The sequence below is a fragment of the Paenibacillus puerhi genome (assembly GCF_009846885.1).
GTDB lineage: Bacteria > Bacillota > Bacilli > Paenibacillales > NBRC-103111 > Paenibacillus_G > Paenibacillus_G puerhi.
The window spans coordinates 1-57671 of sequence record NZ_WUWM01000004.1 but is presented as its reverse complement, the minus strand read 5'-3'; the positions used below and the strand labels follow the sequence as shown (position 1 = coordinate 57671).

The 57671-nt window shown below is 54.7% G+C and carries 55 protein-coding genes, 1 rRNA gene, 1 other RNA gene and 1 riboswitch (1 of these 58 running past the window's edge); of the genes, 41 read left to right on the top strand and 16 right to left on the bottom strand.

Annotated elements, in window-relative coordinates; genetic code table 11:
- Positions 1 to 304, bottom strand: partial view of a YebC/PmpR family DNA-binding transcriptional regulator gene (locus tag GSF01_RS04915; RefSeq protein ID WP_159881914.1) — the 5' end (the start) only. Its footprint begins 416 nt before the window's first position; 304 of the gene's 720 nt are visible here — the first part of the coding sequence; the start codon lies at positions 302 to 304; its stop codon lies off the left edge, out of view.
- A gap of 160 nt (positions 305 to 464) precedes the next feature.
- A complete protein-coding gene (locus GSF01_RS04910; RefSeq protein ID WP_159881913.1) occupies positions 465 to 1862 on the bottom strand; it encodes a protoporphyrinogen oxidase in 1398 nt (465 codons plus the stop codon).
- A gap of 279 nt (positions 1863 to 2141) precedes the next feature.
- On the opposite strand from GSF01_RS04910, the gene GSF01_RS04905 reads away from it, so the two are divergent.
- The 7 genes from GSF01_RS04905 to GSF01_RS04875 all read left to right on the top strand — a co-directional run bounded on the left by GSF01_RS04905 (position 2142) and on the right by GSF01_RS04875 (position 10917).
- Entirely contained in the window at positions 2142 to 4478 is a 2337-nt protein-coding gene (locus GSF01_RS04905; protein ID WP_159881912.1) for a helix-turn-helix domain-containing protein, read from the top strand.
- Between the two features lie 284 nt (positions 4479 to 4762).
- Complete coding sequence (locus GSF01_RS04900; RefSeq protein WP_235941306.1) at positions 4763 to 5698, top strand: ABC transporter permease; 936 nt, start codon at positions 4763 to 4765, stop codon at positions 5696 to 5698.
- Positions 5699 to 5726: 28 nt separating this feature from the next.
- A complete protein-coding gene (locus GSF01_RS04895; RefSeq protein WP_159881911.1) occupies positions 5727 to 6599 on the top strand; it encodes a carbohydrate ABC transporter permease in 873 nt (290 codons plus the stop codon).
- Positions 6600 to 6638: 39 nt separating this feature from the next.
- Positions 6639 to 8174, top strand: a complete 1536-nt coding sequence (locus tag GSF01_RS04890; protein ID WP_159881910.1) for an extracellular solute-binding protein — start codon at positions 6639 to 6641, stop codon at positions 8172 to 8174.
- A gap of 204 nt (positions 8175 to 8378) precedes the next feature.
- The gene (locus tag GSF01_RS04885; protein WP_159881909.1) at positions 8379 to 9368 is read left to right on the top strand and encodes an aldo/keto reductase; all 990 of its coding nucleotides are present in this window, start codon (positions 8379 to 8381) and stop codon (positions 9366 to 9368) included.
- Positions 9369 to 9620: 252 nt separating this feature from the next.
- Positions 9621 to 9947 (top strand): PadR family transcriptional regulator, encoded by a 327-nt coding sequence (locus GSF01_RS04880; RefSeq protein WP_159881908.1) that lies wholly within the window; start codon positions 9621 to 9623, stop codon positions 9945 to 9947.
- Between the two features lie 4 nt (positions 9948 to 9951).
- Positions 9952 to 10917: a permease prefix domain 1-containing protein gene (locus GSF01_RS04875; RefSeq protein WP_159881907.1), complete on the top strand. Its 966-nt coding sequence runs from the start codon at positions 9952 to 9954 to the stop codon at positions 10915 to 10917.
- A 133-nt stretch (positions 10918 to 11050) separates the two neighbouring features.
- On the opposite strand, the gene GSF01_RS04870 is transcribed toward GSF01_RS04875, so the two are convergent.
- From GSF01_RS04870 to GSF01_RS04860, 3 genes are read right to left on the bottom strand one after another with little or no spacing between them, the layout of a single operon-like run.
- Positions 11051 to 11818, bottom strand: coding sequence for an exodeoxyribonuclease III (locus tag GSF01_RS04870; RefSeq protein ID WP_159882056.1), 768 nt, complete (start codon positions 11816 to 11818; stop codon positions 11051 to 11053).
- A 40-nt stretch (positions 11819 to 11858) separates the two neighbouring features.
- Positions 11859 to 12059 carry a DUF6199 family natural product biosynthesis protein gene (locus GSF01_RS04865; RefSeq protein WP_159881906.1) on the bottom strand — a complete coding sequence of 67 codons (201 nt, stop codon included), beginning with the start codon at positions 12057 to 12059 and terminating at the stop codon, positions 11859 to 11861.
- Between the two features lie 30 nt (positions 12060 to 12089).
- On the bottom strand, positions 12090 to 12869 hold the full coding sequence (locus GSF01_RS04860; RefSeq protein WP_159881905.1) for a 3'-5' exonuclease: 780 nt from the start codon (positions 12867 to 12869) through the stop codon (positions 12090 to 12092).
- 182 nt (positions 12870 to 13051) lie between these two features.
- On the opposite strand from GSF01_RS04860, the gene GSF01_RS04855 reads away from it, so the two are divergent.
- The 4 genes from GSF01_RS04855 to GSF01_RS04840 all read left to right on the top strand — a co-directional run bounded on the left by GSF01_RS04855 (position 13052) and on the right by GSF01_RS04840 (position 18098).
- On the top strand, positions 13052 to 16105 hold the full coding sequence (locus tag GSF01_RS04855) for a hybrid sensor histidine kinase/response regulator (RefSeq protein WP_159881904.1): 3054 nt from the start codon (positions 13052 to 13054) through the stop codon (positions 16103 to 16105).
- Positions 16083 to 17210: a response regulator gene (locus tag GSF01_RS04850; protein ID WP_159881903.1), complete on the top strand. Its 1128-nt coding sequence runs from the start codon at positions 16083 to 16085 to the stop codon at positions 17208 to 17210. The genes GSF01_RS04855 and GSF01_RS04850 overlap by 23 nt, the downstream gene beginning before the upstream one ends.
- 179 nt (positions 17211 to 17389) lie before the next feature.
- On the top strand, positions 17390 to 17812 hold the full coding sequence (locus tag GSF01_RS04845) for a DUF6157 family protein (RefSeq protein ID WP_159881902.1): 423 nt from the start codon (positions 17390 to 17392) through the stop codon (positions 17810 to 17812).
- 79 nt (positions 17813 to 17891) lie between these two features.
- Positions 17892 to 18098 carry a hypothetical protein gene (locus GSF01_RS04840; protein ID WP_159881901.1) on the top strand — a complete coding sequence of 69 codons (207 nt, stop codon included), beginning with the start codon at positions 17892 to 17894 and terminating at the stop codon, positions 18096 to 18098.
- Positions 18099 to 18363: 265 nt separating this feature from the next.
- Here GSF01_RS04840 and GSF01_RS04835 read toward each other — a convergent pair whose 3' ends face one another.
- Positions 18364 to 18582 carry a DUF1540 domain-containing protein gene (locus GSF01_RS04835; protein ID WP_159881900.1) on the bottom strand — a complete coding sequence of 73 codons (219 nt, stop codon included), beginning with the start codon at positions 18580 to 18582 and terminating at the stop codon, positions 18364 to 18366.
- A 240-nt stretch (positions 18583 to 18822) separates the two neighbouring features.
- On the opposite strand from GSF01_RS04835, the gene GSF01_RS04830 reads away from it, so the two are divergent.
- The 5 genes from GSF01_RS04830 to GSF01_RS04810 all read left to right on the top strand — a co-directional run bounded on the left by GSF01_RS04830 (position 18823) and on the right by GSF01_RS04810 (position 23769).
- Positions 18823 to 19410 carry a glycerol-3-phosphate acyltransferase gene (locus GSF01_RS04830; protein WP_159881899.1) on the top strand — a complete coding sequence of 196 codons (588 nt, stop codon included), beginning with the start codon at positions 18823 to 18825 and terminating at the stop codon, positions 19408 to 19410.
- Positions 19411 to 19416: 6 nt separating this feature from the next.
- A complete protein-coding gene (locus GSF01_RS04825) occupies positions 19417 to 21012 on the top strand; it encodes a GNAT family N-acetyltransferase (RefSeq protein ID WP_159881898.1) in 1596 nt (531 codons plus the stop codon).
- A gap of 79 nt (positions 21013 to 21091) precedes the next feature.
- Positions 21092 to 21937 carry a hypothetical protein gene (locus GSF01_RS04820; RefSeq protein WP_159881897.1) on the top strand — a complete coding sequence of 282 codons (846 nt, stop codon included), beginning with the start codon at positions 21092 to 21094 and terminating at the stop codon, positions 21935 to 21937.
- Positions 21927 to 22544 (top strand): hypothetical protein, encoded by a 618-nt coding sequence (locus GSF01_RS04815; protein ID WP_159881896.1) that lies wholly within the window; start codon positions 21927 to 21929, stop codon positions 22542 to 22544. The genes GSF01_RS04820 and GSF01_RS04815 overlap by 11 nt, the downstream gene beginning before the upstream one ends.
- 169 nt (positions 22545 to 22713) lie before the next feature.
- On the top strand, positions 22714 to 23769 hold the full coding sequence (locus GSF01_RS04810) for a sensor histidine kinase (protein WP_159881895.1): 1056 nt from the start codon (positions 22714 to 22716) through the stop codon (positions 23767 to 23769).
- 92 nt (positions 23770 to 23861) lie between these two features.
- On the opposite strand, the gene GSF01_RS04805 is transcribed toward GSF01_RS04810, so the two are convergent.
- On the bottom strand, positions 23862 to 24575 hold the full coding sequence (locus tag GSF01_RS04805; protein ID WP_159881894.1) for a response regulator transcription factor: 714 nt from the start codon (positions 24573 to 24575) through the stop codon (positions 23862 to 23864).
- A gap of 61 nt (positions 24576 to 24636) precedes the next feature.
- Positions 24637 to 25353, bottom strand: a complete 717-nt coding sequence (locus GSF01_RS04800; RefSeq protein ID WP_159881893.1) for a response regulator transcription factor — start codon at positions 25351 to 25353, stop codon at positions 24637 to 24639.
- Positions 25354 to 25651: 298 nt separating this feature from the next.
- Between GSF01_RS04800 and GSF01_RS04795 the strand changes: the two genes are divergently transcribed.
- Entirely contained in the window at positions 25652 to 26011 is a 360-nt protein-coding gene (locus GSF01_RS04795; RefSeq protein ID WP_159881892.1) for a response regulator, read from the top strand.
- 184 nt (positions 26012 to 26195) lie between these two features.
- Positions 26196 to 27743: a GGDEF domain-containing protein gene (locus tag GSF01_RS04790; RefSeq protein ID WP_159881891.1), complete on the top strand. Its 1548-nt coding sequence runs from the start codon at positions 26196 to 26198 to the stop codon at positions 27741 to 27743.
- 85 nt (positions 27744 to 27828) lie between these two features.
- Here GSF01_RS04790 and GSF01_RS04785 read toward each other — a convergent pair whose 3' ends face one another.
- From GSF01_RS04785 to GSF01_RS04775, 3 genes are all read right to left on the bottom strand, one after another.
- Positions 27829 to 28965, bottom strand: coding sequence for a hypothetical protein (locus GSF01_RS04785; RefSeq protein WP_159881890.1), 1137 nt, complete (start codon positions 28963 to 28965; stop codon positions 27829 to 27831).
- Positions 28962 to 29114 (bottom strand): hypothetical protein, encoded by a 153-nt coding sequence (locus tag GSF01_RS04780; protein WP_159881889.1) that lies wholly within the window; start codon positions 29112 to 29114, stop codon positions 28962 to 28964. Before GSF01_RS04780 ends, GSF01_RS04785 begins: the two co-directional genes overlap by 4 nt.
- Before the next feature lie 160 nt (positions 29115 to 29274).
- On the bottom strand, positions 29275 to 29748 hold the full coding sequence (locus tag GSF01_RS04775; protein WP_159881888.1) for a C40 family peptidase: 474 nt from the start codon (positions 29746 to 29748) through the stop codon (positions 29275 to 29277).
- Between the two features lie 3 nt (positions 29749 to 29751).
- Positions 29752 to 29887: riboswitch (cyclic di-AMP (ydaO/yuaA leader) on the bottom strand.
- A 308-nt stretch (positions 29888 to 30195) separates the two neighbouring features.
- Here GSF01_RS04775 and GSF01_RS04770 point away from each other — a divergent pair.
- The 3 genes from GSF01_RS04770 to GSF01_RS04760 all read left to right on the top strand — a co-directional run bounded on the left by GSF01_RS04770 (position 30196) and on the right by GSF01_RS04760 (position 32301).
- Entirely contained in the window at positions 30196 to 30612 is a 417-nt protein-coding gene (locus GSF01_RS04770; RefSeq protein ID WP_159881887.1) for a BlaI/MecI/CopY family transcriptional regulator, read from the top strand.
- Positions 30613 to 30615: 3 nt separating this feature from the next.
- Complete coding sequence (locus tag GSF01_RS04765) at positions 30616 to 31464, top strand: M56 family metallopeptidase (RefSeq protein ID WP_159881886.1); 849 nt, start codon at positions 30616 to 30618, stop codon at positions 31462 to 31464.
- Positions 31465 to 31620: 156 nt separating this feature from the next.
- Complete coding sequence (locus GSF01_RS04760) at positions 31621 to 32301, top strand: YceI family protein (RefSeq protein WP_159881885.1); 681 nt, start codon at positions 31621 to 31623, stop codon at positions 32299 to 32301.
- Between the two features lie 85 nt (positions 32302 to 32386).
- Here GSF01_RS04760 and GSF01_RS04755 read toward each other — a convergent pair whose 3' ends face one another.
- Both GSF01_RS04755 and GSF01_RS04750 read right to left on the bottom strand, forming a co-directional pair.
- Positions 32387 to 33196 (bottom strand): hypothetical protein, encoded by an 810-nt coding sequence (locus GSF01_RS04755; RefSeq protein ID WP_159881884.1) that lies wholly within the window; start codon positions 33194 to 33196, stop codon positions 32387 to 32389.
- A 12-nt stretch (positions 33197 to 33208) separates the two neighbouring features.
- Complete coding sequence (locus GSF01_RS04750) at positions 33209 to 35410, bottom strand: M1 family metallopeptidase (protein WP_159881883.1); 2202 nt, start codon at positions 35408 to 35410, stop codon at positions 33209 to 33211.
- 157 nt (positions 35411 to 35567) lie between these two features.
- Here GSF01_RS04750 and GSF01_RS04745 point away from each other — a divergent pair, with 157 nt between their 5' ends.
- Positions 35568 to 36101 carry a YwhD family protein gene (locus GSF01_RS04745; RefSeq protein ID WP_159881882.1) on the top strand — a complete coding sequence of 178 codons (534 nt, stop codon included), beginning with the start codon at positions 35568 to 35570 and terminating at the stop codon, positions 36099 to 36101.
- A gap of 168 nt (positions 36102 to 36269) precedes the next feature.
- Here the strand turns inward: GSF01_RS04745 and GSF01_RS04740 are convergent, their stop codons facing one another.
- Positions 36270 to 38333 (bottom strand): transglycosylase domain-containing protein, encoded by a 2064-nt coding sequence (locus GSF01_RS04740; RefSeq protein WP_159881881.1) that lies wholly within the window; start codon positions 38331 to 38333, stop codon positions 36270 to 36272.
- A 216-nt stretch (positions 38334 to 38549) separates the two neighbouring features.
- Between GSF01_RS04740 and speE the strand changes: the two genes are divergently transcribed.
- Entirely contained in the window at positions 38550 to 39377 is an 828-nt protein-coding gene (gene speE, locus GSF01_RS04735) for a polyamine aminopropyltransferase (protein ID WP_159881880.1), read from the top strand.
- Between the two features lie 139 nt (positions 39378 to 39516).
- Here the strand turns inward: speE and GSF01_RS04730 are convergent, their stop codons facing one another.
- Positions 39517 to 40398 carry a metallophosphoesterase gene (locus GSF01_RS04730; RefSeq protein ID WP_159881879.1) on the bottom strand — a complete coding sequence of 294 codons (882 nt, stop codon included), beginning with the start codon at positions 40396 to 40398 and terminating at the stop codon, positions 39517 to 39519.
- A gap of 200 nt (positions 40399 to 40598) precedes the next feature.
- Here GSF01_RS04730 and GSF01_RS04725 point away from each other — a divergent pair, with 200 nt between their 5' ends.
- The gene (locus GSF01_RS04725; RefSeq protein WP_159881878.1) at positions 40599 to 41060 is read left to right on the top strand and encodes a DUF1934 domain-containing protein; all 462 of its coding nucleotides are present in this window, start codon (positions 40599 to 40601) and stop codon (positions 41058 to 41060) included.
- Here the strand turns inward: GSF01_RS04725 and GSF01_RS04720 are convergent.
- The gene (locus GSF01_RS04720) at positions 41057 to 42244 is read right to left on the bottom strand and encodes a S8 family peptidase (protein WP_235941286.1); all 1188 of its coding nucleotides are present in this window, start codon (positions 42242 to 42244) and stop codon (positions 41057 to 41059) included. The two genes, GSF01_RS04725 and GSF01_RS04720, sit on opposite strands and share 4 nt — an antisense overlap.
- Before the next feature lie 446 nt (positions 42245 to 42690).
- On the opposite strand from GSF01_RS04720, the gene rpoE reads away from it, so the two are divergent.
- The 17 genes from rpoE to GSF01_RS04635 all read left to right on the top strand — a co-directional run.
- Positions 42691 to 43281 (top strand): DNA-directed RNA polymerase subunit delta, encoded by a 591-nt coding sequence (gene rpoE, locus GSF01_RS04715; protein ID WP_159881877.1) that lies wholly within the window; start codon positions 42691 to 42693, stop codon positions 43279 to 43281.
- Between the two features lie 269 nt (positions 43282 to 43550).
- Positions 43551 to 45152, top strand: a complete 1602-nt coding sequence (locus tag GSF01_RS04710; RefSeq protein ID WP_159881876.1) for a CTP synthase — start codon at positions 43551 to 43553, stop codon at positions 45150 to 45152.
- A gap of 213 nt (positions 45153 to 45365) precedes the next feature.
- Positions 45366 to 45758: a response regulator gene (locus GSF01_RS04705; protein ID WP_159881875.1), complete on the top strand. Its 393-nt coding sequence runs from the start codon at positions 45366 to 45368 to the stop codon at positions 45756 to 45758.
- 164 nt (positions 45759 to 45922) lie between these two features.
- Complete coding sequence (gene fba, locus GSF01_RS04700) at positions 45923 to 46777, top strand: class II fructose-1,6-bisphosphate aldolase (protein ID WP_159881874.1); 855 nt, start codon at positions 45923 to 45925, stop codon at positions 46775 to 46777.
- A 188-nt stretch (positions 46778 to 46965) separates the two neighbouring features.
- Positions 46966 to 48219, top strand: coding sequence for a UDP-N-acetylglucosamine 1-carboxyvinyltransferase (locus tag GSF01_RS04695; RefSeq protein ID WP_159881873.1), 1254 nt, complete (start codon positions 46966 to 46968; stop codon positions 48217 to 48219).
- A gap of 90 nt (positions 48220 to 48309) precedes the next feature.
- Complete coding sequence (gene rho, locus GSF01_RS04690; RefSeq protein ID WP_159881872.1) at positions 48310 to 49617, top strand: transcription termination factor Rho; 1308 nt, start codon at positions 48310 to 48312, stop codon at positions 49615 to 49617.
- A gap of 13 nt (positions 49618 to 49630) precedes the next feature.
- On the top strand, positions 49631 to 50908 hold the full coding sequence (locus tag GSF01_RS04685; protein WP_159881871.1) for a radical SAM protein: 1278 nt from the start codon (positions 49631 to 49633) through the stop codon (positions 50906 to 50908).
- Positions 50909 to 50986: 78 nt separating this feature from the next.
- Positions 50987 to 51184 (top strand): 50S ribosomal protein L31, encoded by a 198-nt coding sequence (gene rpmE, locus GSF01_RS04680; RefSeq protein WP_159881870.1) that lies wholly within the window; start codon positions 50987 to 50989, stop codon positions 51182 to 51184.
- Positions 51185 to 51273: 89 nt separating this feature from the next.
- Positions 51274 to 51666: a hypothetical protein gene (locus GSF01_RS04675; protein WP_159881869.1), complete on the top strand. Its 393-nt coding sequence runs from the start codon at positions 51274 to 51276 to the stop codon at positions 51664 to 51666.
- 96 nt (positions 51667 to 51762) lie between these two features.
- An RNA gene (ffs, locus tag GSF01_RS04670) (signal recognition particle sRNA large type) lies at positions 51763 to 52026 on the top strand.
- 182 nt (positions 52027 to 52208) lie between these two features.
- Entirely contained in the window at positions 52209 to 53270 is a 1062-nt protein-coding gene (locus tag GSF01_RS04665) for an ATP-binding protein (protein WP_159881868.1), read from the top strand.
- 83 nt (positions 53271 to 53353) lie between these two features.
- Positions 53354 to 55135 (top strand): DNA polymerase III subunit gamma/tau, encoded by a 1782-nt coding sequence (gene dnaX / locus GSF01_RS04660; RefSeq protein WP_159881867.1) that lies wholly within the window; start codon positions 53354 to 53356, stop codon positions 55133 to 55135.
- Between the two features lie 51 nt (positions 55136 to 55186).
- Complete coding sequence (locus GSF01_RS04655; RefSeq protein ID WP_159881866.1) at positions 55187 to 55498, top strand: YbaB/EbfC family nucleoid-associated protein; 312 nt, start codon at positions 55187 to 55189, stop codon at positions 55496 to 55498.
- An 85-nt stretch (positions 55499 to 55583) separates the two neighbouring features.
- On the top strand, positions 55584 to 56180 hold the full coding sequence (recR, locus tag GSF01_RS04650; protein WP_159881865.1) for a recombination mediator RecR: 597 nt from the start codon (positions 55584 to 55586) through the stop codon (positions 56178 to 56180).
- 263 nt (positions 56181 to 56443) lie between these two features.
- On the top strand, positions 56444 to 56728 hold the full coding sequence (locus GSF01_RS04645; RefSeq protein WP_159881864.1) for a DUF2508 family protein: 285 nt from the start codon (positions 56444 to 56446) through the stop codon (positions 56726 to 56728).
- Positions 56725 to 56994 carry a pro-sigmaK processing inhibitor BofA family protein gene (locus GSF01_RS04640; protein WP_159881863.1) on the top strand — a complete coding sequence of 90 codons (270 nt, stop codon included), beginning with the start codon at positions 56725 to 56727 and terminating at the stop codon, positions 56992 to 56994. The genes GSF01_RS04645 and GSF01_RS04640 overlap by 4 nt, the downstream gene beginning before the upstream one ends.
- A 276-nt stretch (positions 56995 to 57270) precedes the next feature.
- Positions 57271 to 57671: ribosomal RNA gene (locus GSF01_RS04635) — 16S ribosomal RNA — on the top strand; the annotation flags it as partial.

Genomic DNA, 57671 nt, shown 5'->3' with positions numbered 1-57671 from the left:
TATTGGTCAACGCATCCACGATGATCATCGAGCCGTTCGGGCCGAAGCCCTCGTACCGCAGCTCCTCGTAAATCTCATCGGAGCTGCCCTTGGCCTTGTCGATGGCGCGATCGATAATCGCCTTGGGTACGTTGTACGTCTTCGCCCGCTCCAGCACGACCCGCAAAGCGCGGTTGGACTCGGGGTCCGGCTCGCCCTTGCGGGCAGCTACATAAATCTCAAGCCCGAACTTGGCATAGATTCGGCTTGTATTGGCATCCTTGGATGCCTTCTTTTCTTTGATGTTATTCCATTTACGACCCATCTCGAACCTGCTTTCCTAAAGAATGTTCTCTTCCCTATTATAACCGATTTTCCGGCAGGATGGACAGCCTTCCCGCGAGTCGGCCCAAACCGCTCCCCGCCAATCGCCCAGCCGCCGGAGAGAATATGAAGACAATCTAACCCTTCTTCCATCGATCTCTTTAGTCAGCCGCGGTTAATTGTTCAAATGCCCAGTTGGCTGATTTCTCCCCATTCGCTACACAGTCCGGTATGCCGACGCCATAGTACGAGCAGCCTGCGAGAATGACGCCCGGGAAGCTTTGCTCAAGCTTACGCTCCAGAGACTGCACGATCTCGTGATGCTTAATATGATAGTTGGGCATCGTTTCATGCCATTTCGTCACATCGTAGGTGACGGGCGTGGCAGAGAGTCCAAGGCTAAAGGCAATATCGTCCAAAGCGACCTTGAGCAATCCCTCTTCGCTGAGCTTCAGCAGATCCGGGTAGTTTGGATTCGAGCTTTTATAGAAGAGACGCACCAGCAAATTACGCTGCTTGGAAGTATGCTCCCATTTTCTGCTCGTCCATGTACAGGCGTCGCACTTCAGCTCGCGGTTATCTGCGGATATGAAGCCTGTCCCGTTCTCGGGCAGCAGGTGGTCCGGCACATCAAAGCCTAGGTATACGCTGATTAGCGAGCTATTTTTCAACTGCTTGAAGTCCTTATCCAGCTCATCATCCTGTAATATCGCTTGAGCAGCTGAGTGCAGGGTACTGAGCACGATCAGGTCGACATCTATCGCTTCCTGAGTGGATAGAGTGATGCGGTATCGATCATTCGTTTTTTCGAGCCGTTCAGCCTTTACGCCCTTCAGGAACGTTACATTGGGCAGCTTCTCCTCCATTTTGTCTATCAATGCCGAAACGCCGTTTGTAAAGGAAAGGAACTTCTTGCTGCCATTGCTCTGGAATAGCTTTTTATTCTCGGACAAGCCTTGTATGATGCTGCCGTATTCATTCTTGTAGTCTAATAAATATGGCAGCGTCGAAGCAATCGTCAGCTCGCTCAGCTTACCGGAATACACCCCGGATAGGACAGGCGATATTTGCCTTTCGACCAGCTCCTTGCCGAGGAAGTTTTCCAGAAAAGCGCCGACCGAGTCATTTTTCGTAAAGCTTTCATTTTTCGTATAGAAATCCTTCAAGGCTTCGACCTTGCCCTCTGCGGAGATCAGGTCGCTTTTGGCTAATGACTCCAGACTTAGCGGAATGCCAAACACGGTATCCTCTGGAATTGACATCAGCTTGCCATCTATATAAATAAAGGATTTGCCCGTTGCATTGTAGACAACCTCCTCCTGCAAGCCCAATTCCTCGATAAGTGGAGCGACATTTTGCTTCCGGGTGACGATCGAGTCAGCTCCTGTCTCCATCATAAAATCATGATCGTGACGGGTATTGATTTTGCCTCCCAGTGTATCATTAGCTTCAATAAGAATAACTTTTACATCGCGTTTGCTGGACTGCAGCCTTTTGTTCAGAAAATATACAGTAGACATTCCTGTGATCCCGCCGCCGATCACCGCAACAGTTTTCATCCTCCATACACCTCAACTCGCTCTGATTCATTCATTTAAAGTATAGCATAAGGGTTTTCAAAAAAAGTGCTAACAGCCGCGTTGGATGTATTTTGCGATCTCAAATTTGAACAAAATCGAAACATGGGCATGCCATGCGCCACGACCCGGAAGAGGCGATTCACCCCATTTTCGCATAAAAATGCAGCCATTCACGCCATGTTTCGAGAGAAGTGGTTCCCTGGGGCGATTTCCCAATGTATACTAGAAATACATTCCTCGAGGAGTTGCTTGCATAAGATGCCTACACGATTGAAAACAAGCTATATGCCCCGGTATATGAAGCTGCTGCTGGCCTTCAGTTTGTTGATCGGAGCGATTCCGGTGCTGGCTTTGGGCGGTTACTCTTACTATATCGCGGCCGGAGATGTGGAGCAGAAGACGAAGGACAGCACGATGCAGTTTCTGGTGCAGACGCAGCTGCATCTGGAGCAGATTAAGAAGACAACCGAGCAGGGGGCTATTCAATTCGCCGTATCGCCGCTCGTCACCTCGGCCTTGAACGGTCCGCTTAACGTGGCCGAGCATGTGCAGGTGCGAGATTTGTACTCCGGGCTTTACAGTATGCAAGCGCTATCAGGAATCGACGAAGGCTACTTGATCAATCAGCCTTACGATTGGGCGCTGAATTTCACTTCCCTGGGCAAGCGGAGCGAGCTTCCTGCCGAAGTGCAGGATAAGCTGTCCTCCTATGCCAAGCATCCGAGTAATTTGTTTTGGGACACCGGCTATGCAGCCGACTCCGCGGCGTTCGAACAGCAAGGGGACCGCCGTGATGTCGTTCGTCTCGTATTGAAGCTGCCGATCCTTCCCTTTACGGAGCAGCCGAAGGGCTTTCTCTTGCTAGAGCTGAACAAGCCCAAGCTGCGCGATATTTTGCTGGACAATGTGAATGAGCAGCCCGGCCATGTCTACGTGCTGGACCGCGAAGGAGTGGACTTCCTGGCTTCCAGCGACGAAGAAGCTGCTCCGTACCTGAAGATGAATCAGAGGATCGTGGAACAAGTCCGCGAAACGGGCGATACCGTAGGCACGCTGCATGGCAGAGCTGACGGCCAGGATATGCTGTTCTCTTACCGGCAGTCGCCCTATAACGGCTGGATCTATGTATCGGCCGTCTCGCTGCGGGAGATTACCCGGCAGACCGGGAAGATCGCCATCGGTACGCTTGTAGCCTGCAGCGTCGTTCTTGCCGTCGTCGGCTTGCTTGCCTGGGGCGCCAGCCGCCGGATGTATTCGCCGATCCGGCGCTTGGCGGATATGACGAAGGCTGTATCCACTGGGGACCCGGGGGGGCGGGACGAATTCACCTCGCTTGAACGGCGATTTCACGTTCTTTTCAGCGACGGGCAGCAGCTGAGGCAGCAGATGCAGGATCAATTTACGCAGCTGCAGGAATTTATGATGCTGAAGCTGTTTGCCGGCCAGCTGCCGGAGCATGACTTCGCCTACCGGAGCCGCATGTACGGGTTCCCCGAAGGCTGGAAGCGGCTAGTCGTGCTGACGCTGCAGATCGACACGCTGCAGGATACCCGCTACCGCGAGCATGACCGGGAGCTGCTGCTCTTCGCGATCCATAACATGGCCGGCGAACTGATCCCCGCCCATCAGCGGTTCAGTCCCGTCCTGCTCCATCAATCCCAGGTCACGCTGATCGCAAGCCAGATCGAGGACGAGGCGGAGCTTAAAACGTATATGTACAGCATAGCCGAGCTGATCAAAGCCAAGGTGCAGGAGTTTTTGCAGGTGACCGTCAGCCTAGGCATCAGCCGTTCCTTCGCGGATGTATCGTCGGCCGTACATGCTTATCACGAAAGTCTGGAAGCGCTCAAAGCTCGGATTTACCTGGGCAGCGGCATGATCCTGCATGTGGAGGATGTGCAGGCAGGGACCGGGCAAGTAGCGGCCGCAGCCTATGCGCAGATCAAGTGGACCGAGGATCAGCTGCTCCAATCGCTGAAGCTCGGGGACGCGGAGAAGGCGGAACAATGGCTTGATCAGTATATGACCGCATTGAAGGAAAGCCAAAGAAGTCCGAACGATTCTAACGTGCTTATGCTCCAATTGGTCTCGCGCATGTACCAGATCGTACAGGAGCAGGGCGGGAGCGTGCGAGCGGTGCTCGGCGACCAGGCGGCTTACTCCCGCTTGATGCAGCTGAACACGCTCGATGACATCGCGGATTGGCTCAAGCGCAGTCTGATCGGCCCGATCAGCCTGTACCTGAGCAGGCAGGCCGAATCCCGGTATGTCGGGCTGGCGCAGACGATCATCGGGGTGATCCGGCAGCGCTACGATCAAGAGGTCACGCTGGAGGGGATAGCGGCCGAGCTTAATTTCCACCCGGTTTACCTGGGGCGCGTATTTAAGAAGGAAACCGGCATGACCTTCAGTGAATACTTGGCCGATTACCGGATGTCTTTGGCCAAGGAGTGGCTGCAGACGACGAATTTGAAGATATCGGATATTTCGGAGAAGCTGAACTACTCCAATACGACGGCCTTTATCCGAATTTTTCGCAAGGTCGTCGGGATGACCCCCGGACAGTATCGCGAGCTTCATCAGCATAATCCGTAAAGTAAGTTGGAACTGCCGCCTTCTTCAGGCTGAGAGCCGCTGCTCTCTTTCTGTAGGAGGCTTTTTTTGAAGCTAAGCTAAGTTGTCTGGGGGTAGCTTCAGGTTGGCTGCGGTTCATAACCGGCGCGCTGCAAAGGCGCAGGAATAAGAGCGGGGGGCGCAGGATAAACAGGTTGGCTCCGGTGTATAGCATGTTATCGGCACGCGATGGATAATGAGGGGGAGCAAGACTGACAAAGCAGAGAAAGGAGGCGGACGTATTGAATTCGCAAGTCCATGATGAGGTGCCGGCCCGGCAACAGAGACTGTCGTACAGGCTTCCCTGGCTCAAAGATCTGATGAAGGACCGCTGGCTTTATCTGATGGCGGTACCGGGGTTGTTGTACTTCCTGGTATTTAAGTACGTTCCGATGTACGGTCTGATCATGGCCTTCCAGGATTTCAAGCCGCATCTTGGCTACCTGAACAGTCCTTGGGTAGGACTCAAGCATTTCGAACGTTTCTTCGGAGAGGATCAGTTCTGGATGCTGTTCCGCAATACGCTGCTGTTGGCCGTCTATAATCTGATCTTTTTCTTCCCTCTGCCGATTATATTGGCACTGATGTTGAATGAGGTGAGACGGGAACGCTTCAAGCGATTCGTCCAGACGCTGGTCTATATTCCTCACTTCGTGTCCTGGGTCGTCGTCGTCGGAATTTTTTACATCCTGTTCACGACAGAGGGCGGAGCCATCAATGAACTGCTGTATGCGACGTTCGGGGTAAAAATCCCGTTCCTGCTGGAGCCGGACTGGTTCCGCACGATGATCGTCGGGCAGTCCATCTGGAAGGAAGTCGGCTGGGGTACGATCATCTTCCTGGCGGCGCTGGCGGGGGTTGACCTGCAGCTCTATGAGGCAGCCCGGATGGATGGAGCGGGGCGCTGGAGGCAGCTGTGGCATATTACTTTGCCTGCGATTCGCGGTACGATCGTCATCTTATTAATCCTTCGGCTTGGCAACTTCCTGGACTCCGGCTTCGAGCAGATCTTCCTGATGCTCACGCCGACGAACCGCGAGGTCGGGGAGGTATTCGATACGTACGTGTATGTCAAAGGGCTGACGCAGGGGCAGTTCAGCTATAGCGCGGCGGTCGGTCTGTTCAAGTCCGTCGTCGGACTGATCCTGGTGCTGGGGGCCAACTGGATGGCCAAGCGCTTCGGCGAAGAAGGCGTATACTAGCCCTCCGGGGCAGGAAGGAGCATCATCCATGAAGCAGGACCAAACCTTGGGAAACCGTCTTTTTGACCTCGTCAACTATGGGCTGCTCGGTCTGATCGGGCTGCTTTGTATCCTGCCGTTCGTCTATGTGCTCGCCGTTTCTTTCACGGCACCGCATATCGTGGCTCAAGGCGGCTTTATTCTGTATCCTAAGGAAATTTCTCTGGCTGCGTACCAATATATTTTCTCGACCGACACTCTGCTCCGCAGCTTGGGCGTCTCCATCTACATCACGGTGCTGGGAACCTTGATCAATCTGGTGTTCACCTCGCTGCTGGCATACCCGCTCTCCCGTCCGCATCTGAAGGGACGACGGCTGATGCTGCTGGCCGTACTGTTCACGATGCTGTTCAACGGCGGATTGATTCCGACTTATTATGTAGTCAGGTCACTCAATATGATCGATACGCTCTGGTCCCTGATGGTGCCGGTGGCGATCAGCGCCTTCAACCTGATTATCTTGAAGAATTTTTTCCAGCAGATGCCCGAAGGCATCGAGGATTCGGCCAAAATCGACGGCTGCAACGACCTTTCCATTCTGGCGAGAATCATCATCCCGCTGTCTTTGCCCGCCATTGCCACTTTTGGTCTTTTCTATGCGGTGGATCACTGGAACAAATTTTTCAGCGCGGTGATGTACATCAATAACAGTGACAAGTGGCCCGTACAGGTGCTGCTGCGGGAAATCGTTATCAATGCGAGCAGCCGGGTCGGCGATACGAATATTGAGGAGATGAATATTCAACCGCTGACGATCAAAATGGCCGTTATCGTTTTCGCCACGCTGCCGATCATGGCTGTGTATCCGTTTTTGCAAAAGCATTTCGCCAAGGGCGTCATGCTAGGTTCGGTAAAAGGGTAGCAGGATTCAATCCATAATCATATCGGGGGGAATATTCTCATGAAACGGAACAAGACAAAGGCATGGGTAAGCACGGCACTAGTCGGAACGATGCTGGCGGCGGCCGCGTGCAGCAATGCGCCGGAGCAGGCTCCGGCCGGGACGAGTGCCCCAGCCGCACAGCCGGAGAATCAGGGGCCGCTTCAGCTTAGCATCGCAATCTCGCAGGTCGGCGACATCCCGGCCAAGGGAAATGCCGTGGAGCAGGCGATCGAAAAGTACACCAATACGAAGCTTGATATTCAATGGATCCCTTCCTCTGCTTACAATGACAAGATCAACGTCATGCTTGCCTCCAATGAAATGCCGAAGCTGCTGCGGGTGACGCAAGGGCCTACGGTTGTGAATGCGATCGAGTCGCAGCTGTTCTGGGAGATCGGCCCGTATCTGAAGGAATTTAAGAACCTGAGCGCGCAAAATCAGCAGTTCTACGAGAATATTGCGGTCGAAGGGAAAATATACGGTTTGCCGCTGTACCGCAACATGGGACGCGGAGCGAACGTTTTCCGCAAGGACTGGATGGATAAGCTTCAGCTGGCTTACCCGAAAACGCTTGATGAATGGTACAACGTGTTGAAAGCGCTCACTTTGAATGATCCGGACGGCAACGGCAAAAACGATACGTACGGAATGATCCTGCACAAGACCTACAACCAAGGGACAGCTTCGATCCTGACCCGGTTCGGAGTCATGAACGGCGGCGTCAACAAGTGGGGTGTGGACAAGGATGGCAACTTTACGCCGGAGTTCGTCACACCGGAGTTCATGGATGTACTCAAAATGTTCAGACGCCTGTATGCGGAAAATCTGCTGAATCAGGACTTCGCGGTACTGGATGCAACAGAGGCGGAGAAGTGGTTTGATACGAACCGCGTCGGGATGCGCTTCGGCGTAGCGACGAACGGCAAGAGCCAGCAGGACCGGCTGAGCAAGACGAACCCGTCGGCAGTCGTCGACGTGGCCAGCTTCGAGGGGCCTCAGGGTATACGGATCGCATCGGAGAACGGCAATAACGGCTTCTTCGTTATTCCGAAGTCTTCCGTCAAGACGGAGGCTGAGCTGAAGCGGGTCATTGGCTTCCTCGACAAGCTGATGGACCCTGAGATGTCCACTCTGCTCCTGCGTGGCATCGAGGGCACGCACTTTGCCAATACGTCCGACGGACGCACGGAATTCGTGGGTGACGGCTTCAATATTTTCCAACGCGAAGTCAAGCCTTACCGGGATAACCTGACGGTGCTGGAAGGCTATAATGTGAAATCGCTGAAGGATGTGCCGATCGGCGAGAAAGGGACGAAGATGGAGTCCGACGGCATCAAGTACATCGTGTCCAACCCGGCCTTGACTCTGAAGTCCGCCACCTTCTCCGAGCGCGGGCAAGAGCTGGATCAGCTGATCATGGATGCGCAGACCAAGTTCATCATGAACAAGATTGACGAAGCCGGGTATCAGGAGGAAGTGAATAAGTGGAAGAAGACGGGTGGAGACAAGATCATAGCGGAGTACAAGGAGTCTTACTTGAAATCGAAAAAATAGCATAAGTGAGCGGCGTGTCCCACAGGGTGCTGTTGCTTGGTTATTAAAAGAATGATAATATCCATTTAACTGCTAGGAATAAGAGGAATTTATTGACTTTACGTCAACGGATGGACAACCGGGAGACGCAGCATAGATGCTATGCGTCTTCCGGTTTCTTTTTGACCGGCGATGAAATCATTCGGGGAAGCGAGGTACGAAGACATGCAGTATAGAAGGCTGGGAAGGACGGGGCTAAAGGTGTCTCAGATTAGTCTGGGCACGATGGCTTTCGGGCGCTGGATCGACGAATCGTCTTCCGCCAAGCTGGTTGACCTTGCGCTGGAGGCCGGCATTAACCTCATCGATACGGCTGATGTGTACGGCAGCGGTATGGATAACGGGAACCTGGCGCAAACGGGCGAATCCGAAGCCATTCTCGGCAGAGTGCTGAAGGGAAGGCGGAACGACATCGTTCTCGCTACGAAGTTTCACGCTCGGGTCGGACCGGGGGTGAATGATGCGGGTCAGAGCAGGTACCACCTGTACCGTGCGCTGGAAAACAGCTTGCGACGACTTCAGACCGATCATATCGATCTGTATCAGGTACACCGGTTTGATCCGGGTACCCCTCTGGAGGAGACGCTTCGCGCGCTTGACGATCTGGTAAAGCAGGGAAAAATCCGCTATATCGGCTGCTCGAATTATGCGGCCTGGCAGCTTGCCAAGGCTCACGGCATCAGCGCGCTTCACGGCTTGCAGCGCTTCGAAAGCGTGCAGCCGGAATACAGCCTGATCGCACGCTCCATCGAGCAGGAGCTTATCCCGTTCGCCGAGTCGGAGCAGGTAGGGATCATCGCGTACAGCCCGCTTGGCCGGGGCATCCTCACAGGGAAATACCGTCAGGGGGAGGCCCCTCCTCAAGACTCCAGGCTGGCGGCCGGCGAGAAACGGCTGGAGACGCTGCTGGAAGCGAATCCCGCTTCCTATGCGTTCGTGGAAGCTATCCGCCCGCTTGCCGAGCGACGCGGCTGGACGCTCGGCCAATACGCGCTGGCCTGGGTGCTGAGCCATCCAGCTATCACCTCGGCGATCCTAGGAGCATCGAAGCCTGGGCATATCGAGGACGGCGTGAAGTATGCAGACCAGCGGCTGACCGCTGAGGAGCTTGTGGAAATCGATAAGGCGGCGCACGCCGTGGGCATACGTTATTGAAGGTTGAAGAACCCAGAATCACCGCAATGCGAATAGACTAGGCTCATATAAAGCCAAAATCTGCCGGTCCTTGTGACGCAACGGCAGAAGAGCGGCAGCCGCGCTGTGACCGGAAGGTCCGCCTGGCTGCCGTTTTTGTTTGTATCGATTCGCCTTTTTTGAGCAAAGTACTTTATCTGTCGGAGTAATTATGCTACAATGCATTTACTACGACAGATAAAGTACGACAGATGAAGTAAAGGAGGGCGTCCATTGATCAGCAGTGATGTGATACGGGGCTACAATGATACGATGATCCTCTATATGCTTCTGGATGGAGAATCATACGGCTATGAAATCTCCAAAAATATCAGGAAGCTGTCGGAGGAGAAGTACATTATGAAAGAAACCACCCTCTACTCCGCCTTCACCCGGCTTGAGAAGAATGGCTATATTTATTCGTTCTTCAAGGATGAGACCTTTGGGAAGAGACGCACCTACTATCGGATTACTCCGGAGGGGCTGGCCTATTATCGGGAGAAATGCGAGGAATGGCAAGTAACGCAAGAGGTCGTCAACAAATTCGTAAAGGAGCTGTGAGACTATGGATACGATCATTAGTTACTTGGACAATATGTTCGGAGCTTTGCCCAGAACAGGACAGGTGCTTAAGCTGAAGCAGGATCTGCTGGCCGGCATGGAAGAGAAGTATCACGAGTTGAAGAGCGAGGGCAAGTCGGAAAACGAAGCGATCGGCATCGTGATCTCAGAGTTTGGCAACATTGACGAATTAGTCAGCGAGCTGGGGATCGGGTCGAGCTCTACGGAAGAGATGCTTCCGCTGCTGACGGAAGAAGAGACGGATAGCTTCATCGCTGCCAAATCAAGATCGGGCCTGCTTGTCGGCATCGGCGTTGCTTTATGCCTTGCAGGAGTAGCCTTGCTCATTCTGCTTACGACGCTTGCGAAGGAGAATGTCCTGAATCTCCGTTATTCGGAAAATGGTGTCGTGATGTCCGGTCTGATCGGAATGCTCCTCCTCGTTGCCCCGGCCATTGGCTTGTTTATTTATAGCGGCAGGGAGTTGGAGAAGTACAGCTTTATCAAGGAAGGCTTTGCGCTGCCCGACTATTTGCAGGCGATTATTCGGCATAGGCAATCGGCCTTCAACGCGACCTATACGCTATCGCTCGTCACAGGGGTATGTCTATGCGTGCTTTCTCCGGTCGCAATCTTCGTAGCTTCGGTCTTCGGAGGCTATGCATCTTCGTACGGGGTCGTGGTGATGCTTGCAGTCATCGCCTGCGCGGTCTTCCTGTTCGTCTATTATGGAAGCGTCAAGGAGAGCTACAGTATACTGCTGAAAACCGGCGAGTTCTCCAAAGAGAAGAAGGAAGAGAATCGCGTGATGGGAGCGATAGGCGCTATTGTTTGGCCGCTGGCCGTGTGTATCTTCCTCATCAGCGGATTGGTTTATCAGCAATGGCACATCAATTGGATCATATTTCCGATCACCGGTATCTTGTTCGGGGTATGCGGCAGTGTTTACAACACTTTCAAAACGAAATAAAGTATGACTCCGCTCCCCATACACTAGGTCGGGGCGGAGCTCGGTTGCCGAACAGGCCCGAACCTCTTCATCCGAAGGTTCGGGCCTGTTCCTGCCTGCGTTCGACTAGATAGGTTTGCCGGCGGCGAGGCTCTTAGGCTGCGGGCAAACCCTTGAGCAGCAGCACAACCGGACAATGGTCGCTTCCGGTGACGTGGCAATCGATCTGCGCATCTTGGAGCGTGTCGCGAAGCCGGGAGGAGGCAAGGAAATAGTCGATCCGCCATCCTACGTTCCTTTCCCTAACCTTCGGCATATACGACCACCAGGTGTACACCTCTTCCCGGTCGGGATAGAAGTGCCGGAACGTATCGACGAATCCGGCGTCCAGCAGCTCGGTCATCTTGCCTCGCTCCTCAAGCGTAAAGCCCGAGTTATTGCGGTTGGACTTCGGGTTCTTGAGGTCGATCTCTTGATGGGCGACATTCAGATCGCCGCAGACGATGACGGGCTTGCGGCTGTCGAGCTCCAGCAGATAGCTGCGGAACCGGTCCTCCCACTCCAGCCGGTAATCCAGCCTGGACAGATCGCGGCGGGCATTGGGCGTATACACATTCACAAGGTAGAACGATTCGAATTCCAGAGTGATCACTCTGCCCTCGGGCTCGGCGTCCTCCTCCAGCCCGTACCGCACGGACAGCGGCTTGAGCTTGGTGAAGACGGCAGTCCCCGAATATCCTTTCTTCTCCGCATAATTCCAGTACTGGCTGTAGGCCTCGCTCTGCTCTAGCGCGATCTGTCCTTCCTGCAGCTTGGTTTCCTGGATGCAGAAGATGTCGGCGTCCATTTCTTCGAAATACGCGGCAAAGCCTTTGTTTACACACGCCCGTAGTCCATTCACGTTCCATGACACTAGCTTGATCATCGGTTATCTCCTCTTGGTCAGGCCGTTCTTATAGGTTTCATGCATATAGAAGAGCGCCTGCTCCCCCCAGTCCTGCCAGCAGACAGATGATGCCGCCGAAGCGGGTGGACCATAGGTAGAGATCGGATGGCTCCGTGGCATCCGCGGACTTCCAGCTTTCGGTCAGAGCCCATAGCGCCTGAGGACGGAGCAGCATCAGCAGTCCGAAGCCGGCGAGAAGCAGAAAGACGATGATCATCTTAGCGATACCTCCTATCGGGTTCGGAACTTATTCCGCTTTCTTCGGTGCAGCCGGCTTCGGCTTCGTCAGCAGCTCAGCTGCAAAATAGGCCTGCAGCTCGGCCACCTTCCTCGCATCGGTCAACGGCACCTTGCCGGTCAAGTAATGCTCGACCACCTTATCCCAGTCCGGCGCGACCTTCTGCGCGGCCATAGCCCGGATCGCATTTTTCACCAACCTGCGCTCCTTGGCATTGGAGAAGGAATCCTTATAGTACTGGGCCCGCTCCAAATCCAGCGATGGAAAGATCCGGCGGAATACCTCCGCCGTCATGCGGGCGTCGTCCAGAGCGCGGTGAGCGGAGCCCTCGGCTGCAATGTTCAGGTCGAGCAGAGCCGCTTCCACGCTCACGTCGTTTGTCACGTTTTTATAGCGCGTATATCCCTTCAGCAGGTCGAAATAAGGAGCGCCCATCCAATAAGCGTCATCCAGCTTATGCATGCGCGTATCCTGTACGATCCGCTTCATATCCTCGCCGCCCCAGGTAAACAGCAGATACGATTCGCTGCGGTCGAGCCAAGCGACGAAGTCGGTAATTACCGGGACGAAGCCGGCAGCCTGATCGATATCCTCCTGGGGAATGCCTGTTTTTTTCTTGATAAAGCTGTTCAGCTTGGCGAAATAAACCGGCTTGATCAACGCCGTGAACTCATCGATGGTCTCCAGGGACGGAGACAGCCGGACCGCTCCGATCTCGATGACCTCCATCGGCAGCTCGCTGGCGAATTTCCGCCCGTTAAATTCGATATCCAAAATAATGTAATCCAAAGTAGACGCCCTCCCGATCTGTAACCCTTCCCCTCTATTCTATCAAATAAGGACATACGTCTACAAATTTCGACGAAAAAAAGAGGCCATGGGGAGTGAGCGTTTCCACGGAACCTGTTACAATAAGAGAGACAATGTGTATTTTCTTACATATATGAACATGAGTATCGAAGGATGAGGGTATGACGAAGCCTTTCCCCATATTGATTGCGATGATCCTATTGTTTGTCACATCGACCAGCGTGCTGATTTTTCAGTGGCTTCATCCCTCTTTAAAAATGAATTATGCTGCCGGAGGCATCCTGGATGCCCGTGACTGGGACTACCAGAAGAACGGCGTGCTGCCTCTCCGCGGGCAATGGGAATTTTACCCGAACCAGCTGCTTACCCCTGCCGACTTCCGCAGCAATCCTGTTCTGCCCGCGACCGGAAAACTAATTAACGTGCCGGGCAGCTGGAAGGATGAAGTTTCGGCCGACGGGAAAGCGGGCTATGGCGCAGGCACTTATCGGCTCGTGGTTCAGGTGGAGCAACCGGGTATTTACAGCGTTCGGGCTAAGAAAACGAGGCTGTCCAGCCGGTGGTTTATAAACGGAACCGAGCTTGGCGGCAACGGGAAGCCTTCCCTGCTTCCGGAGGAGTTCATCCCTAGCAATTTCCCTTTCTTCGGGTCGGAGAAGGTGGAGGCGGGTCCGGTAGAAATCGTCATTCAAGTTGCAAGTCTGCGGTTTTTCAAGGGAGGGCTAATCCAGGCTCCCGAGTTCGGACCCCTGACGGATATGGCCAGGCACCGAGACAAGGCGCGACTGACCGATATGGTGCTGCTGACGACGATGGTAGTATTCGGACTTTACTTCGCGGGTATGTTCAGACAATGGAGCAAGGAACGGCATCTGATGTTCCTGAGTCTGTTTTGTTTGGCTGCGGGTGTTTTCTTCAGTATCGATAATGAAATATTGGCGGCCGCGCTTTTTCCGGAGCTGCCGTTCGTATGGCTGCAGAAAATACTGTTCATCACGGCCTTGCTGTCCTTTCTGTTTTTCAGCCTGTACATTTACCGGTATCTGGACGAGCTGGATCGTCCCTTTTTCCGGACCATGCGCTGGATCGCCTATGCTTACTGCCTAGTCATCCTGTTCGGCCCCAATGATTATCTCGGTTATACGCAGCCGTTCAATATTCTCTTGCAGGCCGCAACGTTTATTGATATTTTCGTCGTTCTCTTTCGGCTTCGCAACAGAGGCTTATATTTGCCGGTTTTTATGGCATTAAACGTATTTTTTATGATCCTGACCTGGATATCCGCCCAATACCGGTATGAGCTGGGGATGGACCATCCTTACTTCATGATTGTGACCCCGTTGTTATTGGTCTTTTCGCTGGCCTTCCTTTCCTCCAACCGGCTGCAGCGGGCCTTCGTGCGCAATGAACAGCTTTCCTTGCAGCTGATCGCTCATGACCGGCACAAGGATGAGTTTCTGGCCAAAACCTCTCACGAGCTGCGGACGCCGCTGCATGGGATTATTAATTTGTCGCAGACATTGCTTGACGACCGGGAAGCGGCGCTTAGCCCGCAGCATCGGGAAAATATCCGGCTGATGAATTTGGTCGGACGGCGGCTGGCCGGTCTTATCCACGATATTCTGGACATGTCGCAGATCAGGGCAGGCCGGCTTCGCATTCACCAGACGCCTGTAGACCTTGGGATGACGGTTCGCCTGGTGTTCGACATGCTGTCCATAGCTCCCCGCAACAAGCAGGTCGCTCTTCTGGACGAGCTTTCTCCGGAGCTGCCGCTCGTATTGGCGGATGAGAACCGGCTTCGCCAGATTGTATACAATTTGCTGGAAAATGGGATGAAATTTACAGACCGGGGCTCTGTTCGGATTTATGCGCGGAAGCATGGCGACGAACTGGCCATTACGGTAGCGGATACGGGGATCGGGATGGCCCCCGAGCAGCTGGCCCGGGTGTTCGATCCCTTCGAAACTTCCTCGGCCGACGTAGGCGACCGCTCGGGCATTGGGCTTGGGCTCAGCATCACCAAGCAACTGGTGGAGCTTCAAGGGGGACGATTGGAGGTTGTATCCCAGCAAGGGCAAGGGTCAGCCTTTACTTTTTTCCTTCCGATTGCCGAGCCTGGGGAGAGGGATTCGCCGGTTTCTTGGCGGAGCTCGGAGGAAGAGACGGAAGACTTCCCGGAATCGCTGGTCGCAGCGGCATCGGATGGAGTCACGGTGCTTATCGTGGATGATGAGCGTTCCAATCTGAAAATTGGCGCCGATGCGGTACTGTCCATGAACTACGCGTACAAGGCGGTCCAAAGCGGAGGCGAGGCCCTGGAGTATCTGGCCCAGTCGCCGCCGCCCGATCTTGTGCTGCTCGATCTGATGATGCCTGGTATCTCGGGCCTTGACGTATGCCGCGAAATCCGCAAGCTGCACAATCTGGCGGAGCTGCCGGTGTTAATGCTGACCGCTTCCGGTCAGCACGGCGATATCCTGGCCTCCTTCCAGGCCGGGGCCAACGATATTTTGCAGAAGCCCTTTGAGCTGGCGGAGCTCAAGGCCCGGGTCCGTTCCCTCGTGGCCGTGAAGAGGTCGTCGGAACAAGCGGTCCGCCGGGAGATGGATTTTTTGCAGGCCCAGATTACGCCCCACTTTCTTTATAACAGCATGAATGCCCTGGTGGGGCTCAGCTACAAAGATGTCGACAAGCTTAGGGAGACCATCGATCATCTGGCTACATACTTGCGGGCCAAGTTTACTTTTGTGTTCCAAGGGAATCTGGTTCCCTTCGAAAAGGAGCTGGAGCTGGTTAGGGCGTATCTGGCTATTGAGCAGCTTCGCTTCGGAAGCCGACTGGAGGTCCGCTATCGGCTGGAAACCGACTTGAACTTCAAGATACCGCCGCTGACGCTCCAGCCGCTGGTCGAAAACGCGGTGCGTCATGGCATCGGTCCGAAGCCGAGCGGCGGTACGGTGGAGATTCGGGTGTTTCGTGACAGGGGCGGAGCGGTGAACCTTGTAGTAGAGGATGATGGCGTGGGGATGGATGAAGAGACGCTGACACAACTGACCAGCCAGCAGCGTACAGGCATCGGCATCGGGAATGTCAACCGCCGGCTGCAGATGCTCTATGCGCAGAAGCTACATATACGGAGCCGCCCTGGTGAGGGGGCCCGGTTCCAGTTTAAATTGCCGGAGGGCCTTTATGATCAAAGCGATCTTGATTGACGACGAAGAAATTGCGCTGGATGTGCTTGAGATCCTGCTGGAGGAGATCGGCGGGGTGACTGTATTAGGAAGGTTTCTGCGTGCGGATGAGGCGCTGGAGCAGGTGGCGAGGCTCCAGCCCGACTTGATCTTCCTTGATATCGAGATGCCGGGCCTTCATGGTCTGGCCGCCGCCGAGCAGCTGCAGCAGCGCTGCAGCGAAGCCGATATCGTCTTCGTGACGGCTTACAAAGAATATGCCCTTCACGCCTTTGACTTGTACGCCCGGGGCTATCTGATGAAGCCTGTGTCGAAGGATCGGCTGGCGACCTTCATCAGCCGGTACCGGCCCTCCCGGATGGCCAGGGCTGTCCCTGCCCCGGAAACGGACCCCAAGCCCGATGGGGCCGAGTCGCCGGGCTGCGAGCCGCCGCTGAAGCTGAATGCTCTGGGAAGCTTGGAGCTTTACACGGCCAAGGGGGAGCTGCTCAGCTGGCGGACGAGGAAGACGAAGGAGCTGTTCGCCTATTTGTGGCATCATGACGGCATGCCGGTCTATCGCCATCATATTCTGGATGCGCTGTGGCCGGAGCTGTCCGCAGATCGGGCACAGGCCTTGTTCCATACGACCATGTATCATCTGCGCCATATGCTGAAGGCGGTTGGCTGTCACGAGATGGTCGTGTTTACCGATGAGCGGTACATGCTCCGTGTCGAGAGCATCGCCAGCGACGTCAAGCGGCTGGAGTCCAAGCTGCGCGATGCGGAGGAGGCCGAAGTCGAGGAGCTGCTCGCCCTGTACCGGGGGGATTACTTCGAGACCGAATATTATCGGTGGGCGGAGGGGCGGCGCGACGAGCTGCGTGCAGCCTATGTCCAGGCGCTGGAGCGGGCGCTCAACCATGCCCAGGGACCACGGCGCGAGGCTCTGCTCCGCAAGCTGATCGAGCTTGAGCCTTACGCGAATATGCACTACTACCGTCTGCTGCTTCATCTGGATGCGGCGGGCAACGGAGGCGCCGTATTAAAATTGATCGATCGTCTTCAGCAGCAGGTAAGTGAGGAACTGGGACCGGAGGTTACTCCCGCCATGCAGACGCTTATGCAGCGTTACCGCAAGCCTTAAACGGCTGTGGCAGTGGATGTGGCTATAAGTCGGGATAAGCGGGATCCGGCGGCTGAGACCGAAGTACGGGCAACCCGGGCTGGCCCGAGGGTACGCAGCCTCCCGTCAAAGGCGTAAGCCCGTCAGCGTGTTTAGCCGCCATGCTGACGTATATAATAAGGGAAAAAGGAGACTGGCGCATGAACTACTACGATACTTTCATAACCGTATCCCCGGATAGTAAAGCTACTGTAGGCCTGGTACCGCAAGAAAAGAAAAACGGGCCTTCGAAGCATGGGATTGAGTATGAGCTGCTCGCGGGCAGCCCTTATGCGTATACGCAGGAGGAGCTGCTCTTCGAGGTGCATATCCGTCACAAGGGCATCCCGCCGGAAGAGCTGGAGGCGCGAGGCGAGCAGCTTTGGAACGAGTTTTTCCAACGATCTCATGCCTGCTTGCGCGCTTCCATGCTGCCGAAGAAATATGGCTGGGGCATTCACTTCGACAAGGAGGGCAAAATCGCTTTATATGGAGTGGAGTCTCCCGAGTATAAGAAGCTCGCGGAGAATGACGGTGGCGGGCTGAAGATCCTGGCCGGGATGCGGAGCAGCCGGTCTACCTGACGCTCCAGGCCGTTAGCGCTATTCATCTGCGAACAAATGGGGTAATTCCTTTCTATAAACGAAAGGAGTGCCGATCTCTATGTCCGATTCCTTGAATCAACCCAAACCTCCGGAAGAGCTTCCGCCGCGTCCGGAGCCGGATGTCATTCCTCCATCCCCGCCGGAGATTAAGCCGGAGCAGCCGGGTCCCGAGATTCAGCCGTCTCCCCTTCCGGAGATCCAGCCGGATGTCATCCCTGAGATTCAGCCTGAGCTGCCGCAGGAGCTCCCTCCCCAGACGCCTTGAGGCGAACGGCAGAGCGGCACCTGACGCCCAAGCTGTTCTGCAATTAGGCGGCTCCAGCTTACCGTATAAGGTCTATCCCCGGCTTGTGCAAGCTGCTCGGGATAGGCCTTATTTGCCCAATTGTGCACAAACGATTAAACATAGGGAGCCTTACTAGGCGGTCGACTACATCCGCATGGCTTGGCTTGCTGCAAAGCCGCACTAAGAAACCTGGCCCGTCGTCGGCCAGGTTTCGCTTTTTTTACACAGAGATATGGGAGTGGCGTCAATGAGCTCGCTCGGAAAAGGTATGACAACAGGTATCGGTGACGTTGCTTGCGGAATCCCGATGCCGGGTATCATAGGATTGTCCGTGCTCGGCTTGGGGCTCGGGCTTGTTCGCATGCGCGTTCACTTCGATCATAATTACTTCCGCGTTGCAGTTATTGCCCTGCTCCCAGTATTCGCAGTTGGCAATGCTGCATTTTACCATTGGGTTTTCCATGTTCATCACCTCATGGTGTATTTACCCTCTAGGGCTTCGATATAAACCCTATTATAAACCGAGTCAGGGAAGAAACCCGAGGTTGGGGAAGACGCCCGGGGAACGGGTACTATATAAAGATAGTACTCCCTTCTTCCGGAGATTGTTTTTATACTGGAGCAACAGTGGGAAAAATAGGGGAGCGACGATATGCCGCAGCCGGACGATAGGAACGGCCGCTGCCGGAAGGAGAGGTAGAGGATGACGATATGGGCTGCCGGAGCGTTTATGCTGCTCAGCTACGGGCTGGGCGGACTGCTGGCGGGGTACTGGATCGCGATGCTGAAGGACGGACGCGATCTGCGGACAGTCGGCAGCGGGAATCCGGGCGCAAGGAACGCGGGAAGAATCTACGGCCGCTCGGCCTTCTTCTGGACCTTCATCGGCGATGCAGCCAAAGGGGCGCTGGTCGTGGGCTGCGCCAAGACGATGGATGCCGGCCCCGCCTTTACGCTCGCGGCCTTCCTGGCCGTCGTGCTGGGGCATCTGTTTCCTGCGTTTCTTTCGTTTCGCGGGGGGAAGGGGATGTCCGTATTTTGCGGGGGAGCGCTGCTGTTCGATGGAGCCATATGGCTCGCGATGATAGCGATCGCCGCCATCCTTCTTCTGGCGTTCCGCTCCTGGACGCCGGCAGGCTTGTGCGGGGTGGGGCTATTCCCCGTGTTGGTGCTGTATACGTATCAGGGTCAGGGACCGGCAGTTGTCGCTCTGGCAAGCGGGGTGGCTGCGGCGATTTTTTATGCCCATCGGGTCAATATCAAAGCGTTCTGGATGCAGCGAAGGAGTTGAGCGGCTATGGCTATCAGATACAGGACTGCCGAGACGCAGCGGGATATGGAACAAATTTTTCGATTGAACTACGAGACGTTCGTGGAGGAAATTCCGCAGCATGAGCCGAATGAAGCCCGCCTGCTTGTGGATCGGTTTCATGCCGAGAATACGTACATCCTTGCCGTCGACGGGGAACGGGTGGCAGGTATGCTGGCCGTCCGCGACCGCCGGCCGTTCTCGCTCGAAGAGAAGATAGACGGCTTCGAGGGGCTGCTGCCTTTCCGCCCGGAGCGGATGGTGGAAATCCGGCTGCTGGCCGTGGATAAGGCCTACCGGGGCAGCCGCCTCCTGTACGGGCTGATTCGCTATCTAGACCGTTATATGGAGTCGCGGGATTACGAGATGGCCGTCATCTCGGGGACAACCCGGGAGCTTAGACTATACGAGCATCTCGGCTTTATTCCGTTCGGCGGTTTGGTAGGCAGCGAACAGGCGCGGTACCAGCCGATGTACATGACTCCGTCCTCTTACGAGTCTTCCCGGGCTTATGGACTGATCCAGAAGGCGGTCAGCTTTATGGCCGGACCTGTGGAGATTATTCCGGAAGTCACGCGCGCGCTGCTGCGGCGCCCGATTCCCCATCGTTCGCAGGCATTCCTCCGGCTGCATGAGACGGTGCGCAGGAAGCTGGCGGCGTTAACCGGCGCGGGCTCCGTCGACATCCTGCTGGGCAGCGGCACTCTTGCCAACGACGCGATCGCGGGGGAGCTGCGCCGGACCGGAGGACGCGGACTTATACTGGCCAACGGGGAATTCGGCCAAAGGCTGCTGCGTCATGCGCAGCGCTGGGAGCTTGAGCACGATTCGCTTACGGCTGCTTACGGGGAGCCCTACGACTACGGGCAAGTGGAAGCTGCGGTAGAGAAGGGCGCCTACGCCTGGCTGTGGTTCGTCCACGGGGAAACCTCGACAGGAGTTCTCAACGATCTGGAACGCCTCAAAGCGATAGCCCGCAGGCATGGGCTCTCCCTGGCGGCGGATTGCGTCAGCAGCCTGGGTGCGGTACCCCTCGACCTGTCAGGCGTACGCTGGGCAAGCGGCGTCAGCGGCAAAGCGCTCGGCTCGTATACGGGGCTCAGCTTCATCCTGCGCGGTATGCAGGACACGCCCTTGGCTGACGCAGCGGCTACTCCGGGCATACCTCCCTATGTGGATGCATCGCTGTATCATCATGCGGAGGGCGTGCCCTTCTCGCAATCGTCCAACCTGCTGGCGGCGCTTCAAGCAGCGCTATCCGTATACGAGCATGGCGATCCGTTTGGCGTCCAGTCCGCCCGGTTAGACCGGATGCGTGACGCTGTGGAGGCGTTGGGGTTGCAGGTGCTCGCCTCGCGTGAACATCAAACGCCTTATATGCTGACGCTTGTCCTGCCGGAGCGGCTAGCCTCCAGAAGGCTCGGCGAGTATATGGGCGATCAAGGCTTTGAGCTGCAGTATGAGAGCGAATATCTCCTTGCACGCAACTGGGTACAAATGGCCTGTATGGGAGGGCTGAAGGACAGGGATCTGTCACGGATGCTGGAGCATCTGAGCCTCTATGTGCGCGAGAAGGAGATCTAGCCGGCAGTGAAACCTATCTCCTTCTCCACCGTTAGTAAGGATAGGAAAGCTGCGGAAATAAAGGGAGAGCAGGTGAGCCATGAAGAAGTATGCGCGATGGCTGCTGACGCTGTTGACGATCGCCGTCTGGGCGGGCAACTACGTGTATTATGAGCGGCATAAGCTGGAAGAGCCTGTGTTTCTGGAGCATTTTTATGAATTTACACCGTTCGCCGGGGACTCTATCGAGCTTTTTTATGTGACCCACCGGGACTTTCCGCAGAAGCTGTTCCTCGTTCAACCGTCCGAGGACGTAATGTGGCCGGTACAAGGCGTGTCTACTTACGGAGATTACGGACCCTACCGCATTCATCAGGCTACCGTACAGCTGGGTCAGTATGAGCAACCGCTGCCTGCCGAATCCTATCAAGCCTTTACGGAACTGACCATGCAGTTCTCCGAAGGAGGCAGTCTCACGGCCCCGGTCGGACGGATTGCGCTGCTTCCCCCGGCGGGAGAAGCGGGAGATCCCCTGCTGACGATGACGATGAGCAGAAGCAGCTCGGACGCAGAGGTGGAGAACGTCATGCAAGCCCGTGAAAATCTGCGCGTGAGCTCCGCTTCGCATAATTTGAAGACGCTGCTAGGGGATCGCCTGCACGTCTCGGTGCATAAGACGATGTATGAGGATCAGCAGGTTCCCTTCGACCTCAAGCAGGATGAAGCCTTAAGTGTAGAACAGCGCATTGATCCGGCAGGGCCGGCCCGTACCGGAAGCCGGATGGAGGCGATCCAGGGGGAACTGCGTCTGGAGCTGCAGCCGGCGGCCGATCCGGAGCGGACTTGGTCGTGGAGCAGCCAGATTCGGCGGTATCCTGAGCCCGACCGCAGGGGAATCGCTGATTTGCTTGAGCGCAGAGGGGGAGGAATGTCAGATGGCGGGTAGCTTCCGCATGATTTCCTGGGGGCTGCTGCTGGTAGCCCTCGATGTTCGGATCGGGTCCTTCGATGTGCTGCCGGATGTTGTCGGCTATCTGATGATCGCTTTCAGCCTGCATGGACTGAAGCTTGATGAAGAGCGGGAGGGTAGGGGAGATGCCGCCCATGAGCAGCGCTCCCGGAAGACCTCGCGCGGTTACGGCCTGGCAGGGACGCTCGCAGTCATACTCGGTCTGCTGGCGCTCGGAGAGCTGTTCACGGGTCCTTCCTCGTTGGACGGGAATGTCCCTCCGTCGCTGGGCGGGCTGATCGTTGGCGGCGTCGGCATGCTGCTAAGACTGTTCATGGTAGACGCCTCCTTGACGTCGCTTGAGCGTCAGCTCAGGGATCGGGCGCTGGCGGATCAGGCTGCCTCGGTGGCACAGAGGAGGGTTCTCTATCTAGGGGTTCAGTGGCTCATGCTGCTCGCGCTGCCGTTCCGTCTGAACCTCCGCGATTCGTGGGAGCTTCCCCTGCTGCTGCTCGTTGCGGCTATGCTCGTAGTCGATCTGCTGCTCTTTTTCATCTGGCGGAAAGCCGCGCATACGGTGGAGTCCGGGGGCAGGACGGCGTGATGCTTCGTTCATCGGTTGAGTCCGGAGCATGTCCATGCCTTCCGGATATCACCCGATTTTTTGTCGGGAGGATCAAGTACATGTCATCTGTCCGATGTCGGAAAAAAACGCTTTCTTTCAAGAGAGAGCTTGGTAAAATAGACTAACGTCGGCAGAAACGAGAGTCGGGGTGAATGTGTTGGCTCACAAGGAACGGGATTCGAATTACAGGCGGTTGTTTGCGGATGAGCTGCGGCTCGCCGAAGCGGCTAAAAGGACGGCGGCGGACCGGTCGTTGTCCCTGGAAGACTTATACCCGCTGCATCAGGAGCTTGCCGCTCAATATGAAAGGCTGCTCAAGACGACGATCCAGTTGTCCCGTATGAACGACCTACAAGGCAAGACCTTAAAGGAGCAGGAGGACGAAATTCAGTCTGCCCATGATCATCTCCGGCATCTGGAAAACCTGCGCAAGCAGCTGGTTGCCGATATTTCCCACGAACTCGGCACGCCTATGGTAACGGTGCAAGGCTATGTGAAGGCTCTGCTGGATGGAGTCATTCAGCCTGAAGAAAAGTACTTGAAGCTGATCTACGACCGGGTGCTCACCGTCAATCATTTGATCAAGGATCTGTTCGTGCTGTCCACGTACCAAGCGAACCGCAACCACTTTGATCATCAGCAGATCGATATTGATAGGTTTATCGCCTCCGTGGAAGAGAAGTACGCCCCGGAATGCGAGAGGGCCGGCATTGAGCTTCTGATGGAGGCTGCCCAGGATCGGGTCAGGACGGAAGGCGAAGTATTGATCATATGGGCGGACCGGGTGAGACTGAATCAGGTATTCGAGAATTTGATCCAGAATGCTTTGAAGTATACCGAGGCGGGCGGAGCGATCCGGCTGAGGAGCGAATTCCAGCCGAAGTACGAGGGCGCCCGCCTCGGGCATTGGTTCGTTAAGATATCCGATACGGGCCTTGGCATAGAAGACGATGACGTATCCCGTGTGTTCGACAGGTTTTTCCGAAGCAAGCAGGCCAAGGCCAACGGGATTCAAGGTACGGGCCTCGGCCTCGCTATAACGAAGGAGATTATCCAGAAGCACGGGGGAGAGATCGGCGTTACGAGCAAGGCTGGAGAAGGGACGACCTTCTTCTTCCTGATCCCCGCCGAACTGATCAACAGACGCAACGGGGAACCCCGCTCGTTGATCGTAGGAGGGCTGCATGATGACTCCGATGTTTGAAGCGCAGCGGTTGCTGCAGGATGACGCGGCGATCGGGACGGCGAGCTGCCCGCTTCCCGGGACTTGCTGAGATGGAGCCTCTCCGAGCTCCGTCAATTCTTGAACATATAGCCGGAGCCCCGGATATTCCTCAAATACACGGGATGGGTGGGGTCCGGTTCTATTTTTTTGCGAATGCTGCTGATGTGAACGAAGATCGTTCGCGTATCTCCCCCGCTGTCGCTTCCCCACACCTCCTTGTACAGCTGCTCCGGTGCGAACACCTGGTTCGGGTGGGTGGCCAGATAGACAAGCAGCTGCATCTCCTTTACGGTAAGCGCCGATTCGCTTGATCCGGTTTTTACGCGAAGATGAGGCGGATCGATCTCTAAACCCCCGATATGGATCACTTCGGAAGGGGAAGCCGTCTTCATTCGGGCTTCGGTCCGGCTTTGGGCAAGCGGAACACGCCGCAGATTGGCTTGGACTCTGGCGACGACGACGGCCGGGTCGAACGGCTTCTCGATATAATCGTCTCCCCCAAGCTCCAGCCCTCGGATGATATCCTCGGAGGAGGTATTGCAGCTGATGAACACAATCGGCATCTTCGAGACGCTGCGAATACGCCGGCACAGCTCATAGCCATCCATATCAGGCAGTACAATATCCAGCAGCGCAAGATCGGGCGACTCGCGCTCGAAGCGATCCAGCCCGTCGATCCCGTTTTCCGCCTCGATAACGGTGAAGCCTTGAGGCTCCAGATACAGCTTCAGCAGATCGCGTATGTCTTCCGTATCTTCGACAATCAATATTTTTTCCTTCGCCATGATCGGTCTCCTTAGGGGAAAATAACATAAACCCGGCCGATGGATAAGTGCAGGCACAGACTTATTTCGGATCGAACTTGTAGCCAACGCCGCGGATGTTATGAATGTAGGACGGCCGGGTCGGATGCGGCTCCAGCTTCTTGCGGAGATTGCTGAGGTGAACGATGACCGTTCGCGTATTGCCGTAGCTCTGCATACCCCAGACGGCGGCGTACAGCTCTTCCAGCGTAAAGACGGAGCCCGGATGCCTGGCCAGGTGGACGAGAAGCTGGAACTCCTTGGTGACGAGGGAGACGGGCGTACCGTTAAGCAGCACCTGGAAGCGTGCAGGGTCGATTTCGAGGCCCTTGAAGCGGATGATCTCTTCCTTCAAGGGTGTTTGCGCAGCAGAGGGCCGATCTCTTCGGAAAATGGCCGAGCGCCGCAGATTAGCCTGTATTCGAGCAACAAGCACCTCCACATCGAACGGCTTGGCAATAAAGTCGTCTGCCCCGAGCTCTAAACTCTGAATAATATCAGCAGAGCTTGATTGTCCGCTCAAGATGACAATAGGCACGTTCGAATAGCTTCGAATCTGCGTGCATACCCCCAGGACGTCTGCGAGCGGAGGGGCAATATTCAACAAGACAAGATCGGGCTCTATCAGGGCGAAACGCTCGAGCGCTTCGGTGGGATTTGCGGCTGCGTGCACCTCAAAGCCGTTGTGGGTCAGGTGGGCGATCAGCAGCTGGCGATCTTCGGCCTCCTCCTCGACGAGGAGGATTTTCCGGTGGTTCACTTCGGATGACTCCTTTCCTTTGCCTTGCAGGCCGATTTCGAGACCCTGAATCGGAGTCGGAAGACGGAACTCAAACCGTATCGCACCGTGGTAATGTCGGAAAGTCGAGCCTTTTTTTGTTCGAGGCGCTAGTATTAAGCATCTTTAACCTATAATTGATCTTGATTTGAAACTGAAATTTCCAGGTATGCTGTATAATCTTAAGTATACCATAGTTCTGAAGGTTTGCGATGCCAGGGAAGACCGATTGCAGCATGACGCATAGGCCTAATATAGAGTAGGGTAAGGAGCATTGTAGATGGCTAGAGTACTTATCGTGGACGATGCCGCATTCATGCGCGCTATTATTGGCAGTATGATGAAGGACTTGGGCCATGAGGTGGTAGGCGAGGCTGCGAACGGGCTGGAGGCTCTACAGAAATACGCGCTGCTCAAACCCGATTTGGTGACGCTGGATATTACGATGCCGGAGATGGACGGGGTCGAGGCGCTGCGCAATATCATGATGCAGGACAGCAGCGCCAAGGTGCTGATGTGCTCGGCCATGGGGCAGCAAGGCATGGTTATCGAGGCGATCAAGCTGGGCGCCAAGGATTTCCTGGTGAAGCCGGTGCAGAAGGAACGCATGCACAGTACGCTCCAGCGTTTGCTTGGATAGAAGAGAGGTCGATTCCTAATGTCTTGAGACACTAGGTAGGTGACTTCTTTTTTTTATGGCCACCTCCTATTACCTGACTACAACTCTAAATAAAAATACTGAATCTACCGATCTATATGGAATAGGTTACAGTAGGTTAAAAGTCCTAGTAGCGATAAAGAGTCGGCATCTTAGGGGGGATCTCATGCAAACAGGCTTTAGAAGGAAGCTAATGATCATCATGGGGATTTTCAGCGTCTTGCTGACGCTCGCCGTATCTCTGGTCAACCAACACCGCTGGAAGGAGCATCTGACGGCCAGTTATACCCGGGAATTATACCTCGTAGAGGATATCATCGTCACGGCAGTCACGAATGCAGATAAAGCCTTTCAAATGCTTGGCCAGGGTCTTGAGGAAAAGATGCGCAACTATTCGAATCAGCTATTGAGCAAGTATGCGGAAAATCCGGACGTGAGCTCGTGGGACTACCAGGCGCTAAAGCGGCAATTCGAAGGTATGGACATTTACATCCTGGATGCGAATCAGACGATTCTGTATAGCAGCTTCGCCCCGGACATCGGCTTGAGCTTCCGCAAGGAAGACGGCACCCTCGATCAGTTTGCCCAATTGCTGCGTGATAGATTGAATGGAGACCAGTTTGTTTCGGATGGATTCGATCAGGAGACCAACTCCGGGAAAATTCGAAAATACAGCTACATGCCTACGCCGGATCATAAATATTTGATCGAGCTGGGGCTCTATATGGAGGCGCATCCCATTTTTACGAGCTTTAACTTTCTTGAGGTCGGCGAGGAATTGGTTAAGAAATATAACAATATTAATAGTATCACAGTGTTCAATACTTCGGGGAAATCGATCGGCAAGATGGGCGAGGACGGCAAAACGCTGCGGATCGCAGAGGAGAATCGGCTCTTCTTCCAAAAAGCCCAAACCGATAACCGGGCTTATGAGGTGTCGCGCGAGCTGGACGGGCTGCCGGTCACTTACCGCTACGTCCCGTATTATGTCGAGCTGGGTGGCGATACGGCCAGATTTACCGACCAGAAGATCATTGAAATTATATACAACGAGGTAGAGCTGCGAAACAATCTGAGGCAAAACAAGCAGGTGTTTCTGCTTCAATTCCTGGCCGCCATCGTCGTCGCTCTCGTCACCTCCTATTTCATTACCCGACTCGTCGCACGGCCGATGTATCTGGCATCCCACGATCTGCTGACCGGGCTGTCCAACCGTGCCGTATTCGAAAATTCACTGATCTCCAGCATCGAAAAAAGTCAGAGAAAAGGGATGAAGACCGCGCTGCTGCTGATCGATCTCGATCATTTCAAGAAAGTGAACGATACGTTCGGTCATGACGCGGGGGATCATGTACTCCGGGAGGTGGGGCGCAGAATACGCTCGGTCGTGCCTAATTCAGCCGATGTGAAAGCGCGCCTCGGGGGAGACGAGTTCGCCGTCATCCTTAACCAGATGTCCGGCGAGCAGGCTGCTGTCTCCGTGGCGCAGCGGATTATCCAAGAGCTGAGACACCCTATAGAAATCCAAGGGGTGGACATTGTCCAGGCCTTCAATACGACGGCGTCGGTCGGTATAGCGTTTGCGCCCGATCATGGGCTGGACTACGAGGGACTTTACAAATGCGCCGACCTGGCGTTGTATCAGTCCAAGCGTACGGGGAAAAACATGTTTACCGTCTACCATGAGGCTTTGCGAGACGTTTCCGTCATCTGATCTGTGGGGGGGACTGTTCCAGGCACGGGTTGGTACAAATGAAAAAATTCGAAAACTCCCCTTTAGGGGGCTGTACCTGAGGGTCTTAATGTATTAGCGTAGGTTTGATTTCTTTCCATTCCGTACCCGAGTCTTCTGTTTTAATTAATCGGAAGTCATTCCCTGTTTGAACGACTATCCATCCAACGTCTTTTGAGACGAAATCTATTTTTCGGAAGTGAACATTTTCCCTATCGTAGTTTACAATTCTTTTCACAGCTTCTAAGGACAATTTAGTTTGAAAGGATTCAAATAAGTTATCTGAAAACCATAACTCCTTGCCATTCGATACCCATATATGTTCAGAGTCAACAATATCGTAAATAATGCTTTCTTCAACATTGTTTATAAACGATTTCTTTAGATTCCATGTTCCGCCTCGATCTGAGCTTGTTAGAAAAAAAGAAGACTTCTTCCTTTCAATTTCTCTTGTTAGAAACAGAAGATATTTTGAGTTGCTCAGGTTGATAGGGCTATCTAGAAAGTAATGGCTTGGTTGGTTAACGTCGACAGCAGGTAATCTAATTTCATGTTTCCTCCACTCAGAATCACTATTGTTTTTAACATATAAAAAGGGGAAGTCCGATGTATTAAAATATGAACTGATAAATAATTGATGATCAATAGGTGCGATAACCGTTTTAATTCCAAATTCGTCAATATTACCCTTCATTTTTATCCATGTATCTCCTCCGTCTTCCGTGGAATAGAACTCGATCCTAGAAGAGTGAGACGATCTTAGGCCAGTTGTCATAAGGTACCCTTTTTTACTATCCATAAAGGATAGGGTCGGTTGTATTCTACTGTTTGTTTCAATATTACCATTCGATGACCATATCGCTCCCCCATTAGTTGTTCTGTATATGTTTAATTCGTTTGCTCCTTCATTTTCCTGAACAAACCAGGCGTTATCTGTATCTAAAATAAAAAACTGTCCGGGAAGAACCTCGGTATTCTCCGGAGATGCTGTGGACCATGAGAAACCACCATCGGTTGTTTTTAACAATTTATTGTTGTTTTGAGCCCAACCGTTTTCTTTATCAACCATCGTTATTTCCAATAGATTATTAATAATGTAGGTGTTTTCTCTCGGTGTGGGTTTACTACTGGAGTTATAACAGCCTGTGACTATGAAAAGGAGCAACATACTGACATAAAACCTATACATAAATTTCTCCTTCACCTAAGGCAGTCTTCGCATTCCAACACCGCCACGAAGGCAACGCTCTGATGGATCCGATGAGCGATATCGGCCGGCGGGGGAAAGGCTTCCTTCATAGGGACGGCCAGGTCGTAGATGCGGAGGTCTTTGCGGTGAATAAATAAAATCACGGGTGCCGTCCCCTCTCCGTAACGCGCTATCGTTATAAGATGAAGCATGCTTCCTGAGAGAAAAAGCCCTGGCAGCGGACCATAGGAGCGTTCTGTACGAACGGGACCTGCGGAGCCGGCCAGGGCTTTTTCACTTACCTATCCTGAAATGAACAGCAGCTTACTTCTGAGTGTCGGTCATCACTTGATTGAATTGATCCTCGGACAGAACGCGGCGTGCCGTAACATAACGCTTAGCATAGTAGTTGTCGGACAATTTGGTAATCACTACGCCTTCATCGGTGGCGGAGTGATAAAATTTGCCATCGCCTACATACACGCCAACATGGGAAATTCCTTTGCCGTCGGTATTAAAAAATACGAGATCGCCGGCACGCAGCTCGCTTTTCTCTACCTTCGTCCCTTCCTGAGCTTGGCTCTTGGAGGAGTGAGGGAGATCCAGACCGAGCTTGTTGAATACCCAAGCGGTATAGCCGGAGCAGTCAAAGCCTTTGAGCGTCGTCCCCGACCATTTGTAAGGGGCTCCCAAGCCTTCGTTAACCGCTGCGCTTAATGGGGTTTCAGCAGAAGCGCTTCCAAGCGAAATACTAAAGAATAAAACGGTGGAGCAAACAAAACCGACCAGCTTTTTCAAAGAAGTTTCCCCTTCCGGTGCCTACGAGGTTAGCTGAAGGGTTCGGTTGAAGGTACCCTATGATCACTCTAATGCGAGACCAATTCACCCAAAAATGGTTCCCCCGTTTTCTACTACAGAAATTCGGCAATATATTCATTTTGTTTTCTTGCACTACTTGTATTCGAGCAAAAGCGACCAACTCCTGCTTATGTCACAAAATTGTCACATTTTAAGCGTTTAAAGTGAAACCCAAGCGGGTAATGATAAATCGCGCCTTTCCGCTGGTGCCGAGAACTCGGCAGACGCCGTCAGAACGATCGCGGAAACCGCGCGGTAACCGGTACTTTGTCTGAAAGAATCGAAAGCGAGGGCGGACTGCGGAAGAAGGCGAAAGCTGCCCGACCATGAAAAGTTGACTTTCGCCGCATACGACACTACAATTTGTAGTGTGAGGTGCTAGAACCCATGAAAATTCAAAACTTCAAGTTTTACGAGAAAGGTCTCAAGCGCTTTTTCGGACCGCTCGAGGCGAAGGTGCTCGATATCTTGTGGGCACAGCCGGGGCTGTCCATTAAGGAGGTGCAGCAAAAGCTGGAGTCCCAGGAGGAGCCGCTGAACTTCAACACGGTCATGACTGTGATGAACCGGCTGGTGGCCAAGGGGCTGCTGAGTAAAAGATTGGAGGGGAGATCCTCCGTATACGAGCCATTCGATACGAAGGAGAACTTTCTGGAGATGCAGTCGAAGGAGATTACCCATGAGCTGCTGGAAGACTTCGGTCCGCTAGTCGTCAGTCATATGCTCGATGCGCTGGAAGAAGCCGACCCGGAGATGATCGAGAAGCTGGAACAAAAAATTAAAGCGTTGAAAAAGGAAAACTAGACCATGTGGAAAAATCGGTCCAAACTTCTTTTTGCGACTCCGCTGATGATTGCGCTGCTTGTCTGGGTACAGATGGGGCTTTATGTGGCCCATGAAACGCTCGGTTGGGCGCTTGGCTTCAATATTTTCGACTTATGCAGCCACTTGCTCCGAGCGATGGGCTTCGACTCGGTCACCCCTGTGTTGAACGCCTTGGTAATCTATACGTTTATCGTCAGCCTCTGGCTGGTCGGCAAGCAGATGTATGCCGCCCGGCAAGCATGGCGCAAGCTGCAGGGGCGCGTGCACCAGCCGCTGACTGCCCTGCTGCATGCGAAGTTTTCCGACGATAAGGAGAGTCTCATCGTCGTTTCGGCCAAGCAACCCTTTGCCTTGACGCTAGGGCTGCTCCGGCCGAGAATCGTACTGTCCTCCGGCCTGCTCGATCTGCTGGATACGGGGGAGCTCGAAGCCGTGTACTATCATGAGCGGCATCACCGCCGTCATCGCGATCCGCTCAAAACCTTTACGCTGCAGCTGGTCAGTACGGTGATGTGGTATATTCCCATTCTCGCCTGGTGCAGCCACCACTATAAGATTGCCAGAGAGATACTTGCCGATCATGAGGCGATGACCGTTATGGGCAGCCCGGAAAGTCTGGGAAGCGCGCTGCTGAAGCTGCTCAAGAAGCCTGCGGCGCCCGCTGTTGACTTCGCTTATGTGTCATTCGCCGATGTATCGATTCATTACCGGATTCATCATATTATCGATCCCGATTCCACCGTATCGCCGCGCGTGCCGCTTAAGCTGGCGGTGATATCGCTGCCGGTCATGCTGGCTCTGTCGACCGTATTTTTCCTTTCGCTGCTTTAAAAGTCAGGTGAATAAAATCCGAGCGGGCCATGTTCGCCGGTCTTTGCAAATCGCCGGATTCCCGGGTCTCTTCGCTTGTTATTCACCGGACTTTTAATTTTTTTTACCCAACAACACTACGTCGTGTAGTGTAATCATGAGGAGGAGTTTTGTCTTATGAAAACAAATAAATTGGCTATCACCGCCGGTGTTCTGTTCGTGCTGCTTGCCGGCGGCTACTGGGCGTACGATTACTATGCCGGGAACCATGTAGAGATCAAGGACGTCATCCCTGCCTCGGCAGGGGCGGCGGCATCCGGGCAGTCTGTCGAGGCGAGCAGCCTTAACGGCAGCTGGAAGGTGCTTCCCAACTCCGAGGTATACTTCTCCGTGACGACGTCGAAGGAGACGGTAAACTTCGTCGTCGCCCCGGCTCAAGGGTCGTGGCAGCTCGATACCGCTTCGCCGGATAAATCCTCGGCGGAAGGGAAGCTTGCGCTGAGCACGCTGGATTCGGGGAACGGACAGCGCGATAATCACGTGAAGGGCGCCCAATATCTGGACGTCGCTCAGTTCCCCGAGGCTACGTTCAGCGTGAAGTCGTTCGGCGACCTGCCGAAGGAATGGAAGGAAGGCGTGAAGGTGCCGCTTGAGCTTGCCGGAACCTTGACGGTGAAGGACAAGCCGAAGGATGTCGTCTTCAAGAGCGAGGCGGTCTATGAGCAGGGTCAGATCAAGCTGCAGGGAAGCACGACGGTGACGTTTGCCGACTTCGGCATGAAAAACCCTCATACGGTTACGCTGGATACGCAGAATGAGCTTCAGGTGCAGCTGAGGCTTGTATTGGAGAAGGAGTAACATTAAATCATGACAAAAGCTGCCCAGAGGTGGAGAGTGACTCCATCCGGGCAGCTTTTGATTACATGCAGGCATGGTAGCTAAGCTAAGCCTTCTCCGTCCATATGGCATATTGCGTACCAATAGCCCATACCCGGAAGAACATCTGAGCCAGCCGGTAGGCCTGCAAGCCGATCAGGGCGAGGAAGCCGGCCCAGATGAGCGCAGAGGACATGACGGCTGCTGCTGCAGCTAGGGTAATGGCAAGCACGACGAGAGCGGCGATCAGGATGGCGGGCAGGTGACGCGCTACGAACAGAATGGTGAATAACAGAGACCTTCCACACGTCCGGCCGATCTGCACGTGCATGAAGAACAGCTGCAGGAGAAACAGGTAGAGCAAATAAGCAGCTGCCGCAGGCAGGAGAGCTTTAGCCAGTTCCGGGTAAGAGGCCTGCTTGGAGACATGCTCCCAGAGATACGGTGCCAACCGGATGAGCGGAGTCAGCATAAGCGCGAGCTGAAGCACGTAATAACCGAGGAAAGGCAAGGAAAGCTTGCGCATGCCGTCTACAAACCTATAGCCGGCATTCAGACTGGTGTGGCGTAGGGAGTAGTAGACGCCGGCACTGAGCAGCGGGTGAAGCAGAATCCGCAGCACGAGCAGGGCAAGCGCCCACCGGAGCAGAGGATCCAGCACGTCGGTCTTCATCAGCTGGAACTGCCCCTCGATCCAGAACAACTGAACGGCTTCGCGCGACAGCTCGCTTGGATACCGGTGGAGCAGAGGAAGCACGACGGATTGCACGAGCTTATACAGGACCACGCCCCAGATCAGATGGTAGGCGAAGAGGGTGAACACGGCGAAGGGCTGCCCGCAGGCAATGCTCCAGCCGGATTTGATTCGATTCCACATGCAAAGATCACCTCACCACACGACCCAGCCGAATAGGGTCTCCAGAATGTTGACGACACCGAGATTCAAGCGGACGGACAGCTTGTTGTCCACATTCGTTTTCATGAAGCTGTTGATTCGTTTGTTCTCCAGCACCAGAGCGTACTGAGGGTCGATAACGGCCCAGTCCAGCGGGGAAGTATGCTTCAGGGTATAAATGACCTCGCTTTCGGTCCCGTTCCACGTCTTGTCGATCTGGGTACCGTCGCTGAAGCGAAAGCGTACCGGTACGGACTGCATAGTGCCTCCAAGCCTGCGCAATCTGACGCTGTTCTCGTAGACAAGCTGCCCGTTCTCCTCAAGCGCTTTGACCCGGATGCCGGCGACTTCAAAGTCCGTCATCATCCCGCCATAGATGTATTGGTCAAAAAAATCTTTCCAGCTCGCACCCGTCACATCCTCCACGGTCTTCTGAAAATCGCCCGTTCCGGGATGCTTGAACTTCCAGCGCTGGAAGTAGGTGCGCATGAGCTGGTTCATCATATCGCTGCCGACCTGCACCTCAATCGCCTTCAGGACCAGCTTGGCGCGCGTATATACGTTCTCGGCGTAAGCGCCATGTCCGCCGTACTGCCAGGCATGCCGCTTCAGGGAAGCGGGGTTCGTCATATAGCTTGCTTCCAGCAGGCGATTGGACCGCACGCCGTATTCCTTCTCCATCAGCCGGTCTTCGGCATAGGAAGTAAAGCCCTCGTCGAGCCAGGCTTCCTCGAATTCATTGCTGGCGACCATGCCGTAGAAAAACTGGTGGCCGATTTCATGCACGATTACGCGTTCGAGCTCGAGGCTCGGGTTTTCTTCGCTTGCGGCCCATGAGGTGACGAGGGTCGGATATTCCATCCCGCCCGCTCCGTTGCCGTTTGCCGGAGGCACGACGATAGAGAGGGTGGAGTAGGGATAGCTGCCGTACCACTCGGAGTAACGGGCGATCGCTTTTTTGGCGGCGGTCATATAACGCTGCTTCAGATGCTCATGCTTCGGGTCGAGGTATAGCTTGATTCGTACGCCCGGCACATGCTTGGTCGCGTAAGGCTCCTCGACGTAAATGAAGTCCGGCGAAGCTGCCCAAGCAAAGTCGTGAACGTCATCCGCGTAGAACGTGTAAGTCTTCGTCTTCCCGTCGTCGGCTACCGGCTTGGTCGGGAAGCCTGTCGCCGCTACGGTATAGGAGGAGGGGACCTTCAGCCTGACATCGAAGATGCCGAAGTCGGCATAAAACTCGGAATTTCCGTGATACTGATGGAGGTTCCACCCTTCGGCCTCGATACCCCGGGTCCCCTTGGGCTCATACACGGCGATCTTCGGGTACCACTGGCCGGCCATGACGAAATTTCCGGCATACCCCATCCGTGCAAATACTTGCGGCAGCTGCACGCTATAGGCCATCTGCAAGGTAATCTCTTCGCCCGGCGCGACAGTTCGGGGCAGTGGTAGTTTGGCCAGCGTGCGATCGTTCACGTTCCCGTCGTCCGGTTGGACGAACTCCAGGCGCTCCACCAGCTCGGACTCTTGCCCGTCCAGCAGCTGTATGGATGTCAGCTTCATGCTGCCGTAGTTGTTCTCGGTACTGGCGTCGCTTCGCAGCCTGCCGCCGGATTCCTGCATGAAGGTTGTTTTCTTCGATTCAAACGCATTGGGATAAAGATGAAAGTACAGCTCTTGGACCGGGACACTGCCCGGGTTCTTCCAGGTGAGAGAGGAGGTGCCTTGAATCCGCTTGCCCTGCGCATCGTATTCCGCATGAAGATGGTATTCCACGATCCGGTTGGAGAGCGGCCGCGGCGCAGGCTTCTCGATGGGCTTGGCCGGCAGGCTCGGAGGAGCTGGAGGGGGCGCCGCCGGCTCGTTCGCTCTGGCGCCTGCCGGCAGCGCATCGCCCCGCGGCAGGAAGAGGCCGGTCGAAGAACCGTCCGCCGATCCGCGCGCTGCCGGCCAGGAAGGAGCGGTCACGACCGCATGGCCTCCTTCTGCCCGGATCGGCTTGTGGATCAGAGGGCTAGCGGGCATGGAGAGCCCGCTTGCGGCCGAGAAGGCCGTGAAGGGCAGACGCCAGTCGTTATCCGCGGCGCCTGTCCGTATATCGGTGCTGAGGAGGCCCGGAATCAGGGCGGTGCTGCAGGCGAGGACGGTTAAGCATCCCCATATGGCCAGTCGTTTGCCGAGTCGTTTTTCCATCCATATTCACCCCGTTGACAAGCATCTAAAGCATGTATATGTGGACAGGGACGGTTCCAAGAACAAAAAATTGTCAAGCCCGCCGGTTTCATGGATAATAGGGGCAGGACGGGATATCGTAATCCTTAAGCGTACCTATGGAAGGAGTGCTGGAATTATGGAAGCAAACGATCAGAACGGCAAGCCCGCCGCAGAGGCGGGGGAAAAGAAAAAGCTGCCGTCCCTGAATATCATAAGCGGCAAGGAAACGAAACACCGCGGCTTCGGACAGGGCTCGATCGACTTGAGTCAGCTGTCGAGCGTTATTATTGACGGGGACGAGGCTTATTTGGACGCGGGGGCTTTGCATGCGAAGAGCAAGGTGGAGAAGGGCATCAAGTTTGTGCTGAACAAGGATGAGGTGCCAAATGGCCGGACCTGCTGGATCGTGTGGGTAGCGGTGGATTTCCGCGAGGACGGCAAGTATTATGCAGGAGTGACCTCTTGCGAGATGACGGTGGATCCGGAGGCGCGCAGAGGCTGGAAAATTCTTGCCGATCACGTGAACCGCATGGACTACGCGCTGAAGCGGCGTATTATGCTCGATAATCTGGGAGCCAAGGAAAAAGAGCTGCTCAAAACGTTCCTGATCGACAATGACAGCGAGATGTGGGAACGCTCCAGCGACACGCTGAAGGAAGCTTTGGCTTAATTTTGTCCATTATGTGACGGTCTTGTGCCCTCTCACGTAACGATGTATACTAATGCCTAGTATATGCATCATATACTAGGACAGCAAAGAGGCAGACCCCCGGGTCTGCCTCTTTGTGTTTCTGCGAACCCGTGCGAACACAGGTCCCGGCACGCAACGGGTCAAGTCTCAGCTCGACCACCAGCGCTTGAGGTCATTCCACCACGACCCGCCCGGTTTACCTTGATCCGGCTGCGGCGGTGCTTCCCGGACAGGCTCCGAGGTGCAATATTCCGTCGGCTCCGTCCCTTGCACGAATGCTTCCATCCGCGACTTGGGGCAGCTGTCGTTGGCCAGCTTGCCGGTGGCGGGGTCAATATACAGATGCGTGACCCCCTCGGGGATCGCGAACATTTTCGGCGGGACCGCCTCCAGGGCCTTCTCGGTATATTCCGCGAAGATGGGGGCGGCGAGATGGGACTCGATCGTGCCGATGTTGCGGCCCTTGTCGTAGCCGACCCATACGGCGGTAGTCAGCTCGGGCGTATAGCCGACCATCCAGGCATCCGTATCGGTCGTACCCGTTTTGCCGGCAACCGGCCGCTTCAGCACGACCGATACGCGGCTGCCCGTCCCCCCCTGATCGAAGACGCTCTCCATCAGATGGGTCATCACGTAGGCGTAGGTCGGCTCGATGACCGGGGTATTGGCCGGGGCGGCTTCGTACAGGAGGCGGCCCCGGCGGTCTTCGATCCGCAGGATGGCCGTCGGCTCCGCCCGCATCCCCTGGTTGGCGAAGATGGTGAAGGCCGAGGCCATCTCGAACGGGCTGACCGGGAACGTGCCAAGCGCCAGGGAGGGCAGCGGCTCCATGGGGCTCGTAATGCCCATGCTGCGGGCCGTGGCGATTACCCGCTCGGGACCCGTCTCGAGAATCGTATGGACGGCATACACATTATCGGACTTGGAGATCGCCGTTCGCAGATCGATCGGGCCGAAGTATTTGCCGTCGTAGTTGTTAGGCGTGTACGTCTTCCTGTCCTTGTCGTAGTTGAAGGTCGTCGGCTCGCTGATGAAGCGGGTGACGGGGGTATACTGCTTCTCCCTCAGCGCGGTCAAGTAAACGATCGGCTTGAAGGAGGAGCCGGGCTGACGGGTGCTTGCGAAGACGCGATTGTATTGATTATCCGCATAGCTGCGCCCGCCGACCATCGCTTTGACATAGCCATTGCGGGGGTCTATGGAGATAAGCGCCGTCTGCAGCTCGGGATAGGCGGCAAGCTCCTTCTTGATCGTCTCCTCCGCGATTCTCTGCGCGTTCAGATCAAGTGTCGTGTAGATTCTCAGCCCCATCTCCTCGTACTCGCTTTCCTCAATGCCGAGCAGCTCGGTAGCCTGACTGCGGATGTAATCCCGGAAGTAGGGAGCGGTAACCGCGGTTTTTTTGGCTTCCAAGGGAAGGATATTCAGCTTCTGTCTGGCGGCCTGATCGGCTTCCCTCTGCGTAATGTATCCAGCCTCGACCATCGTGCCGAGCACCGTCTTCTGGCGCTCCAGGGCACTGCTCATATCGTAGTAAGGGGAGTAGTATCGCGGTCCCTTCGGCACGCCGGCCAGCAGCGCGCTCTCCGCCAAGGTCAGCTCGCTTGCATTTTTGCCGAAGAACAGCTGGGAGGCGGCCTGAATGCCATAGGTGGAATGACCGTAATAGATTTGGTTCAAATATTGCTCGAGTATTTGATCCTTGCTCATCTGCAGCTCCATCTGGACGGCGAAGTACGTCTCTTTCAGCTTGCGCGACCAGGTGCGCTCATGACTTAAATACAGGTTGCGGGCCAGCTGCTGGGTAATCGTACCCGCGCCCTGGACCTTGGACATATGCTGCAAGTTAACCCAGGCGGCGCGGGCGATGCCTTTAGGGTCAAAGCCGTAATGGTTGTAAAAGCTGCGGTCCTCGATGGCCAGCGTCGCTTCTACAAGGCTTGGGGACATCTCCTTCAGCGGCACGGTCTGGGTGCTTTTGCCGCCGCCGTAAGCTTCTATGGGATGGCCGTGCACGTCGTACAGCTCGGAAGCGGCAGCCATCTTGGAGACGGGCAGCGCCTGCGAGCGCATGAAGAGCAGGGCGAGGATGCCGCAGGCGGCCCCCAGAATGATAAAGGTAAAGGAGTAGGACAAAAACGCCCGGAACCGGCCCCTTTGGCCATTGCCCCCGAGCTGGCCCTGGTCGGGCTTGTGCGACGATGCAGCCATACGGCTCCCCCCTGTCGATATACGGAATGAGTTTTATTATCCAGTATGGAAAAACATAGAAGGGCGTATTCACGGGCCGGGCCGAATTGTGTTAATTTTTTTTGAATTCGCCCCTTTGAGGGTGCGTTCGTATTTGCATTTTCGGGGATATCTACTATAATACAACTTGACATGTCAGGCAGCGGTTGGCACTCAAGGAAAGGTGGCAGAACACATATGGAATTATGGTATACAGAGAAACAGACGGAGAACTTCGGCATCACGGCGAAGATTACAGAAACGCATGTGAAGGAACAGACGGATTTTCAGGACCTCGCGATGATCGAAACGGTCGAATGGGGTACGATGCTGGTGCTGGACGGTATGGTCATGACGACGGTGAAGGACGAGTTTGTCTACCACGAGATGGTGGCTCACCCGGCTTTGTACACCCACCCGAACCCTAAGCAGGTGCTGATTGTGGGCGGAGGCGACGGAGGCGTAGTCCGCGAGGTGCTGAAGCATCCCGAGGTGGAGAAGGCGGTTCTGGTCGATATCGACGGCAAGGTTATCGAGTATTCGAAAAAATATTTGCCCACCATCGCCGGCGAGCTGGACAACCCGCGCGTCGAGGTTATCGTGAACGACGGTTATATGCATATTCATGACCATAAGAACACGTATGACGTCATTATGGTGGATTCGACCGAGCCGGTCGGCCCTGCCGTTAACTTGTTCACCCAAGGCTTCTACAAAGGCATCTACGATGCGCTCAAGGAAGACGGTATTTTCGTGGCCCAGACGGACAACCCTTGGTTTAAAGCGGACTTGATCCAGACGGTTAACCGCGATGTGAAGGAAATTTTCCCGATCGTGCGCGTGTATGTCGCCAACATCCCTACGTATCCGAGCGGTCTTTGGACCTTTACCCTGGGCAGTAAAAAGTATGATCCTCTGGCCGTCGACGAGACGAAGATTCCTGAGATCGATACGAAATACTATACGCCTCGCCTGCATAAGGCGGCGTTCGTGCTCCCTAAGTTTGTGGAAGACCTGACGAAATAAAGACGGGCATCGTGATGAAGGAAGCCGGCTGTTCCGCCCACTGGGGGAGGAACAACCGGCTTTTTGCCGCCTTTGGCCTGTCCGGTCTGCAGGGCGGCAAAAAGCCGGTGCGCTTCCCAAGATTTCGCCTGCGGCTTAATTAACCCCGCTTCAAGGTGAAGACGGTCAGCTCGGGCCGGCAGTTGAAGCGGACCGGATGCTGGGAGACGCCGATGCCCCGGTTGACGTACAATTGAAAGTTGCGGCTGCCGATCTTGTAATGGCCGATAATGTATTTTTGACCGAACTTGGGGACGACGACGTGACCATAGAACGGAATCCGCACCTGACCGCCGTGGGTGTGCCCGGATAGCTGCAGATCGACCGGATAATCGACGACCGTGTCGGCGTAGTCGGGGCTATGTGAGAGCAGAAGGACATACTCGTCGGGGTTGACCGCGTTCAGACATTTGGCGATATCCGGCTTTCCGTGCCACATGTCCTCGACTCCGGCGATCCAGAGACGGCCTCCGTTCTGCTCAAGCTGCACGGCTTGGTTGCGCAGAACCTTGAAGTCGCCTGCGGCAAGCGTACGCGCTACCGCCGTATCGCCGCCCTTGAAGTAATCGTGGTTGCCGAGCACGGCGAACTTGCCCAGCTTCGCCTGCATGATCCCTAGCGCCTCCGCATAGGCAGGGCCCTCCGACCCGACCGCATAATCCACCAGATCGCCGGTGAAGCAAATGACATCCGGGTTCAGCCGGTTGATCGTTTCGGCCAGCCGGGCCAGATCCTCGGCGTCATAGTTAAAGCCAAGATGCGTATCGCTGAACTGAACGACCTTCAGTCCATCCAAGGAAGCGGGCAGGCGCTTCGTCGTCAAGGTGACGCGCTCGATGTCCAGCCAGATAGGCTCTGCATAACGGGCATAGGCGAACGCCGCAGGGGGCAAGCTGGCTATGCCGAACAGCGCGAGCGCCGCTTTCATCAGAAAAGAGCGTCTTGAAGTTTTTTTCGTATGTTCAGGAGCTTGAGTAGTCATGAATGAAGGGTCCTCCGCTTTCATTGTCAGTGCTGTATGTTACTTAGACGAAGGAGGCACCCGATAGGTTTCCCTTTTAACGGAAGAAAAGTGACGGAATTACCGGATGTTCCTATCGGAGTTTCTGAGATTTGCGCGTGCCGGGGAGCGGAGCTACACTGTAAGTAAGATGAATGATTTCTGGGAAAGAGGGACAAGCGATGAACGGTTCATCTCAATCGGAGACCGGGTCAGGCAAGACTGACGTGCGGGTTCGGCTGCTTAGCGTAACGAGCGGCGAGCGGATCGCTATGGAGATGCGGGGCGTTTTGTTTCCGAAGGCGGGCGGATTCTATGTACGCTATGAGGAGCCGGAGGAGGCTCAGATGGGCAGGACGACGACGACGGTACGCCTGCTGCCGGATGAGGTTCGCATCCTCCGGCGCGGAGATGTGCGATTCGAGCAAACCTTCGCAGCCGGCGGCAGGCATATCGGATATATCGAAACGGCGCACGGCCGGATGGAGCTTGAGACGGTGACGCATGGCGTCGAGCTGAGGAAGCCTGCGGACGGAAGGATGACTCCGCTGGAAGCAACCTGGCGCTATGACCTTACGCTTATGGGGGAAGCGGCCGGGCAGGTGGAGGTCAAGCTCGAAATTTCAGCGGGGGAAGAGGGCTAGGCATCTGTCGGCTTGCCGACCCTCTGGCTCAGGTGATTGATCGTTCTTGCCGCATGCAATTCCTTGATGAAGCTTTGCTTGCCGGGACTTGCGATATAGCGGGCATGTTTGCGGAGCAGCGACTTGATACGCCCCGGCCGCAAGCCGGGCCTGAGCGACAGCATGAGGGCGATAACCCCTGTTACATGCGATGTAGCCATGGAGGTTCCGCTCAGCTCTTGATACTTGCCTCCGAGCCAGGTGGAATAAATCTTCTCGCCGGGCGCATAAATATCGATCTGCCGGCCGTCGTTGCTGAACGGGGCGACGCGCCCTTTACGCGTCGTGGCTCCTACGGCGATCGACTGGGGGAAGCGGGCGGGATAATCGATCTCTGCCCGCTGGCCCTCGTTGCCTGAGGAGGCGACCACGACGATGCCTGCCCGGTAAGCGCTGAGCACGGCGGCCTCGAGCGCCTTGCTGTGCGATTTCATGCCAAAGCTCATATTGATGATATCCATCCCGCTGAGCACGCACCAGTCGATCGCTTTAATGATGTCGGACACGTAGGCGCCCCCTTGATGATCGAAGGCTTTTACGGGGTGGATGAGCGCATGGGGGGCGACGCCGATAATCCCCCGCTGCTTGGTGTGGGCGGCGATCGTGCCGGCGATATGGGTGCCGTGGCCGTTGTCGTCGAACGGGTACAGATGGCGGTTGAGCAGATTGATGCCCCGCGAGAGGCAGTGGCGCAGATCGGGATGGGTATAATCGGCTCCCGTATCCACGACGCCGATACGGATGCGCTCCCCCTTGGATTTGGGCCATATCTGGGGCGCCCGGATATGGCGTACGCCCCAAGGAATTTTGGAGGGCGGAGTCGAACGGCTGCCATGATGCCCTGCCGGTCCGAGGTTGGGGCCGCTTCCCTTCAGCAGGACGCGGGCATCGGCTTCTATGGACCGTACGAAAGGGATCGACGCGAGCGGCTCGATCGATCTCAGCGGGCAGGAGATGGCGCGGATCAGCCTGAGCGGCCGGATCTGCTGCAGATGGGGATGCGATGGAGAAAGGCTGCTCATATACCGCATGAAAGCCGCATAATCGCCTTGGGAGCGGAAGCGGACGATGTGGCGCGGGCCGCCGCCATCCGCTCCTTTGTCCATCGCGTGATGAAGCCACTTGCCGAATGCCGATGGATTCAATGTCGATCCCCCTCTACCGTATCCTTGCTGTATGGTATGTGGGAGGGTATTCCCGCGTATGAGCAGATCGCCCTATTCCAAATAAATAGGTGTATGGCCGTGTCAAAGCGGCGCCTGATACATACGATAAGTAGGGAGGGGCATCTCTTCTCCGCTTATAGGAAGGGGCAGCATGCGGGTGCAGGCAAACCGATGCATGCGCATGGTGCGGGTACAGTCGGGACGAGGGATCCCGCTGCGGGATGGACGCCGAATTCGGCGTATGTCCGGGCGAGATCCTTCGTTTCGTTTAGAGAGAGAACAAGCCCGAATCTTTAAGAGGAAGCAGTTGCATTTTTACATAAAATAAGGTTTACTTATTGGTACTAGTGGATATTGTAGTAGAAGGCGGTTGCCGCGCCGGAATCAGTACCACGTCGATAATGTCGGAAGGGATGTGCCAGGACATGAGTGCTCAGTACCAGCTCAAAGTAAGCGCGGAGAAAGCCAAGGAAATGCCGATGGTCGATCTGGCGTTCGAACTCTTGAAGGCGGTCAACACGCCTTTTTACTACCGGGATTTAATGGCGGAGATCGCCAAGATCAAGGGATTGTCCGATGACGAAGTGATGCAGGTCATTGCTCAACTATATACGGAGATCAACATTGACGGACGCTTCGCCTGCGTCGGCACCAACCTGTGGGGGCTGAAGCGCTGGTATCCGATCGAGAAATCCGAGGATACCGTTGGAAGCGGCAAACGTCCGCGGATCATCAACGACGAGGACGACGATCTGGACGACGAGGATATTTTCGCGGAGGAAGAGGATACGTTCGTCGAGGAAGAAGACTACGATTCCTTCGATGCGCCTCGCGACGACTTCGAGTCCGAGGAAGAGGTCGAGGAAGAAGAGACCGAATTCTTCGAGGATGAGGAAATTGAGGAAGAGGAAGAGATCGACGGGGAAGTGCTGGACGGCGAAGAAGGCGAAGACGAAGATGCCGACGATGTAGCCGATGACGAAGAAGACGACGATGACGACAAGGATGGCAAATAATCCATATCTCCGGGTTCTCCTTGACAGGGTTCATCGTTCAGAGTAAACTATTTTCTGGGCTTTAGATGGACGCTTAGACCGAATAGGTCTTTTTATGGAAAAGTGCCCCGCCGATGCGGGGCGCTTTTTCTTTTTTATCGGGGACTCCCCGAAAGGTATCGAAATTCATGTTCAAAGCTAAGCTTCACTTACAGGGGTATAGGCAGCCGGTCAAGCGCGACCGGTACGGCATTCAGCAACGGATGATAAACTAGGGAGGTAGTTACATAATGACAAAGTATATTTTCGTGACCGGAGGCGTCGTTTCCTCGCTGGGAAAAGGAATTACGGCCGCTTCGCTAGGCAGACTGTTGAAGAACCGCGGCCTTAAGGTTACGATCCAAAAATTCGACCCGTATATCAACGTGGACCCGGGAACCATGAGTCCCTATCAGCACGGCGAAGTGTTCGTGACGGACGACGGCGCGGAAACGGATCTCGATCTGGGTCATTACGAGCGGTTTATCGATATTAATCTGTCGAAGAACAGCAACGTGACGACAGGCAAGATCTATTCGTCGGTCATCGCCAAGGAACGCAGAGGCGAATATTTGGGCGGCACCGTGCAGGTTATCCCCCATATTACCAATGAGATTAAAGAGCGGGTGTTCCGCGCCGGCCGCGAAGCGCATTCGGATGTGGTGATTACGGAGATCGGAGGCACGGTGGGCGACATCGAGAGCTTGCCGTTTCTGGAGGCCATCCGCCAGATCAAGAGCGATATCGGACGCGACAATGTGATGTACATCCATGTGACCTTGATTCCTTATCTGAGAGCGGCAGGTGAAGTGAAGACGAAGCCGACTCAGCATAGCGTGAAGGAGCTGCGGAGCATCGGCATTCAGCCGCATGTGATCGTATGCCGCACCGAGCAGCCGCTGGCTGAGGATATGAAGCGCAAGCTGGCCCAATTCTGCGACGTCGATCCGGGCGCCGTCATCGAGTGTATCGATGCCGAGACGCTGTATGAAGTGCCGCTTATGCTTCGCGAGCAAGGACTGGACGATATCGTCGTCAACCATCTGAAGCTGACTGCGGGCGAGCCGGATATGAGCGAGTGGGAGAAGCTGGTCGGACGTGTCAAGTCGCTTCGGACGACGACCGAAATCGCAATTGTCGGCAAATACGTGGCGCTGCACGACGCTTATCTCAGTATCGTGGAATCCTTGGCACATGCAGGCTTTGCGTGCGATACGGAAGTGAAGATCCGCTGGATTAATGCCGAGGAAGTGTTCGATCATAATGTAGCCGAGCTGCTGGCTGGCGTGCAGGGTATTCTGGTGCCGGGCGGGTTCGGAGACCGCGGCATCGAGGGCAAGGTGTCCGCTATCCGGTACGCGCGCGAGCAAAGTATCCCATTCTTCGGCATATGCCTCGGCATGCAGGTGGCGGTAGTGGAATATGCGCGTTCCGTTCTCCAGCTTGAGGGCGCCAACAGCTCGGAGATCCATCCGACGACTCCGTTCCCCGTTATCGATCTGCTGCCTGAGCAGAAGGACATCGAGGATCTGGGCGGCACGATGCGCCTCGGCTTGTATCCGTGCAAGCTGAAGGAAGACTCCCTTGCCATGTGCTGTTACGAGGATGAGCTTGTCTATGAGCGCCATCGTCACCGGTATGAGTTCAACAATGAATACCGCGATGCGATCGAAGCGGCGGGCCTGGTCATTTCGGGGACGAGTCCGGACGGACGACTGGTGGAGATCATCGAATGTCCGTCGCATCCTTGGTTCCTGGCGGTCCAGTTCCATCCCGAGTTCACCTCCAGACCGAACCGCCCGCAGCCTTTGTTCAAGCATTTCGTCCAGGCGGCTTATCAGCAAAAATACTAAACGCTTAGGCTGCCCTCCCTTCTGTTTAGAGCGTATGGGACGCGAACTATTGTTCGTTGATCATTCCGCAAACTCTTCTTGATTTGTAAAAGTTTTCAACTTTTTTGTTCGCTGCGGCAGGAAACGTCTGCTCCGCAGCGAATACAAATCAATAGCGTCAAAATCGGGTACGGATTTACGAACCCAGGAAACGGAATTGGGAGGGTATACCCAGTGAAAAAGAAGCTCCTCATCGTTGATGACCAGAACGGCATCCGCATCCTGTTGATGGAAGTGTTCAGCAGCGAAGGTTACGAAACGTATCAAGCCTCCAACGGAAAGCTTGCGCTCGAAATTGTCAGAAGTTCGTCACCTGACCTCGTCCTGCTTGACATGAAAATTCCCGGTATGGACGGACTTGATATTCTGAAGCATATCAAGAGCATCGACGCCTCGATTAAAGTCATCATGATGACGGCCTACGGCGAACTGGATATGATCAAGGAAGCGACCGATCTGGGCGCTATCATGCACTTCACCAAGCCTTTCGATATCGACGAATTACGGCAGGCTGTCAATCAGCAGCTGCGTTCTCCGAATAATAGCTCGTATGCGCTGGGATCCTAACAGGGTCCTTTTTTTCTGAGATCATAGAAGCAGACGCGTGCTTTCTTTGTGCCATTTCCTGTTTAACGTTTGTCCTTATCTATGATATAATAGCGCAGTATGACAGGAGGGCGGGCCAAACGTCCCCCGGCACGGTCACAATACACAAGGAGGAGAGAACTACCATGCCATTAGTTTCTATGAACGAATTCTTACCAAAAGCCAAAGCAGGCAAATATGCCGTTGGCCAATTTAACATGAACAACCTGGAGTTCGCGCAAGCGATCACCGAGGCTGCTCAGGAGCTGAACTCTCCGTTTATCTTCGGCGTATCCGAGGGTGCTCTGAAATACATGGGGATCGAGTTTACGGTTGCCATCGCGGAAGCTGCGGCAAAAAAATCCGGGCTGCCGATCGCCCTTCATCTTGACCACGGAAGCAGCTTCGAAGTCGCGATGAAATGTATCCGCGCAGGCTTCAGCTCGGTTATGTTCGACGGTTCCCATTATTCCTTCGAGGAAAACATCCGTCTGACCAAAGAAGTTGTGAAAGCGGCGCATGCGATGGGCGTTTCCGTCGAAGGCGAGCTTGGCACAATCGGCGGTGTTGAGGATGATATCAGCGTGGACGAGTCCGACGCTAACCTGGCTAAGCCGGAAGAAGCGATTCGTTTCTACGAAGAAACAGGCGTCGATTGCTTGGCGATCGCCGTAGGTACAGCTCACGGTATGTATGCCGGCGAACCGAACATCCGCTTCGACATCATTGAACAGGTAGCTTCGAAGATTCCTGTTCCTGTAGTTCTGCACGGCGGCTCCGGCGTACCGGACGAGATGATCCAGCAAGCGATCGCAGCCGGCGTAGGCAAAATCAATGTGAATACGGAGAATCAGGTGGCGTGTACCGAAGCCATCCGCGACGTACTGAACAAAGATGCCAAAGTGTACGATCCTCGCAAATACCTCACTCCTGCTCGCAAAGCCATGGTTGAAGTAGTAGCATCCAAGATCAAACTGTTCGGCAGCTCCAACCAAGCCTAATTTTGTTACAGGGGAATGCACCGCCAGGATGCGTTTCCCTCCTTTCTTTTTTATTTACGCCTGTCTTTTGGCATACGCCCTCATAATCCAGGTCGGAAACGAATTGTTTTGTTTGCATGGAAGGCTTTTTTATCTGAAAGCCCTTGCTTGCTTTTTTTTAAGTGGTGAAGTAGGAGGAACGACATCGAATGGAGAAATTGATGATCGCCGGCGGCCGTCCGCTGCGGGGAACCGTTCAAATCAGCGGTGCGAAAAATAGCGCTATCGCGCTTATACCGGCTGCCATATTATCGGAATCGACTGTGACGCTGGACAATCTTCCAACGCTCAGCGATGTGGCGATTTATACCGAGCTGCTTGAAGAACTCGGTGCAACGGTCCGATGGGATAACGACCAGATGGTGATCGATCCTAGCCGGCTTGTTTCCAAGCCGATGCCTAATGGCAATGTAAAGAAACTGCGTGCTTCTTATTATTTGATGGGAGCTCTGCTTGGCCGATTCGGCGAGGCGGTGATCGGGCTTCCGGGCGGCTGTAATTTTGAGCCGAGACCCATCGATCAGCATATCAAAGGCTTTGAGGCGCTAGGCGCCGAGGTTTCGAACGAGAACGGAGCGCTACATATCCGGGCGAAGCAATTGCGCGGCGCCAAGATTTATTTGGACGTGGCAAGTGTAGGGGCAACGATTAATATTATGCTGGCGGCTTCAAGAGCCAAAGGCGTCACCATTATTGAAAATGCGGCAAAAGAGCCTGAAATCATAGATGTAGCAACGCTTTTGAACGCCATGGGCGCCAAAATCAAGGGCGCCGGGACGGAAACTATCCGGATTCAGGGCGTAGATGGTCTTCAGGGCTGCCGGCATTCGATCATCCCCGACCGTATTCAGGCGGGCACCTATATGATCGCAGCTGCGGCCACACGTGGAGATGTCATTGTTGACAACGTTATCCCTAAACATCTGGAGGCGCTGACGGCGAAGCTCCAGGAGATGGGCGTTCATATATATGAGATGGATGAATCGATCCGTGTCGTGGGTCAACCGGAATACGAGAGCGTGGACGTGAAGGCGCTTGTGTACCCGGGCTTTGCGACGGATCTGCAATCGCCGATGAGCAGTCTGCTCACGCAGACGCGCGGCGTCAGTATTCTTAGTGATTACGTATACTCCAATCGGTTTAAGCATATTCCAGAGCTTGTGCGCATGGGCGCCAAGATTAAAGTGGAAGGCCGTTCGGCGATTATCGAGGGCGGACCGCTGTCTGCGGCTAGGGTGAAGGCGACCGATCTGAGAGCGGGCGCATCGCTGGTTATCGCCGGTCTGACCGTCGCAGGGGGCACCACCGAGATCACCGGGGTCGAATATATCGACAGAGGCTATGATCACCTGGTTGCCAATCTGGTTAATTTGGGCGCCGACGTATGGCGGCAGGAAGACTGAGCCCCGGAGTATAGAACAGCAAGGTTTGGGGCATGGCTAGAGTATATTTCGGAAGAATAGAAATTTTAATAGTTTGGTGGTAGGTACAAGATGGATATGCAGCTCGCTCAGTTAGAGGCGCTGAAGCTTACAGAGCTCTACAAGCTCGCCAAGACACATCAGATTCCGTATTACGGTCAAATGAAAAAGAAAGAACTCATCTTTGCTATTCTCAGGGCGCAAGCCGAGAAGGGCGGGCTCATGTTCATGCAGGGCGTGCTCGATGTCCTGCAGGAGGGCTTTGGCTTCCTGCGTCCGATCAACTATTTGCCGAGCGCCGAGGACATCTATATTTCCGCCTCGCAGATTCGGAGGTTCGACCTCCGCTCGGGCGACCTCGTATCGGGGAAATGCCGGCCTCCCAAGGAGAACGAACGGTATTTCGGACTCCTTCACGTGGATGCCGTCAATGGGGAGAATCCGGAGACCGCTGCAGAACGTCTCCACTTTCCAGCGCTGACTCCTCTTTATCCGCAGAAAAAACTAGTTTTGGAAACGACCCCTACCAAAGTATCCACCCGATTGATGGATTTACTGGCTCCTGTCGGTTTCGGCCAGCGCGGGCTGATCGTGGCTCCGCCCAAAGCGGGCAAGACTTTGCTTCTCAAGGAAATTGCCAACAGTATTTCGACCAATCATCCTGAGGTGGAATTATTCGTACTCTTGATCGACGAGCGTCCGGAAGAAGTGACCGATATGCAGCGTTCCGTGAAAGGCGAGGTTATCGCCTCGACCTTCGACGAATTGCCTGAGAATCACATCAAAGTGGCGGAGCTGGTGCTTGAGAGAGCGACGCGGATGGTCGAGCATAAGAAGGATGTCGTGATTCTGCTCGACAGCATCACCCGCCTGGCTCGCGCCTACAACCTTGTCGTGCCTCCGACAGGCCGCACGTTGTCCGGGGGGATCGATCCGGGTGCATTCCATCGTCCCAAGCGGTTCTTCGGGGCTGCCCGCAATATCGAGGAAGGCGGCAGCTTGACGATACTGGCGACAGCTCTGATCGAGACAGGGTCGCGTATGGACGATGTCATTTATGAGGAATTCAAAGGAACGGGCAACCTGGAGCTGCATCTGGACCGCAAGCTGGCGGAACGCCGCGTATTCCCGGCTATCGATATTCGCCGTTCGGGAACGAGACGCGAAGAGATGCTGCTCAGCAAGGAAGAACTGGACAAGGTGTGGGCGATCCGCAAAAACATGAACGATTCGCATGAGTATACGGAGTCGTTCTTGAAAAAGTTTGCCGACACCAAAACAAATCAAGAATTTCTGGATACATTGGAGACGGGCAGCAGCGGTTCGAGCTCCAGTGGCAGCGGAGGCGCAGCCAAACGCGTGAAGCACTCCGTTTCCTAGGAGGGACATCAGGATGAATCTCGTATATGCGGGACCGGACGGTCATGTGTATGACCACCCGGATTATATAGCGCTCGGCCGTAGTGGAGAGCTCGTAACGGAGCTGCTGGATGAGGAGCTCATCCCGCTCCCGGAAGGGGCGACGCTGGTGAGCTTGCCGGATACGCGTCCCATCGGGCTGAACGCTGAGACCGGCGCTATGGAGATCGTGCCGGGCGAGGTGAACGCGGTGGGCGCCCTGCTGCCTCAGGGCTTTACCCGGCTGCTGCTGCCTGGCTATGCCAAGGCAGACAAGACGAAGGTTCTGCCCTTGTTCGGCTATACGGCTGTCGTCTGGAAAGACGGCGGTTTTTACGTGGCGGCCGAAGCCAGCGATGACCCCGAACGCTGGAATCCGCGCAACTGCGACCCTGACGAGCTGGAAGTCAAGGTGCAGGGCCTGCTGGCGCAGTATCCGGAGAACCGGCTGTATCAGCACCTGTCGAACTGCGCGCTTGGTTATGAATGTCTTACCGCATCCAATACCTTCCTGAATCGCTGGGAAGGTGCGGTTCCTGTGTCGTTCTCCTGTAACGCAGGCTGCTACGGCTGCATCTCTGAGCAGCCGGATGATAGCGGGTTTCCTGCGCCTCAGACGCGGATGAACTTCAAGCCGACCGTCCAGGAAGTCGTGCAGGTGATGCTGGAGCATTTGAAAACGCCTCAGAGCATTATCAGCTTTGGGCAAGGCTGTGAAGGCGAGCCTTCCACCCAGGCGAAGATCATCATCGAAGCTATGCGCGAGGTGCGCAGCAAGACGGATATCGGCTATATCAATATCAATACCAACGCGGGGCTAACCGATCATATCCGCGGAATCGTAGACGCCGGGCTTGACCTGATGCGTGTCAGTACGATCAGTGCGCTGGACGATCATTATAACGCGTATTACAAGCCGCGCGGGTATACGCTGAAGCATGTCGAGAAGTCGCTGCGCTATGCCGCCGACCAAGGCGTCGTCACCTCGATTAACTACCTGATCTTCCCGGGCGTTACCGACCGCGAGGAAGAGATGGAGGCGATGATCGATTTCGTGCGCCGGACCGATCTGAAGCTGATCCAGCTGCGGAATCTTAATATTGATCCGGAAAGCTACCTGCAGCTCATCCCTCCAGCCAAGGGCGAACGTTATGGGATGAAGCAAATGCTGGATATTTTCCGCGAAGAGCTCCCGGGAGTGGTTCTTGGCTCCTATTCGCATATTCCGGATGAGCTTGCCGATAAGCGGAAGAAATACTTGCAGCATGGATAGGCAGCGTGCTATAATGCCATTTGTATCATGACAACTCTGATTCACATGGTGTTTCAGGGCAAAAGAGGTGAAAGGTCTATGAAAGCAGCGATTCATCCGACATATCATCAAACTACCGTTACTTGCGCATGCGGTAACACGTTTGAAACGGGATCCCTTAAACAAAATCTCCGCGTTGAGATTTGCTCCGCCTGCCATCCTTTCTTTACAGGCAAGCAGAAGTTTGTGGATGCCGGCGGTCGCGTCGACAAATTCAAAAAGAAATACGGCATCTAATCGATTGCCATTTGCTACCAAGCATAAACGCACCTTCCGCGGTTATCCTAAGATTACAAATCTTAAGATGCGCAGGAGGTGTTTTTTATATGCTGCCTAGATTGCTTGTAGGCTGGCTGGGTCTTCTTCTGTTTATGCTTCCGGTGCTTAGCGCCTGTCAGTCGGCTCAGCAAGGAAAAACGAAGCTAAACTCCACTGGTAGTCCTCTGGAAATCAGCGATACGAACCCGAATAACCCCCTCGGCAATACTTACCGTACCTACGAGGCGGATGTGAATGTGATGCGTACCGCGATCAGCCGACATTACCCGAATGTAAAGGTCGAGACGATCCGGTTGAATGGGGCGAGAGCCGATATTCATCTCCGCGCGCCGGCAAGCATGGCGGATGCCCGGCGAAGAGTACTGCAGGACGAGGTAGCCCGAGTGATGGCGGTTGAAGCCCCCCGATACGAGACTACGGTGACGATTTCCTCGCCATAACGCATCGTATCCCAAATGGAAGCGGGAAGGGCTCAATTTTGCTAATTAATCCCCTGAGGTTGATATTTGTCCTTGATTCGACTATACTTATCTTTGCCGTGCTAGACGGGGAGGTAGCGGTGCCCTGTAACCCGCAATCCGCTGTAGCGGGGTTGAACGCCTTCATGAGGTATTGCGATGTAGGGGTTGGGTTTTAAAGCTGGTGTTGAGAGTCGGGTCCTTCGCAATGGATGCTCGTGAATCTGGTCAGGTCCGGAAGGAAGCAGCCATAAGCGTGATGTTTCATGTGCCGAAGGGTGGCCTAACTTGAGCTGGTGATAAAAATTCCACCTGGATCGTTCTATCGAGGTTGGTGCACGGTTTATTTATTTTGATAATGTAATGTTGGAACACCGAATTTCGTCATGTTGGCGACTTTCGGTGTTTTTTGCATAGAATTGGAGGAAAATGGAGAATAGGGGAGAATTGTATACTAAAGTTAACCCGTGCTACGGGAGACAACCTATACGGTCGGTTACATAAACAGAGGGGGGTGGCTGTAGATGCAGAGAGAGCTCAGTTTGCTTCAACGCTTCGCCGATATGTTCTTGAAGGACGTGAATTTGGGCGTCATTCTGGTGAACCCGAGTCTAGAGCTTGTGGACATTAGCGACATGGCCTGCCAAATTCTCGGCTTTAACCGGGAGGAAGTGCTGCATCAGCCGATGGATCGCTTGTTTAAGGATCTGCCTGACGATCACCGAATCTTCGATCCACGTGTGTTGGATGGTCTGGTTGTCCGCAACCAGGCTTTGTCCTGGACCAAGGAGCAGGTGCGCTACGAGCTGCTGGTCGATTCGTCCGTGCTGAGAGACGAACAGGGGAAGGTGGCGGGCGCATGCATCCTTTTTAAGGATGTCACGAACCTTCGATCATTGGAGGAGCAGGTACAGCGCAGCGACCGGCTTGCGATGATCGGTCAGATCGCGGCGGGGACGGCCCATGAAATTCGGAATCCTCTTACGTCGATCAAAGGTTTTTTGCAAATGTTCCGCAAAACCTTTGAAGAACAGGGAATGACTCGGGAGAGCAGTTACACGGAGGTGATGCTGAAGGAGATCAACCGGATCAACGAGCTGGTCAGTGAATTCCTGCTGCTCAGCAAGCCGAAGAACACGACTTACGAGCCTGTGGACGTATCGATGGTTCTGAGGGAGCTGCTTCCCATTATTAATAATGAAGCCATCCTGCATAAAGTGACGGTACAATACGAGGCAGTGTTTGACATGCCGCAGGTTATTGCGGATCGGGAATACCTTAAGCAGGTATTTTTGAATATATGCAAGAATGGAATTGAAGCGATGGGCGAAGGGGGCTATTTGAGTATAACGGAAAAGCTGGATGTAGCGGAGCGCAAGGTCCATATCGAGATCCACGATACAGGACCCGGGATTCCGATGTATGTGATCGATAAAATTTTTGATCCGTTTTTTACGACTAAGCCCGAAGGTACGGGGCTTGGCCTTTCCGTGTGCCAGCGTATTATACATGACATCGGAGGCATTATCCGGGTATCGTCCAAAGGCTACGGGACCACCTTCACGATCAGCATTCCGTTCCCTTGAGAGACGCCCCCTGAAAGCTCGCTTCAAACCTCTTTTCAGGTGTAGTATAATGAGTAAGATAAATCGTTATTGGAGAGGGCAACATGGCACATATCGCTTTATATCGTACGTGGAGGCCGCAGTCCTTTCAGGATATGGTCGGTCAGAAGCATATTGTCCAGACCCTGCAAAATTCGCTGCGGGAAGGGCGGTTCAGTCACGCCTATTTGTTCAACGGTCCGCGGGGGACCGGTAAGACAAGCGCGGCGAAGATTCTTGCCAAAGCTGTCAATTGCCAGAATGGTCCCGCCCCGGAGCCCTGTAACCGCTGCGAGGCTTGCCGCCGCATTACCGACGGCTCGGTGATGGATGTCGTGGAGATTGACGCCGCGTCCAACCGGGGTGTCGAGGAAATTCGCGATATTCGCGACAAAGTCAAATATGCGCCTACGGAGGTCCGTCAGAAGGTATACATCATTGACGAGGTTCACATGCTGACCACAGAGGCGTTCAACGCGCTGCTGAAAACGCTTGAAGAACCGCCTGCGCACGTGATGTTTATTTTGGCGACGACCGAGCCTCACCGCCTTCCGGCAACGATTATTTCGCGCTGTCAACGCTTTGACTTCCGGCGTGTGGCGCTGGAGGAGCAGGTAGAGCGCCTGCGCCGCGTGTGTGGCGAGGAAGGCATTGCGATCGAGGAGGAAGCGGTAGCGTTTATCGCGAGGCTGTCCGACGGCGGCATGAGGGACGCGCTTAGTTTGCTCGATCAGATCATTGCTTTTTCTGGCGAGCGGATTACGTATGAGGACGTTCTTTCCATTACCGGCGGCATGGCCTCCGATCAGTTCGAGAAGCTGGCACAGGTAATCCATGATCAAGATATCGGCGCGGCCCTGACTCTGATCGACTCCTTTATGCAGGAGGGCAAGAGCGCAGATAAATGCATGGAGAATCTGATTTATTACTTCCGCGACCTGCTTATGGTCCGCATGGTGCCGAATTCGGAGGCGCTGACCGAACGCATACTCGATGTGCGCCGGTTTCAGGCTGTAGCCGAGAGATTCACCTCCGAAGCCTTGATCTCGATGATCGACACGCTTAACTACTACCAGACGGAGATGAAATACTCGGTCCAGCCGCAGACGCTGCTGGAGGTAGCGGTGATGAAGCTGTGCAGCGGCGGAGGAGCGCCGGGGCGGAGCGGATCGGCAGGAGCGGGCGCTGCGGCAAGCGGGTCTGCCGTGCCTGCAGCCGCGGGCGAGCGCCCGGATGCCTTGGTTGCGCAGCTGCTGGGGCGGATCGAGCGGCTGGAAGGGCAACTCGCGGCCTTGGCGAAGCAGGGCGGAATAGCTGGCGCGTCCGCACCCGGGAGCGCGGCATCCGGCTCATCCAGGGCCTCGTCCGCGCAGACCGCAGCCTCAGCCAGGAAAACGCTGGAGAAGGCCGATGCTTACCTGGCAGGGCGCGAAACGCCAGAATTCCGGGAGGCTGCCCAGAAATGGAGCCAAGTGCTCGGACGGGTGAAGGATCTTAAGATTACCGTCCATGCCTGGCTGGTGGACGGTGAGCCTGTGGCCAAGGCCGAGTCCAATCTGCTGGTCGCCTTCAAAAGCGCCATGCATCGGGAGACAAGCGAGAGGCCTGCGAACAAGCAGTTGATTGAACAGGCGATGCAAGAGGTTCTGGGTCATCCTTATCGTTTGATTACGGTCATGATGAAGGATTGGCAAGCCGCCGCCGACAGCAAGCAGCTGCAGGAAGCGCCTAAGGAGGAGCTTGAGCTGGTCCCAGAGATGGAGCCGGGAGGCAGCCCGAAGGAAGAATGGATCAATGAAGCCATACAGCTCTTTGGCGAAGAGCTGGTGAAGATCAAGGAAGATTAAGCTGCGCCGCCATCTATACCCATTCTAAGAAGACGAAGGAGCGAAAGTCATATGAATAACATGAACCAAATGATGAAGCAGGTTAAAAAGATGCAGGAGCAAATGCTCAAAGCCCAGGAAGATTTGGCTACTAAATCTATTGAAGGTACAGCTGGCGGCGGTGTAGTCAGCGTGACGGTAAATGGACAGAAAAAAGTGACCAACGTGACCATCAAGCCGGAAGCTGTCGATCCGGACGATGTGGAAATGCTGCAAGACCTTGTCCTGACGGCGATTAACGATGCAATGACCAAAGCCGAGGAGATAGCAGGTAAGGAAATGTCCAAATTGACCGGCGGTATGAATATCCCGGGCTTGTTCTAATTCGGGCAGCCGCGGCCGGCCGGCACGAGTGCCCGGGACGCGGGGCGGCTGCAGACTGAACTTCAATGTGTGAGGAGCAACGCCTTTGTTTTATCCGGAACCTCTAGCCAGATTGATTGATTCCTTCTCCCGCCTGCCAGGTATAGGACCTAAGACGGCGGGAAGGTTGGCCTTCCATGTTCTGCGCATGAAGGAAGATGACGTTATCGATTTCGCCAAGGCGCTCGTCAACGTCAAGCGCAATCTGCAGTATTGCTCCGTATGCTGTAATATTACTGATACGGACCCGTGCCGAATCTGTCAGGATAAGTCAAGGGATGCAACCACGATCTGCGTCGTCCAGGAGCCCAAGGATCTTGTTGCTATGGAGCGTACAAAGGAATTTAACGGCTATTATCATGTGCTGCATGGAGCCATCTCGCCGATGGAGGGGATCGGCCCGGACGAAATCCGGATTGCCGATCTGCTGAAACGGCTTAGCGATGAACGGGTGCAGGAGCTGATACTGGCGACAAACCCCAACATCGAGGGCGAAGCGACCGCGATGTACTTGTCTCGCCTTGTTCGTCCCTTTGGGCTCAAGGTAACTCGTATAGCGCATGGTCTGCCCGTTGGCGGCGACTTGGAGTATGCAGACGAAGTGACGTTGACTAAAGCGCTTGAGGGACGCAGGGAGTTGTAGATAGGCATATTGTCATACTTTCTTGCAGATAGAGGAACTTCGTACGTTATCGGCGATCGGCGACCCCGCCTGTTAGGGGAGGCGGTTGTGGCTGACAGCTTACGGAAGTTCCTCTTTTTGTCTATAGCGATTTGTTTAGAGCCGCTTATCCAAAGCGACCCGGTTGGGGCTTTGATAGGAGGACCGGTTTTTTAGTTCTAACCGACAGCCCGATTCGATATGTATGTACTATAGGTTTAATCCTGTAGAGGGGGCATGGGCGGATGAACTGGAAATGGTGGAAATCTCGCAAGATGGACAAGCAAGAGGAGAAAGGGTTTGATGAGCGGGTAAAGCTTGTTCGGGAAATAGCCAGAGCTCATATGGAATGGGAGGTGGCTCAGAGACGGTTTGAATATGCGCTGGATAAAGATCAGATCGACTACGCAGTCTATGCGTTAGAGGCGGCCGAAAAACGGTTCGAGATGCTGATCAAGCTGGCGAAGGACGGTCAAATATCCTTGTCTGAAGTGAGCGCGAGCCGCGCCTCAGAGGAGGAGCAGGGATGAAATCCTATGTGCTGTGGGGAGTTCTGACAGTCTCGGGCGGCTTGCTGGGCATCATGATCCTGCGTAATAAAGCGGCGCTGCAGTGGCTCGGCATGCTAATGCTGCAGGTTGTATTTTCAGCCGTTATGTTGTATGTTATTAATCTGTTAAGTCCTTATACCCGGTTGGAGCTTCCGCTTAATGCTGTGACAGTAGGAATTGTCAGCTTGTTGGGAGTTCCCGGCTTGGCGACCCTCACGGCTTTGAAGCTGTGGGTTGTTGGATGAAAATGTCTTACCGTCAGGTTATTCTATTTTTTTAAAAAAAAGACTTGCATTAAAGAATGTGAATGTGCTATATTTAAAAAGTCGCCGCTAAACAAAAGCGACAACAAACGACAAAAGTGACCAGTGCAAAGCAGGTCCTTTGTCGGGAAATTGCCCTTTGAAAACTGAACAACGAGTGAGTGTTAAATAGAGAATGAAAATTCTCGCTAGCAGTAACTTTTGAGCAAGTCGAACGAACCTTGTAGTCATTTCGGCCTTCGGACCGAAAAGACTACCTTAATGGAGAGTTTGATCCTGGCTCAGGACGAACGCTGGCGGCGTGCCTAATACATGCAAGTCGAGCGCTAGGGGAGTTCCCTTACGGGAATCCCCCTGGAGCGGCGGACGGGTGAGTAACACGTAGGCAACCTGCCTGTAAGACTGGGATAACTACCGGAAACGGTAGCTAAGACCGGATAGCTGGTCACTCCGCATGGAGAGATCATGAAACATGGGGCAACCTATGACTTACAGATGGGCCTGCGGCGCATTAGCTAGTTGGTGGGGTAAAAGCCTACCAAGGCGACGATGCGTAGCCGACCTGAGAGGGTGATCGGCCACACTGGGACTGAGACACGGCCCAGACTCCTACGGGAGGCAGCAGTAGGGAATCTTCCGCAATGGGCGCAAGCCTGACG

Bases quoted from the DNA above. Each gene is read 5' to 3' on its own strand.
- GSF01_RS04910 (WP_159881913.1), bottom strand. From the start codon at position 1,862: ATGAAAACTGTTGCGGTGATCGGCGGCGGGATCACAGGAATGTCTACT.
- GSF01_RS04905 (WP_159881912.1), top strand. From the start codon at position 2,142: ATGCCTACACGATTGAAAACAAGCTATATGCCCCGGTATATGAAGCTG.
- GSF01_RS04895 (WP_159881911.1), top strand. From the start codon at position 5,727: ATGAAGCAGGACCAAACCTTGGGAAACCGTCTTTTTGACCTCGTCAAC.
- GSF01_RS04890 (WP_159881910.1), top strand. From the start codon at position 6,639: ATGAAACGGAACAAGACAAAGGCATGGGTAAGCACGGCACTAGTCGGA.
- GSF01_RS04885 (WP_159881909.1), top strand. From the start codon at position 8,379: ATGCAGTATAGAAGGCTGGGAAGGACGGGGCTAAAGGTGTCTCAGATT.
- GSF01_RS04875 (WP_159881907.1), top strand. From the start codon at position 9,952: ATGGATACGATCATTAGTTACTTGGACAATATGTTCGGAGCTTTGCCC.
- GSF01_RS04865 (WP_159881906.1), bottom strand. From the start codon at position 12,059: ATGATCATCGTCTTTCTGCTTCTCGCCGGCTTCGGACTGCTGATGCTG.
- GSF01_RS04855 (WP_159881904.1), top strand. From the start codon at position 13,052: ATGACGAAGCCTTTCCCCATATTGATTGCGATGATCCTATTGTTTGTC.
- GSF01_RS04850 (WP_159881903.1), top strand. From the start codon at position 16,083: ATGATCAAAGCGATCTTGATTGACGACGAAGAAATTGCGCTGGATGTG.
- GSF01_RS04845 (WP_159881902.1), top strand. From the start codon at position 17,390: ATGAACTACTACGATACTTTCATAACCGTATCCCCGGATAGTAAAGCT.
- GSF01_RS04840 (WP_159881901.1), top strand. From the start codon at position 17,892: ATGTCCGATTCCTTGAATCAACCCAAACCTCCGGAAGAGCTTCCGCCG.
- GSF01_RS04835 (WP_159881900.1), bottom strand. From the start codon at position 18,582: ATGGAAAACCCAATGGTAAAATGCAGCATTGCCAACTGCGAATACTGG.
- GSF01_RS04830 (WP_159881899.1), top strand. From the start codon at position 18,823: ATGACGATATGGGCTGCCGGAGCGTTTATGCTGCTCAGCTACGGGCTG.
- GSF01_RS04825 (WP_159881898.1), top strand. From the start codon at position 19,417: ATGGCTATCAGATACAGGACTGCCGAGACGCAGCGGGATATGGAACAA.
- GSF01_RS04820 (WP_159881897.1), top strand. From the start codon at position 21,092: ATGAAGAAGTATGCGCGATGGCTGCTGACGCTGTTGACGATCGCCGTC.
- GSF01_RS04815 (WP_159881896.1), top strand. From the start codon at position 21,927: ATGGCGGGTAGCTTCCGCATGATTTCCTGGGGGCTGCTGCTGGTAGCC.
- GSF01_RS04805 (WP_159881894.1), bottom strand. From the start codon at position 24,575: ATGGCGAAGGAAAAAATATTGATTGTCGAAGATACGGAAGACATACGC.
- GSF01_RS04795 (WP_159881892.1), top strand. From the start codon at position 25,652: ATGGCTAGAGTACTTATCGTGGACGATGCCGCATTCATGCGCGCTATT.
- GSF01_RS04790 (WP_159881891.1), top strand. From the start codon at position 26,196: ATGCAAACAGGCTTTAGAAGGAAGCTAATGATCATCATGGGGATTTTC.
- GSF01_RS04770 (WP_159881887.1), top strand. From the start codon at position 30,196: ATGAAAATTCAAAACTTCAAGTTTTACGAGAAAGGTCTCAAGCGCTTT.
- GSF01_RS04765 (WP_159881886.1), top strand. From the start codon at position 30,616: ATGTGGAAAAATCGGTCCAAACTTCTTTTTGCGACTCCGCTGATGATT.
- GSF01_RS04760 (WP_159881885.1), top strand. From the start codon at position 31,621: ATGAAAACAAATAAATTGGCTATCACCGCCGGTGTTCTGTTCGTGCTG.
- GSF01_RS04755 (WP_159881884.1), bottom strand. From the start codon at position 33,196: ATGTGGAATCGAATCAAATCCGGCTGGAGCATTGCCTGCGGGCAGCCC.
- GSF01_RS04750 (WP_159881883.1), bottom strand. From the start codon at position 35,410: ATGGAAAAACGACTCGGCAAACGACTGGCCATATGGGGATGCTTAACC.
- GSF01_RS04745 (WP_159881882.1), top strand. From the start codon at position 35,568: ATGGAAGCAAACGATCAGAACGGCAAGCCCGCCGCAGAGGCGGGGGAA.
- GSF01_RS04740 (WP_159881881.1), bottom strand. From the start codon at position 38,333: ATGGCTGCATCGTCGCACAAGCCCGACCAGGGCCAGCTCGGGGGCAAT.
- speE (WP_159881880.1), top strand. From the start codon at position 38,550: ATGGAATTATGGTATACAGAGAAACAGACGGAGAACTTCGGCATCACG.
- GSF01_RS04730 (WP_159881879.1), bottom strand. From the start codon at position 40,398: ATGACTACTCAAGCTCCTGAACATACGAAAAAAACTTCAAGACGCTCT.
- GSF01_RS04725 (WP_159881878.1), top strand. From the start codon at position 40,599: ATGAACGGTTCATCTCAATCGGAGACCGGGTCAGGCAAGACTGACGTG.
- rpoE (WP_159881877.1), top strand. From the start codon at position 42,691: ATGAGTGCTCAGTACCAGCTCAAAGTAAGCGCGGAGAAAGCCAAGGAA.
- GSF01_RS04710 (WP_159881876.1), top strand. From the start codon at position 43,551: ATGACAAAGTATATTTTCGTGACCGGAGGCGTCGTTTCCTCGCTGGGA.
- fba (WP_159881874.1), top strand. From the start codon at position 45,923: ATGCCATTAGTTTCTATGAACGAATTCTTACCAAAAGCCAAAGCAGGC.
- GSF01_RS04695 (WP_159881873.1), top strand. From the start codon at position 46,966: ATGGAGAAATTGATGATCGCCGGCGGCCGTCCGCTGCGGGGAACCGTT.
- rho (WP_159881872.1), top strand. From the start codon at position 48,310: ATGGATATGCAGCTCGCTCAGTTAGAGGCGCTGAAGCTTACAGAGCTC.
- GSF01_RS04685 (WP_159881871.1), top strand. From the start codon at position 49,631: ATGAATCTCGTATATGCGGGACCGGACGGTCATGTGTATGACCACCCG.
- rpmE (WP_159881870.1), top strand. From the start codon at position 50,987: ATGAAAGCAGCGATTCATCCGACATATCATCAAACTACCGTTACTTGC.
- GSF01_RS04675 (WP_159881869.1), top strand. From the start codon at position 51,274: ATGCTGCCTAGATTGCTTGTAGGCTGGCTGGGTCTTCTTCTGTTTATG.
- GSF01_RS04665 (WP_159881868.1), top strand. From the start codon at position 52,209: ATGCAGAGAGAGCTCAGTTTGCTTCAACGCTTCGCCGATATGTTCTTG.
- dnaX (WP_159881867.1), top strand. From the start codon at position 53,354: ATGGCACATATCGCTTTATATCGTACGTGGAGGCCGCAGTCCTTTCAG.
- GSF01_RS04655 (WP_159881866.1), top strand. From the start codon at position 55,187: ATGAATAACATGAACCAAATGATGAAGCAGGTTAAAAAGATGCAGGAG.
- GSF01_RS04645 (WP_159881864.1), top strand. From the start codon at position 56,444: ATGAACTGGAAATGGTGGAAATCTCGCAAGATGGACAAGCAAGAGGAG.
- GSF01_RS04640 (WP_159881863.1), top strand. From the start codon at position 56,725: ATGAAATCCTATGTGCTGTGGGGAGTTCTGACAGTCTCGGGCGGCTTG.